The sequence below is a fragment of the Serratia sp. NA_112.1 genome, assembly GCF_052691715.1.
In genome coordinates this window covers 1-57,671 of record NZ_JBQZFO010000012.1, presented here as the reverse complement: position 1 = coordinate 57,671, position 57,671 = coordinate 1, and the positions used below count along the sequence as shown (strand labels likewise).

General features: G+C 56.3%; 53 protein-coding genes, 1 tRNA gene and 1 riboswitch (1 of these 55 running past the window's edge). Of the genes, 21 read left to right on the top strand and 33 right to left on the bottom strand.

The features are described from left to right. On the top strand, nt 1-110 hold the end of the coding sequence (metC, locus tag ACUTQ5_RS19090) for a cystathionine beta-lyase (protein ID WP_445652514.1). It extends 1,087 nt beyond the left edge of the window; only the last 110 of its 1,197 coding nucleotides appear in the window; its start codon lies off the left edge, out of view; the stop codon is at nt 108-110. Nucleotides 111-262: 152 nt separating this feature from the next. After that, the gene (locus tag ACUTQ5_RS19085; RefSeq protein ID WP_445652513.1) at nt 263-925 is read left to right on the top strand and encodes a DedA family protein; all 663 of its coding nucleotides are present in this window, start codon (nt 263-265) and stop codon (nt 923-925) included. A 27-nt stretch (nt 926-952) separates the two neighbouring features. On the opposite strand, the gene ACUTQ5_RS19080 is transcribed toward ACUTQ5_RS19085, so the two are convergent. Next, nucleotides 953-1,873, bottom strand: a complete 921-nt coding sequence (locus ACUTQ5_RS19080; RefSeq protein ID WP_445652512.1) for a LysR substrate-binding domain-containing protein — start codon at nt 1,871-1,873, stop codon at nt 953-955. Between the two features lie 108 nt (nt 1,874-1,981). Here ACUTQ5_RS19080 and ACUTQ5_RS19075 point away from each other — a divergent pair, with 108 nt between their 5' ends. Next, nucleotides 1,982-3,010, top strand: a complete 1,029-nt coding sequence (locus ACUTQ5_RS19075) for a zinc-dependent alcohol dehydrogenase family protein (RefSeq protein WP_445652511.1) — start codon at nt 1,982-1,984, stop codon at nt 3,008-3,010. Between the two features lie 21 nt (nt 3,011-3,031). On the opposite strand, the gene ACUTQ5_RS19070 is transcribed toward ACUTQ5_RS19075, so the two are convergent. Further along, nucleotides 3,032-3,919, bottom strand: a complete 888-nt coding sequence (locus tag ACUTQ5_RS19070; RefSeq protein ID WP_445652578.1) for an AraC family transcriptional regulator — start codon at nt 3,917-3,919, stop codon at nt 3,032-3,034. Between the two features lie 223 nt (nt 3,920-4,142). Here ACUTQ5_RS19070 and yqhD point away from each other — a divergent pair, with 223 nt between their 5' ends. Both yqhD and dkgA read left to right on the top strand, forming a co-directional pair. Beyond that, on the top strand, nt 4,143-5,306 hold the full coding sequence (gene yqhD, locus ACUTQ5_RS19065) for an alcohol dehydrogenase (RefSeq protein WP_445652510.1): 1,164 nt from the start codon (nt 4,143-4,145) through the stop codon (nt 5,304-5,306). Nucleotides 5,307-5,633: 327 nt separating this feature from the next. Beyond that, nucleotides 5,634-6,458: a 2,5-didehydrogluconate reductase DkgA gene (dkgA, locus tag ACUTQ5_RS19060; RefSeq protein WP_445652509.1), complete on the top strand. Its 825-nt coding sequence runs from the start codon at nt 5,634-5,636 to the stop codon at nt 6,456-6,458. A 147-nt stretch (nt 6,459-6,605) separates the two neighbouring features. Here dkgA and ACUTQ5_RS19055 read toward each other — a convergent pair whose 3' ends face one another. The 5 genes from ACUTQ5_RS19055 to ACUTQ5_RS19035 all read right to left on the bottom strand — a co-directional run bounded on the left by ACUTQ5_RS19055 (nt 6,606) and on the right by ACUTQ5_RS19035 (nt 10,631). Beyond that, nucleotides 6,606-8,009 (bottom strand): GH1 family beta-glucosidase, encoded by a 1,404-nt coding sequence (locus ACUTQ5_RS19055; protein WP_445652508.1) that lies wholly within the window; start codon nt 8,007-8,009, stop codon nt 6,606-6,608. Further along, a complete protein-coding gene (locus ACUTQ5_RS19050) occupies nt 8,006-8,335 on the bottom strand; it encodes a PTS lactose/cellobiose transporter subunit IIA (protein WP_445652507.1) in 330 nt (109 codons plus the stop codon). Before ACUTQ5_RS19050 ends, ACUTQ5_RS19055 begins: the two co-directional genes overlap by 4 nt. After that, nucleotides 8,332-9,651: a PTS sugar transporter subunit IIC gene (locus tag ACUTQ5_RS19045; protein ID WP_445652506.1), complete on the bottom strand. Its 1,320-nt coding sequence runs from the start codon at nt 9,649-9,651 to the stop codon at nt 8,332-8,334. Before ACUTQ5_RS19045 ends, ACUTQ5_RS19050 begins: the two co-directional genes overlap by 4 nt. Nucleotides 9,652-9,736: 85 nt before the next feature. After that, a complete protein-coding gene (locus tag ACUTQ5_RS19040; protein WP_445652505.1) occupies nt 9,737-10,048 on the bottom strand; it encodes a PTS sugar transporter subunit IIB in 312 nt (103 codons plus the stop codon). A 133-nt stretch (nt 10,049-10,181) separates the two neighbouring features. Further along, nucleotides 10,182-10,631, bottom strand: coding sequence for a hypothetical protein (locus ACUTQ5_RS19035; protein WP_445652504.1), 450 nt, complete (start codon nt 10,629-10,631; stop codon nt 10,182-10,184). 61 nt (nt 10,632-10,692) lie between these two features. On the opposite strand from ACUTQ5_RS19035, the gene ACUTQ5_RS19030 reads away from it, so the two are divergent. Then, nucleotides 10,693-11,895 (top strand): ROK family protein, encoded by a 1,203-nt coding sequence (locus ACUTQ5_RS19030; RefSeq protein ID WP_445652503.1) that lies wholly within the window; start codon nt 10,693-10,695, stop codon nt 11,893-11,895. Between the two features lie 38 nt (nt 11,896-11,933). Next, entirely contained in the window at nt 11,934-12,539 is a 606-nt protein-coding gene (locus ACUTQ5_RS19025) for a transglycosylase SLT domain-containing protein (RefSeq protein ID WP_445652502.1), read from the top strand. A 61-nt stretch (nt 12,540-12,600) separates the two neighbouring features. Here ACUTQ5_RS19025 and ACUTQ5_RS19020 read toward each other — a convergent pair whose 3' ends face one another. The 5 genes from ACUTQ5_RS19020 to parC form a co-directional block, all read right to left on the bottom strand. Continuing rightward, a complete protein-coding gene (locus ACUTQ5_RS19020) occupies nt 12,601-14,766 on the bottom strand; it encodes a YgiQ family radical SAM protein (RefSeq protein ID WP_445652501.1) in 2,166 nt (721 codons plus the stop codon). 71 nt (nt 14,767-14,837) lie between these two features. Next, nucleotides 14,838-15,023, bottom strand: a complete 186-nt coding sequence (locus ACUTQ5_RS19015; RefSeq protein WP_445652500.1) for a hypothetical protein — start codon at nt 15,021-15,023, stop codon at nt 14,838-14,840. A 60-nt stretch (nt 15,024-15,083) separates the two neighbouring features. Beyond that, complete coding sequence (gene ftsP, locus ACUTQ5_RS19010) at nt 15,084-16,499, bottom strand: cell division protein FtsP (protein WP_445652499.1); 1,416 nt, start codon at nt 16,497-16,499, stop codon at nt 15,084-15,086. 132 nt (nt 16,500-16,631) lie between these two features. After that, nucleotides 16,632-17,369: a 1-acylglycerol-3-phosphate O-acyltransferase gene (locus ACUTQ5_RS19005; RefSeq protein WP_012146957.1), complete on the bottom strand. Its 738-nt coding sequence runs from the start codon at nt 17,367-17,369 to the stop codon at nt 16,632-16,634. Nucleotides 17,370-17,609: 240 nt separating this feature from the next. Continuing rightward, the gene (gene parC / locus ACUTQ5_RS19000) at nt 17,610-19,883 is read right to left on the bottom strand and encodes a DNA topoisomerase IV subunit A (protein WP_445652498.1); all 2,274 of its coding nucleotides are present in this window, start codon (nt 19,881-19,883) and stop codon (nt 17,610-17,612) included. Between the two features lie 315 nt (nt 19,884-20,198). Between parC and ACUTQ5_RS18995 the strand changes: the two genes are divergently transcribed. Both ACUTQ5_RS18995 and ACUTQ5_RS18990 read left to right on the top strand, forming a co-directional pair. Then, on the top strand, nt 20,199-20,780 hold the full coding sequence (locus ACUTQ5_RS18995; RefSeq protein ID WP_445652497.1) for an NAD(P)H-dependent oxidoreductase: 582 nt from the start codon (nt 20,199-20,201) through the stop codon (nt 20,778-20,780). A gap of 33 nt (nt 20,781-20,813) precedes the next feature. Then, on the top strand, nt 20,814-21,122 hold the full coding sequence (locus ACUTQ5_RS18990) for a putative quinol monooxygenase (RefSeq protein WP_012146960.1): 309 nt from the start codon (nt 20,814-20,816) through the stop codon (nt 21,120-21,122). 9 nt (nt 21,123-21,131) lie between these two features. Here ACUTQ5_RS18990 and ACUTQ5_RS18985 read toward each other — a convergent pair whose 3' ends face one another. The 6 genes from ACUTQ5_RS18985 to nudF form a co-directional block, all read right to left on the bottom strand. Then, nucleotides 21,132-22,028, bottom strand: coding sequence for a LysR substrate-binding domain-containing protein (locus ACUTQ5_RS18985; protein ID WP_445652496.1), 897 nt, complete (start codon nt 22,026-22,028; stop codon nt 21,132-21,134). 96 nt (nt 22,029-22,124) lie between these two features. Further along, nucleotides 22,125-24,020: a DNA topoisomerase IV subunit B gene (gene parE / locus ACUTQ5_RS18980; RefSeq protein ID WP_445652495.1), complete on the bottom strand. Its 1,896-nt coding sequence runs from the start codon at nt 24,018-24,020 to the stop codon at nt 22,125-22,127. 170 nt (nt 24,021-24,190) lie between these two features. Further along, on the bottom strand, nt 24,191-24,775 hold the full coding sequence (yqiA, locus tag ACUTQ5_RS18975) for an esterase YqiA (protein ID WP_445652494.1): 585 nt from the start codon (nt 24,773-24,775) through the stop codon (nt 24,191-24,193). Next, a complete protein-coding gene (cpdA, locus tag ACUTQ5_RS18970) occupies nt 24,775-25,602 on the bottom strand; it encodes a 3',5'-cyclic-AMP phosphodiesterase (protein WP_261111915.1) in 828 nt (275 codons plus the stop codon). Before cpdA ends, yqiA begins: the two co-directional genes overlap by 1 nt. Nucleotides 25,603-25,629: 27 nt before the next feature. Next, complete coding sequence (locus ACUTQ5_RS18965; protein WP_445652493.1) at nt 25,630-26,055, bottom strand: DUF1249 family protein; 426 nt, start codon at nt 26,053-26,055, stop codon at nt 25,630-25,632. Further along, a complete protein-coding gene (nudF, locus tag ACUTQ5_RS18960) occupies nt 26,055-26,687 on the bottom strand; it encodes an ADP-ribose diphosphatase (protein ID WP_445652492.1) in 633 nt (210 codons plus the stop codon). Before nudF ends, ACUTQ5_RS18965 begins: the two co-directional genes overlap by 1 nt. A 303-nt stretch (nt 26,688-26,990) precedes the next feature. Between nudF and tolC the strand changes: the two genes are divergently transcribed. After that, a complete protein-coding gene (gene tolC, locus ACUTQ5_RS18955) occupies nt 26,991-28,484 on the top strand; it encodes an outer membrane channel protein TolC (RefSeq protein WP_445652491.1) in 1,494 nt (497 codons plus the stop codon). A 150-nt stretch (nt 28,485-28,634) separates the two neighbouring features. Further along, nucleotides 28,635-30,581, top strand: a complete 1,947-nt coding sequence (dhaR, locus tag ACUTQ5_RS18950) for a dihydroxyacetone kinase operon transcriptional regulator DhaR (protein WP_445652490.1) — start codon at nt 28,635-28,637, stop codon at nt 30,579-30,581. A gap of 10 nt (nt 30,582-30,591) precedes the next feature. On the opposite strand, the gene dhaM is transcribed toward dhaR, so the two are convergent. The 5 genes from dhaM to ACUTQ5_RS18925 form a co-directional block, all read right to left on the bottom strand. Further along, a complete protein-coding gene (dhaM, locus tag ACUTQ5_RS18945) occupies nt 30,592-32,025 on the bottom strand; it encodes a dihydroxyacetone kinase phosphoryl donor subunit DhaM (RefSeq protein WP_445652489.1) in 1,434 nt (477 codons plus the stop codon). A gap of 11 nt (nt 32,026-32,036) precedes the next feature. Next, nucleotides 32,037-32,669, bottom strand: coding sequence for a dihydroxyacetone kinase subunit DhaL (dhaL, locus tag ACUTQ5_RS18940; RefSeq protein ID WP_445652488.1), 633 nt, complete (start codon nt 32,667-32,669; stop codon nt 32,037-32,039). A 9-nt stretch (nt 32,670-32,678) separates the two neighbouring features. Further along, the gene (gene dhaK / locus ACUTQ5_RS18935; RefSeq protein WP_445652487.1) at nt 32,679-33,749 is read right to left on the bottom strand and encodes a dihydroxyacetone kinase subunit DhaK; all 1,071 of its coding nucleotides are present in this window, start codon (nt 33,747-33,749) and stop codon (nt 32,679-32,681) included. A gap of 56 nt (nt 33,750-33,805) precedes the next feature. Further along, complete coding sequence (locus ACUTQ5_RS18930) at nt 33,806-34,912, bottom strand: glycerol dehydrogenase (RefSeq protein ID WP_445652486.1); 1,107 nt, start codon at nt 34,910-34,912, stop codon at nt 33,806-33,808. A gap of 149 nt (nt 34,913-35,061) precedes the next feature. After that, complete coding sequence (locus tag ACUTQ5_RS18925) at nt 35,062-35,196, bottom strand: hypothetical protein (protein WP_261092679.1); 135 nt, start codon at nt 35,194-35,196, stop codon at nt 35,062-35,064. A 68-nt stretch (nt 35,197-35,264) separates the two neighbouring features. Here ACUTQ5_RS18925 and ACUTQ5_RS18920 point away from each other — a divergent pair, with 68 nt between their 5' ends. Together ACUTQ5_RS18920 and ACUTQ5_RS18915 are read left to right on the top strand one after the other, a co-directional pair. Beyond that, nucleotides 35,265-35,927 carry a DUF1190 family protein gene (locus tag ACUTQ5_RS18920; RefSeq protein ID WP_135318104.1) on the top strand — a complete coding sequence of 221 codons (663 nt, stop codon included), beginning with the start codon at nt 35,265-35,267 and terminating at the stop codon, nt 35,925-35,927. Nucleotides 35,928-35,930: 3 nt separating this feature from the next. Continuing rightward, nucleotides 35,931-37,091: a glutathionylspermidine synthase family protein gene (locus ACUTQ5_RS18915; RefSeq protein WP_445652485.1), complete on the top strand. Its 1,161-nt coding sequence runs from the start codon at nt 35,931-35,933 to the stop codon at nt 37,089-37,091. A 57-nt stretch (nt 37,092-37,148) separates the two neighbouring features. Here ACUTQ5_RS18915 and ygiD read toward each other — a convergent pair whose 3' ends face one another. Both ygiD and ribB read right to left on the bottom strand, forming a co-directional pair. After that, on the bottom strand, nt 37,149-37,931 hold the full coding sequence (gene ygiD / locus ACUTQ5_RS18910; protein ID WP_445652484.1) for a 4,5-DOPA-extradiol-dioxygenase: 783 nt from the start codon (nt 37,929-37,931) through the stop codon (nt 37,149-37,151). 192 nt (nt 37,932-38,123) lie between these two features. After that, nucleotides 38,124-38,777 (bottom strand): 3,4-dihydroxy-2-butanone-4-phosphate synthase, encoded by a 654-nt coding sequence (gene ribB, locus ACUTQ5_RS18905; protein WP_261111950.1) that lies wholly within the window; start codon nt 38,775-38,777, stop codon nt 38,124-38,126. A gap of 110 nt (nt 38,778-38,887) precedes the next feature. Further along, nucleotides 38,888-39,048, bottom strand: a riboswitch (FMN riboswitch). Between the two features lie 146 nt (nt 39,049-39,194). Between ribB and ubiK the strand changes: the two genes are divergently transcribed. Beyond that, the gene (gene ubiK / locus ACUTQ5_RS18900) at nt 39,195-39,473 is read left to right on the top strand and encodes a ubiquinone biosynthesis accessory factor UbiK (protein ID WP_012146986.1); all 279 of its coding nucleotides are present in this window, start codon (nt 39,195-39,197) and stop codon (nt 39,471-39,473) included. A 29-nt stretch (nt 39,474-39,502) separates the two neighbouring features. On the opposite strand, the gene yjeH is transcribed toward ubiK, so the two are convergent. The 4 genes from yjeH to ACUTQ5_RS18880 form a co-directional block, all read right to left on the bottom strand. After that, complete coding sequence (yjeH, locus tag ACUTQ5_RS18895) at nt 39,503-40,756, bottom strand: L-methionine/branched-chain amino acid transporter (RefSeq protein ID WP_445652483.1); 1,254 nt, start codon at nt 40,754-40,756, stop codon at nt 39,503-39,505. 25 nt (nt 40,757-40,781) lie between these two features. Next, nucleotides 40,782-42,212 carry a bifunctional D-glycero-beta-D-manno-heptose-7-phosphate kinase/D-glycero-beta-D-manno-heptose 1-phosphate adenylyltransferase HldE gene (gene hldE / locus ACUTQ5_RS18890; protein WP_012146988.1) on the bottom strand — a complete coding sequence of 477 codons (1,431 nt, stop codon included), beginning with the start codon at nt 42,210-42,212 and terminating at the stop codon, nt 40,782-40,784. 93 nt (nt 42,213-42,305) lie between these two features. Continuing rightward, on the bottom strand, nt 42,306-45,143 hold the full coding sequence (gene glnE / locus ACUTQ5_RS18885) for a bifunctional [glutamate--ammonia ligase]-adenylyl-L-tyrosine phosphorylase/[glutamate--ammonia-ligase] adenylyltransferase (RefSeq protein ID WP_445652482.1): 2,838 nt from the start codon (nt 45,141-45,143) through the stop codon (nt 42,306-42,308). A 45-nt stretch (nt 45,144-45,188) separates the two neighbouring features. Further along, complete coding sequence (locus ACUTQ5_RS18880; protein WP_445652481.1) at nt 45,189-46,496, bottom strand: CYTH domain-containing protein; 1,308 nt, start codon at nt 46,494-46,496, stop codon at nt 45,189-45,191. Between the two features lie 280 nt (nt 46,497-46,776). Between ACUTQ5_RS18880 and ACUTQ5_RS18875 the strand changes: the two genes are divergently transcribed. Continuing rightward, nucleotides 46,777-47,397 (top strand): TIGR04211 family SH3 domain-containing protein, encoded by a 621-nt coding sequence (locus ACUTQ5_RS18875; RefSeq protein WP_012146991.1) that lies wholly within the window; start codon nt 46,777-46,779, stop codon nt 47,395-47,397. Between the two features lie 123 nt (nt 47,398-47,520). Then, nucleotides 47,521-48,765, top strand: a complete 1,245-nt coding sequence (locus ACUTQ5_RS18870) for a multifunctional CCA addition/repair protein (RefSeq protein ID WP_445652480.1) — start codon at nt 47,521-47,523, stop codon at nt 48,763-48,765. Between the two features lie 198 nt (nt 48,766-48,963). Here the strand turns inward: ACUTQ5_RS18870 and bacA are convergent, their stop codons facing one another. Beyond that, on the bottom strand, nt 48,964-49,788 hold the full coding sequence (bacA, locus tag ACUTQ5_RS18865) for an undecaprenyl-diphosphate phosphatase (protein WP_445652479.1): 825 nt from the start codon (nt 49,786-49,788) through the stop codon (nt 48,964-48,966). A 131-nt stretch (nt 49,789-49,919) separates the two neighbouring features. Then, nucleotides 49,920-50,279, bottom strand: coding sequence for a bifunctional dihydroneopterin aldolase/7,8-dihydroneopterin epimerase (gene folB / locus ACUTQ5_RS18860; RefSeq protein WP_445652478.1), 360 nt, complete (start codon nt 50,277-50,279; stop codon nt 49,920-49,922). Nucleotides 50,280-50,386: 107 nt separating this feature from the next. Between folB and plsY the strand changes: the two genes are divergently transcribed. Next, nucleotides 50,387-51,025, top strand: a complete 639-nt coding sequence (gene plsY, locus ACUTQ5_RS18855) for a glycerol-3-phosphate 1-O-acyltransferase PlsY (protein ID WP_153858922.1) — start codon at nt 50,387-50,389, stop codon at nt 51,023-51,025. Between the two features lie 35 nt (nt 51,026-51,060). Here plsY and tsaD read toward each other — a convergent pair whose 3' ends face one another. Then, a complete protein-coding gene (gene tsaD, locus ACUTQ5_RS18850) occupies nt 51,061-52,074 on the bottom strand; it encodes a tRNA (adenosine(37)-N6)-threonylcarbamoyltransferase complex transferase subunit TsaD (RefSeq protein WP_135318122.1) in 1,014 nt (337 codons plus the stop codon). 327 nt (nt 52,075-52,401) lie between these two features. On the opposite strand from tsaD, the gene rpsU reads away from it, so the two are divergent. From rpsU to rpoD, 3 genes are all read left to right on the top strand, one after another. Next, entirely contained in the window at nt 52,402-52,617 is a 216-nt protein-coding gene (gene rpsU, locus ACUTQ5_RS18845; RefSeq protein WP_001144069.1) for a 30S ribosomal protein S21, read from the top strand. 136 nt (nt 52,618-52,753) lie between these two features. Beyond that, nucleotides 52,754-54,502: a DNA primase gene (dnaG, locus tag ACUTQ5_RS18840; protein WP_012146996.1), complete on the top strand. Its 1,749-nt coding sequence runs from the start codon at nt 52,754-52,756 to the stop codon at nt 54,500-54,502. A 158-nt stretch (nt 54,503-54,660) separates the two neighbouring features. After that, nucleotides 54,661-56,496, top strand: a complete 1,836-nt coding sequence (gene rpoD, locus ACUTQ5_RS18835; protein ID WP_017894063.1) for an RNA polymerase sigma factor RpoD — start codon at nt 54,661-54,663, stop codon at nt 56,494-56,496. Between the two features lie 64 nt (nt 56,497-56,560). Here rpoD and mug read toward each other — a convergent pair whose 3' ends face one another. Next, nucleotides 56,561-57,049 (bottom strand): G/U mismatch-specific DNA glycosylase, encoded by a 489-nt coding sequence (gene mug / locus ACUTQ5_RS18830; protein ID WP_445652477.1) that lies wholly within the window; start codon nt 57,047-57,049, stop codon nt 56,561-56,563. 147 nt (nt 57,050-57,196) lie between these two features. Between mug and ACUTQ5_RS18825 the strand changes: the two genes are divergently transcribed. Further along, nucleotides 57,197-57,273, top strand: a tRNA-Ile gene (locus ACUTQ5_RS18825). Nucleotides 57,274-57,671: the final 398 nt, after the last annotated feature.

The following is a 57,671-nucleotide window of genomic DNA, read 5'->3' as shown; positions in this document are numbered from 1 at the left end:
GCATCGACTTCTCCGGCACCCTGGTGCGCCTGCATATCGGTCTGGAGAACGTGCAGGATCTGATTGACGACCTCGCCGCCGGATTCGAGCGTATCGCCAACACGCACTGACGCGCCACCTGTTGCAATGGCAACTTTATTCACCTTGTTTAATGTGTGCTTAAGCTATTAGCGTTACACTAGCCGGGTAACTGTCAGATACGGTCAACACCGCATCCTGGGGTCGTAACTCCAGGCGCAACCGGCATGCAACAGGATATATAATGGATGTATTACGAGAGATTGTTCATGCGCTTTGGCAGCAGGACTTTATTGCCCTTGCCAATCCAAGCGTAATTTGGGTGGTTTATGCGGTACTTTTCACCACCCTGTTTTTAGAAAACGGACTACTGCCCGCCTCCTTCTTGCCCGGCGACAGCCTGCTGCTGTTATCGGGTGCCCTGATAGCCAAAGGCGTGATGGCCTTTGTGCCAACGCTGATCATTTTAACCGTTGCCGCCAGCCTCGGCTGTTGGTTGAGCTACGTACAGGGACGCTGGCTGGGTCACACCAGTCTGGTCAAAGGTTGGTTGCTACAGCTGCCTGCTCAATATCATCAACGTGCACATAATCTGTTTAACCGCCATGGCCTGATGGCTTTGGTGATCGGCCGTTTTCTGGGCTTTGTTCGTACCTTGCTACCGACCATGGCCGGTATCTCCGGCCTGAACAGCACGCGTTTTCAGATCTTTAACTGGCTGAGCGCCGTGATTTGGGTTGGTGCGGTGGTCGGTCTTGGCTATGCTTTCAGCCAGATCCCACTGGTGAAACGTTACGAAAGTCAGGTAATGACCGGGCTGATGATCCTGCCGCTGCTACTGCTGCTGGTGGGGCTGCTGGGCGCCATGCTGGTTATCTGGCGTAAAAAGCGCGCCGCCTCTTCCTGATCGGCTTGCGGGCGGCAATAGCCGCCCCTACAAGGCTTTCTCAACCAGCGCCAGGCTCGGGGGCAACTTGCTCACCAGCGTATCCACCGCCAACCGTACCTTCAACGGCAAATGTGGAGTCTGCAGCCACACCGCATGAGCTTCAAATGACATACCTGGCCGATCGCGCATCAGCCTGACCAATTCCCCTTTCAACAACGATTCCCGCACCAGCCAACAAGGTAACCAGGAAATGCCAAACCCGGCCACCGTGGCATCCGCCATCGCCTGTAGGTCATCCATCTGCAACCGCTTGTTTGGCATCACTTCCTGCACTTTGCCGCCGTTATCCGGGATCAGCCAGTTACGCACCACACCGGCGCGCATGTAGGTCACCGCATCATGTTGAGTCAGCTGTTCAAGGCTTTTCGGCTCGCCATGCTGCTGCAGGTATTCCGGTGCCGCACACAACGTCATACGGTGATCGCCGATGCTCCGCGCCACCAGTCCGCTGCTGCTGGGCAACGCCCCGTTACGGACAGCCAGATCAAAACCGTCCTCAATCAAATCCACGATGCGATCGTTGAATGACAGCTCCAGCTCCAGCCCCGGGTGCTCACGCGCCAGGGCGGTTAACAGCGGCGCAATGCACATGCGGCCAAACAGCACCGGCATCGACACCCTCAGCCTGCCGCTGACCTGCTGTTTGCCCGACTCCAGCAGAGTTTCTGCGGTGCGGATCTCCTCCAGCGCCCGTAAGCAACGTTCATAAAACAGAGCGCCGTCATCGGTCAGACTCAAACTGCGGGTGGTTCGGTGGAACAGGCGCACAGCCAATCGCTGCTCCAGACGGGCAATGGTTTTCCCCACCGCCGAACGTGAAAGGTGCAGCCGACTGGCCGCCAGCGCGAAGCTGCCCGCCTCCACGACGGTGACAAACACCGAAATACCGTTCAATCGTTCGGTCATGATTTGTAGCCTTTAGAGAAACAATCAAAGGAAATCTTATCGCCACTGGCGAACATTAATCAACGATAATATCTACAGGTCTGTTTATCACTGACTTTGGAGTCAATCATGGCCGAAACAATGCAACGCTGGACAATGAATGTCCTCGGGCGTCAACACCTGAAACTGAGCGAAAGCATCATTCCGCAACCGGGGCCACATGAGATTAGGGTGAAAGTGAATGCGGTATCGCTTAATTACCGCGATAAGTTGATGATCGAAACCGGCATGGGGCTGGAGTTGCCACCGTCGTTTATTCCTGCTTCCGACATGGCCGGTGAAGTAGATACAATTGGCAGCGGAGTCAGCCGTTTCCAACCGGGCGAGCGGGTAATTTCCACCTTCAGCCCTGGTTGGATAGATGGCAAACAGAAGCCCTATGGTAATGCGCGCATCCCGCCTTACCGTACGCTGGGCGGTTTTTATCAGGGCATGTTGGCGGAATATGTGGTGCTGCATGAGGACTGGTTGGTGGCCGCCCCCGCCTCGCTGGACGACGCGCAAGCCAGCACCCTGCCCTGCGCCGGGCTGACCGCCTGGTTCGCGCTGGTGGAACAGGGTCACCTGTTCTCTGGCCAATCAGTGCTGGTACAGGGCACCGGCGGGGTGGCACTGTTCGCGCTGCAAATCGCCAAACTGCACGGTGCCGAAGTGTACGTCACTTCCAGCAGCAACGAAAAACTGTCGCGAGCCAAGGCGTTGGGGGCCGATCACGGCATTAATCGCCTGGAGGGCGATTGGGTAGAGACGCTGTATCGGTTAACACAGGATCACGGCATCGACCACGTGGTCGACACCGTTGGCGGCCCTAACCTCAGTAATTCGGTTCGCGCCGTCGCCGTGCAGGGACGCATCTCGGTGATTGGTGCGCTGGAGGGCTTTGAGGTCTCGGCTCCTGCCGGACCGCTGCTGCTAAAATCGCCGGTGATCCAGGGGATTGGCGTCGGCCACCGCCGCGCACTGGAAGATCTGGTACGGGCGGTGGATGCCAATGGCTTGCAACCGGTGATTGATCAACGCTATCGCTTTGACCAACTGCAGCAGGCACTCGATCATCTCGATCGCGGGGCGTTTGGCAAAATTGTACTGACGCGCTGAATTACCGCCCCGGCTGCGGGATTAGCCTTCCATCATTAAAGGAGGGTTATCGCGCAGTCGGGCCACTTCGTCGCTGGGCGTCACGCCAAAGAAGCGTTTGAATTCACGACTGAACTGCGAAGCGCTCTCATAGCCGACGCGGATCGCTGCGGTGCTGGCTTTCAGACCGTCATGCACCATCAACAGGCGCGCCTTGTGCAGCCGATAGGACTTCACATACTGCAACGGCGAGGTATTGGTCACCGCCTTAAAGTTATGGTGAAACGCCGAAATACTCATATTCACCTCCCCCGCCAACTTCTCAACGTTGAGGCTGTCGGCATATTGGTTCTCGATGCGTCGCAGCGCCTTGGCGATTTGGCTGAAGTGGGTATGGCGATTGACCAGTTCCTGCAATGACGTTCCGCAGCTGCCACGCAACACATGGTACAGAATTTCGCGCACAATCTGCGGCCCCAATACCCGTGCATCGAGCGGCTTGGCCATCACGTCCAGCAGGCGTTCGGTGGCGCACAACAGCTCTTCCGACAGCTCCGCCAGATTAACCCCGCTGCTTTCTCTGCGTGGTTTTATCAGGTAGTCGTCATCGCCGATGTCGATCAACAGATCCTGCAGCATCTGGCTGTCGATATTCACCGACAGCCCCACCAGCGGCAATTCCGGGCTGGCAAAGGTTTCGCACTCGAACGGCAGCGGTACCGTCATCAACAGGTAGTTGCGCGGATCGTACTGGAACACCCGATTGCCGCAGTAACCCACTTTGTGGCCCTGGAAAATGATCACCACCCCAGGTTCGTACATCACCGGCTGACGCGGGCAATGACGATCCACATAGAGGATTTTCACCAAGGGTACCGGCGAGGGAGTATAACCGTTACTCTCGGCAAAGCAGGCCGCTTGGCGCGCCATACGACCGCGCAGTTCATCGATTTCACTCACGGGAAAACCCTCTTACACTAAGAACAATTCGGCATAAATAATAGTTTAAAAATCGAATTTCCTACAACATTTTGTAGGAATAGGCAAGACTCGGGCAGGAATGAGCATTGTGCTGCGGGGCCAGGTTACTGACAATACACCCCAGATATTTTGCGCCATCCGGCGCTTGCCTTATGCAGAAGAGAAATCAGCCATGCAAAACTTTATTCTCCATACCCCAACCAAAATCCTGTTCGGCCAAGACCAAATCACCGGCCTGGCTCAGCAGATCCCTGCCGATGCACGTATTCTGATCACCTACGGTGGCGGCAGCGTGAAGAAAAATGGCGTGCTGGATCAGGTTTATTCCGCACTGGCGGGGCGTAACGTGCAAGAGTTCTCCGGTATTGAACCTAACCCAACCTACGAAACGCTGATGAAAGCGGTCGAGGTGGTGCGTGCAGAGAACATCGATTTCCTGCTGGCCGTCGGTGGCGGTTCAGTGGTTGATGGCACCAAGTTCATCGCCGCAGCGGCCCACTATCAGGCAGATAGCGACCCATGGCATATCCTGAAAACCGTCGGTTGCGAAATCAAAGGCGCAGTGCCGATGGGTTGCGTACTGACACTGCCGGCAACCGGTTCTGAATCCAACAGCGGCGCGGTGATCACCCGTAAAAGCAGCGGCGACAAACAGCATTTCTTCTCACCATACGTTCAGCCACTGTTTGCAGTACTGGATCCGGTCGTGACCTATTCGCTGCCACCGCGCCAGATCGCCAACGGCGTGGTCGATGCCTTTGTCCACACCATTGAGCAGTACCTGACCTATCCGGTCGATGCAAAAGTACAGGATCGCTTTGCCGAAGGCCTGCTGCTGACGCTGCTGGAAGATGGTCCGCGTGCGCTGGCCGAACCGGAAAACTATGCCGTGCGCGCCAACGTGATGTGGAGCGCCACCATGGCATTGAACGGTCTGATCGGTGCCGGTGTGCCGCAGGATTGGGCAACCCATATGCTGGGCCACGAGTTAACCGCCATGCACGGTCTGGATCATGCCCAGACGTTGGCCATCGTCCTGCCGGCACTGCTGAACGAGAAAAAAACGCAGAAACGCGAAAAACTGCTGCAGTACGCCGACCGCGTCTGGGGTCTGCGTGAGGGCAGCGAAGACAGCCGCATTGACGGTGCCATTGCCGCCACCCGCGCCTTCTTCGAACAAATGGGCGTGCCAACCCGCATGGCCGATTACCAGTTCGACGGCAGCTCGATCCCGGCACTGCTTGATAAGCTGCATCAGCACGGCATGACCGCTCTGGGCGAGCATCAGGACATCACCCTGGAAGTCAGCCAGCGTATTTATGAGGCGGCACGTTAATCGCAAACCCGCGCTTGCCTATCAGGCTTTAATTTCAGTCTCTTGCGCCCGAGCTGTCATCGGGCGCAGTCCTAAGCACTATTCTGATATCGCTGCAATTTGCTTAGCAAACTCAGCACCACCCCAGTTTGCCAACTAGAATCTACTGATATAGCCTAAATAATTCGAGTTGCAGGAAGGTGGCAAGAGCGAGCATCCCGATGAGCTTACTCAAGTAAGTGATTCGGGTAAGCGCTCGCAGCCAACACACCTGCAGCTTGAAGTATGACGGGTATAGCTGTTCCTGGTGCATGCAGCACCGGGCAATCCGTTAACAAGGAGATGCGCATGACAACGCAACAACCCATCATCAAACTCCACGATGGTAATCTGATGCCGCAGTTGGGTCTCGGCGTTTGGCAGGCGAGTATTCCAGACACCAACCAGGCGGTGCTCAAAGCGCTGGAAGTGGGATATCGTTCGATCGATACCGCTGCAATTTACAAGAACGAGGAAGGGGTCGGTGCTGCACTGCAATCCGCCTCGGTGCCACGCGATGAGCTATTTATCACTACCAAGCTGTGGAACGACGATCAGGGGGATCCACAGGCCGCCCTGGAAACCAGCCTGGAAAAACTCAAGCTGGACTACGTCGATCTGTACCTGATCCACTGGCCGAAACCGCAGCAGAATCAATACGTGGAAGCCTGGCGAGGGCTAATTAAGCTGCGTGAACAGGGGCTGGTGAAGAGTATCGGGGTCTGCAATTTCCATACCCCGCATCTGCAACGCCTGCTGGACGAAACCAGTATCGCGCCGGTAATTAACCAGATTGAGCTGCACCCGTTGCTGCAACAACGCCAATTGCGCGCCTGGAACGCAACGCACCACATCGCTACCGAATCCTGGAGCCCACTGGCACAGGGCGGCGAAGGGGTGTTCGACCAGCCGGTGATCAAACAGCTGGCGGAAAAATACGAGAAGACCCCGGCGCAAATCGTGGTGCGCTGGCACCTGGACAGCGGTCTGATCGTGATCCCGAAATCGGTCACGCCATCCCGCATTCGTGAGAACTTTGAGGTGTTTGATTTCAAACTGGATAAAGACGAACTGAGCGATATCACCCAACTGGATATCGGCAACCGTCTGGGGCCGGAGCCCGACTCACTGTAATGCTACCCAGCCCTATTGTTTAATGGTAGGGGCGCGGCATGCCGCGCCCGGTAGCATAATCAGGGGTTAAATAGGGTCGAACATGGCCCCCTACAGGTTTAGCTCTTAACAGCCCTCTCTTTCAAGAGAGGGCTGTTTTATTCCCCGCTACAGTTGCTCGCCATTGGTGGCGATCACCCGCTGATACCAGCCAAAGCTCTGCTTCTTCTTGCGTGCCAAATTGTTGTCGTGATCGACATACACGAAGCCGTACTGCTTTTGATAGCCGTTGAGCCAGGAAAGCAGGTCGATAAACGACCAGGGGTAATAACCGCGCACATCGGCACCCTGCTCGATCGCCGCACCGATCGCCTGAATATGATCGCGCAGATAGTCAATGCGCGGTTGATCACGCACTTCTCCCTCGACGATCGGATCCTTGGCACCCAGCCCGTTCTCGGTGATATAGATCGGAATGTTGCCGTAGCGTTTGACGATGCGACCAATAGCATCGGTCAACCCCTGCGGGTAAACCTCCCAATCCCAGTCGGTATAAACACCGTTCGGATTGCGCACCAGTTTAAACAGCCCCTTAAAACCCAGTTCACGTCCGCTACCCTTCTGGCCACTGGTGTTGTTCGCGTAGCCCTCGACATCGTCGTTATGTGCCACCATTTCACGCTTGTAGTAATTCAGGCCGATAAAATCGACGATATTGCCCTTCAGCAAGGCCTCATCACCCGGTGCAAAATAGGGTACACCAAAAGCCTGCTGCGCCATCGCCAACAGCTCTGCCGGGTATTCCCCCTTCAGCACCGGATCGTAAAGCCAATGGGTGAAGATCCCCTCGGCTAACTCACAGGAGCGGCGATCTTCTGGCGAGTCGCTGATCGGATCGTTGGGTTGCAGCACGTTGACGAAGCCGATCTGACCGTTGATCTTCATTTCACGGAAACTTTTCACCGCGCGGGCATTGGCCAGGAACACATGGTGGCAAGCCTGAATACCCTTCTTTGGATCGGTCAGCTTGGGCGGATGCGCCCCGGTGATATAACCCATACCAATAAATACGATGGTTTCGTTAAAGGTGGACCAGAGTTCGACGCGATCGCCAAAACGCTGATAGCACAGACGGGCATATTCATCGAAAGCATCGACGATCTCACGCGATTCCCAACCGCCAAATTCATCCTGCAGCACCTGCGGCAGATCCCAGTGGTACAGGGTGATCATCGGTTTGATGTTGTGCCTGATCAGTTCGTCGAGCAAATCACTGTAGAATTGGATCCCGGCTTCGTTTACCTCGCCCCGCCCCTGCGGCAACAATCGCGGCCAGGAGATCGAAAATCGGTAGGTCTGCATCCCCAGCTCGGCCATCAGCGCCACGTCTTCGCGAAAGCGATGGTAGTGATCGACCGCGACGTCACCGTTGGTACCCTGATAGGTCGTACCGGGCAAATGGGAGAACAAGTCCCAGTTGGACAGGCCTTTGCCGTCGGCATCAAAGCCGCCCTCAACCTGATAAGACGCGGTAGCCGCCCCCCACAGGAAATCCTTCGGAAATACGCTCATTGGTTTTGCACCCCGTTCTGCTCCAGTAATCGGTAAATTCTCACCAGTTCCTCCACCAGATCGCGCGCCAGTATGGCGTTCATAATGTGGTCCTGCGCGTGCACCATAATCAGATTGACCGGCAGCTTGCCTTCCCCCTCGTCAAAACCGATCAGCTCGGTCTGGGTGGCATGCGCTCGCTTCGCCGCCAACTGCGACTCCGCCAGCAAAATATCTACCTGATCCCACTGATACTTCCGCGCCGCGTACAGCGCCTGCATGGCGCAACTGCGTGCCTCACCGGCGTTGATGATCAACTCCATGACTGCCGTTTCCATATCCATCATTCAGTGACTCCCTGCGTTTGTTCAATCTGCTCGGCTTCACTCACTTCCTGATCCAGTAACTGCTGCTCATAGACCTTGAAGAACGGGTAGTAAATCAGCGCCGATACCGCCGCCAGCATCAGCACCAGCAGTGCGGCGCGAAAATCCCAACCGGTGGCCCAGGCGGCGCCAATCGGTGCCGGTGCCGTCCAGGGCACTACCGAGATCACCCGGCCAATCAGATCCAGCTTCACAGCCGCATAGGCAATGATCGAATTGACGATCGGCGCGGTGATAAACGGAATAAAGAAGGTGGGGTTCATGACGATCGGCGTGCCAAAGATCACCGGTTCATTGATGTTGAAGCAGCTCGGCACCAGGCTCAGCTTGCCGATCGAACGTAGGTGCGCCGAACGACTGCGCAGGTAAAGCAATACGAGCCCAAAGGTAGCGCCGGATCCGCCGATGACGATAAAGAAGGTCCAGAAAGCTTCCATAAAGATATGCGGCATTGGCTGGCTGGCGGCCAAGGCATCCTGATTGATGCCCAAATTGGTCAGCCAGAATGCCTGCAGCATACCGGAGACGATCACCGCGCCGTGAATACCGGCAAACCACAATAAATGGCCGATCAGTACCGCCAGCAGGATCGCCGGCAGCGAGTCGGCGGCGGAAATCAACGGCTGGAACAGCGCCATGATCGCCTGCGGTAACAGTAAATTAAACTGGTGCTGCACCAGCAGACTGAGCGGATACAGCGTGATCACCACCGCCAAGATCGGGATCAGCAGATCGAACGACTGTTTGATCTTGGCCGGCACCTGTTCCGGTAATGAGATACCGATATTGTGCAGTTTGAGAAAACGGATCAGTTCGGTGGTGTAGATCGCCACCAAAATGGCGGTGAAGATCCCCACGCCACCCAACGCAGCGGTCGGCAACATCTTTTCGCTCTGCGGTGCGGCGACCAGCAAAAATGACATCAGCGCAAGCATCGCCGCCATAAAGGGATCGAGCTTATAACTCTGCGCCAGGTTATAAGCGATGGCAGCAGTAATATAAATCGACATAATTCCCATGGTCATATTAAACGGGGTAAGAATAGCGACCTGGTGTTTTTCCGCCGCACCCAGCCACCATTGGGCTAGTCCCCAACTGCTGTCGGCCGAAAAAGGCGGGTAGGCAAATACCAGTAAAAATGAACCGACGATCATAAACGGCATCGCGGAAATAAAACCGTCACGGATCGCCATAATATGTCGCTGGGTCGATAATTTTCCGGCAATGGGACTGATGCGGTTTTCAATAAAATTGAATGCGGCCTGGCTGATACTCATGGTTCAACCCTCGGGACGTTCTGAGTCAATGGTCACAGGGCGAGAAAGCCGGCGGCAACAGGCTGCAGCAGGCGCCCAGGTGGGATTAGTGCTGCGTGAGCATCGTTAAGGCTTCGGCGAGGATTTTATCGCCGCGCATCATACCGTAATCCATGCTGTTAATAACCGCGATCGGTTTATTTTCCCTGTCGGCAATCTTTTTAAAATCGGCCAACTTATATTTAATCTGTGGCCCAAGCAGGCAGCATTGGTAATTCGCCAGCGTGGTTTCAAACTCATCAATGCCCACGGCAATAATATCCACCTCAATACCCTGCTGTTCGGCAGACTTTTTCATTTTACTCACCACCATGCTGGTGGACATACCGGCGGCGCAGCATAAGAATATTTTTTTCATTCGTTCTCCTGTAGCCAATAGGTGCAAATCAGTCAGTTGAGAAATGAGTATGGTTTCAAAAACAAAAAAACAGCAACCGGTTTCAGTAACCGGTTACTGGATTTGAGCGGGTTCTGTGAAGAAGATCCGAATTTTAATTTCCGGGCTTAAAGCGCTGAATAACCGAGCAGCAAGGTCTGGCTGAAACGCTCCCCTTTGACCAGGTGGCGCAGCCCGCTCCCCTGCTCCGCCACTGAATGTTTGCCTGGCCCGTCCAGCCGCTAAACCCGTTATTCAGCCAGCAACGCGGTAACGCGGCCAGGTGCTGCACAATATAGGCCAGGCTCTGTTCCCCCTGTCCCAGGTGCTGCAACAACCATGCCTTTAGAGCGATCAACGGATAATGGCTGGCATTAACGCTCAGGCTGCTTTCGCAAAACTCCAGCGCCTGCGAATTATCCCCGCGCCGCGCCGCCACCCGAGCCAGGCCGTAGAAGCCGCCCGGTTTGCCATTGCCGCTCCAAATGACACGGTAGAAATCTTCATAGGCCGCGCTGTCGTCACCCAATTGTTCATGTGCGCAGCCGCGGATCAGGCTGGCCAAGCCGCACTATTGATGACTTTATGCACTATCATCACGCAATACACTAAACGGGGTTTAATAAATGGCATTACAAGGTTTGAATAACCTGCGGGTGCGTAATTTTAATAAACGGGTGTTGTGCGCGCTGTTGTATCGGGAAAAGGTCGCCAGTAAGTCGACACTGGCACGGCTTTCGCAGCTGTCTATTCCTGCGGTCGGCAAAATTCTCGACGAACTGCAGGAAGAGCAGCGGGTAGAACACGACCCGCACAACCTGCACAGCCGCGGTTTGGGCGGCGGCAGTTACCGCATCGCCGCCGCTGGGCAATACATTTTGTGCCTGAATGTCTCTCCTTATCTGATTGAAAGCATCGTGGTGGACGGCCTGATGACGCCTTGCAGCGCCTTCACCCCGCAGCCGATCGTCGCTACCACGCCGCAGGCGATGCTGCAGGAAATGATGCAAATCTATCATCTGCACAGCCGCCAGCAGGGTATGCCACTGAAGATCGCCCTGTCGATCCACGGCCAGGTCAACCCGTTGACCGGGGTGTCCCAACGCATGCCGCAGGCCCCGTGGGAAGGCCCGGGAGAGATGAAATACCTGCTGGAAGAGCGCCTGAAGACCGAGGTTTTGCTCGATAACGACTGCGTGATGCTGGGGCTGGCGGAAAAGTGGCAAAATAACGCCAATTTGCAGGACTTTTGCGTGATTAACGTCGATTACGGCATAGGTTCGTCATTTGTTATTAATCAGCAGATTTACCGGGGCAGCCTGTTTGGCAGCGGCCAGATTGGCCATACCATTGTCGATCCCGATGGCGGCCTTTGTTCCTGTGGCCGTTACGGCTGTCTGGAAACCATCGCTTCGCTGTCGGCGCTGAAGAAAAAGGCCCGCATTCAGCTCAAGGTCGCGCCCTGGACACAGCAGGAAGGCGAAAGGATTAAAACCCCCACCACCGCCGAACTGATTGCCCGTTACCATCAGGGCGATGCTACGTTGCAGGTGCTGGTGCAACGCGCCGCCCAGGCGATTGGCCTGAGCCTATATAACTTCCTTAATATCCTCAATATCAATCGTATTTATCTGTACGGGCGCAGCTGTGGATTTGGTCAGGCCTGGCTGGACACCATCATCAGTCAGACCGGATTTAACCCTTTTGACCGGCACGACCAGATCCAGACCCAGGCCACGCATATCGGCTTTGGCCAACTGACGCGCGCGCAACAAGTTACGGGGATTGGTTATCTGTATGTCGAACAAGCACTCACCGAGATGCTATGATGTCCGACTTTATCCCAGCAAAAACAATACGGAGCACCATGAACCCCACTCTACGACTCTGCTCGCGCGCAGGCCTTGTCTGCCTGATGCTGATCCTGGCCGGTTGTTCCAGCAAAAAACCACATACCAGCTACAATGCTCACGCTTTTGATGATGCCATTGAAGATGCTGCGGATAAATACGATGTCGATCAAAAGCTGATCGCTGCGATGATCAAGGTGGAATCCGGCTTTAACCCGGCCGCAATCAGCCGGTCAAATGCCATAGGGTTAATGCAGTTGAAAGCCGATACCGCAGGTTGCGACGCCTATCGTTACAAAGGAAAACGCGGCTGCCCGGACGAAGACGATCTGCTGGATCCTGACACCAATATCGATCTTGGTGCCGCCTATATTGCCGTGTTGCAAAAACAGCAGCTTAAGGGGATCAACAATCCTGTCAACCTGCGGTACGCCACCATCATCGCCTACGTCAACGGCACCGGCGCACTGTTACGGACCTTCTCCAGCAACCGCCAGCAGGCTATCTCGATGATTAACAATCTGTCGCCAGAAGCCTTTAACTGGCATATCCGTAAATATCATCCCGCCCCACAGGCACCACGCCACTTGATGAAAGTGGAAGCCGCCTACGATCAACTGTGATTTTAAAAGCAAAAAAAGAGAACCCGAAAGTTCTCCTTTTCGTTTAACGCTGACTTAACCGTTAGGGCTTGCTTTTGCGGATTGGCTTGCGCGGCGGCTTATTGGTCGGCGTACGCTGACGGGTGATGTCAGTGTGCTTGGTCAGCGCCGGACGGGTATGGCGCTGCAAGCGCTTGGCTTCACGCTGCTCGTCGATGCTTGGTGCCGGTACCAGACACTCGCGACGGTTGCCGATCAGGTGTTTCATGCCCATCTCTTCCAGCGCGGTACGGATCATCGCCCAGTTGGCCGGATCGTGATAACGCAACAGCGCCTTGTGCAGACGACGCTGACGATCACCCTTCGGGATCACCACATCTTCACTCTTGTAACCGACCCGACTCAGCGGGTTTTTACCGCTGTAATACATGGTGGTGGAGTTAGCCATCGGTGACGGATAGAAATTCTGCACCTGGTCGAGACGGAAACGGTTTTTCTTCAACCACAGCGCCAGGTTCACCATATCTTCATCGCGAGTGCCCGGATGCGAAGAGATGAAATACGGGATCAAGTACTGCTCTTTGCCCGCCAGCTTGGAGTAATGGTCAAACAGCTGTTTAAACCGATCGTAGCTGCCCATGCCCGGCTTCATCATTTTCGACAGCGGGCCTTCCTCGGTGTGTTCCGGCGCAATCTTCAAATAACCGCCCACATGGTGGGTAGCCAGCTCTTTGATATAGCGCGGATCTTCCACTGCCAGATCGTAACGTACACCTGAGGCGATCAGGATCTTCTTGATGCCCTCCAGTGAACGCGCACGGCGGTACAGCTTGATGGTCGGCTCGTGGTTGGTGTCCATGTAGGTGCAGATTTCGGGGTACACGCACGAGGCTCGGCGGCAGGTCTGCTCGGCGCGCGGGTTGGTGCAGCGCAGCATGTACATGTTGGCCGTCGGGCCGCCCAGATCGGAGATCACGCCGGTAAAGCCCGGTACCTTGTCACGGATCTCTTCGATTTCACGAATGATGGAGTCTTCCGAACGGCTCTGGATGATACGCCCTTCATGCTCAGTGATCGAACAGAATGAACAACCGCCGTAGCAGCCACGCATGATGTTGACCGAGAAGCGGATCATGTCATAGGCCGGAATGGTTTCCTTGCCGTAGGACGGGTGCGGAATACGCTGGTACGGCAGGGCAAACACGCTGTCCATTTCCGGCGTAGTCAACGGGATGGCCGGCGGGTTGATCCACACGTAGCGATCGCCATGTGACTGCATCAGCGCACGGGCACAGCCCGGGTTGGTTTCATGGTGCAGAATACGCGAGGTGTGCGCATACAGAACCTTGTCAGCCTTCACTTTCTCAAAGGACGGCAGCAGCACGTAGGTTTTTTCCCACGGCTTCGGCTTGGCAGCGCGTACGGTCACCGGTTTGGCTTCTGGTTCCGGCTTGCCGCCGTCGGCGCAGGGCAGATCGTCGCCGTAAGGGTTTGGAATGGGTTCAATACGGCCAGGCTTATCCAGACGGGTAGAATCTACGCCAGTCCAGCCTGGTAACGCACCCTTGCGCATCACCGCCGTATTGCGGATATCGTGGATCTCACTGATTTTTTCGCCGGCGGCCAGACGGTGCGCCACTTCCACCAACGGGCGTTCGCCGTTGCCGTAGATCAGCATGTCTGCCTTGGAGTCCACCAGCACCGAACGGCGCACGGTATCCGACCAGTAATCATAGTGAGCGATGCGGCGCAGGCTGGCTTCAATGCCGCCCAGTACGATCGGCACATCTTTATAGGCTTCTTTACAGCGTTGGCTGTAAACCAGCGTCGCGCGATCCGGGCGTTTGCCGCCCACATTGCCGGCGGTGTAGGCATCATCGTGGCGCAACTTGCGGTCGGCGGTATAGCGGTTGATCATCGAGTCCATGTTACCAGCGGTGACGCCGAAGAACAGGTTCGGTTTGCCCAAACGCATAAAGTCTTCTTTATTGCTCCAGTCCGGCTGCGCAATGATACCGACGCGGAAGCCCTGAGCTTCCAGCATACGGCCGATGATGGCCATACCAAAACTTGGGTGATCGACATAGGCATCACCACTGATAATGATCACATCGCAGCTGTCCCAGCCCAGTTGATCCATCTCTTCGCGCGACATCGGTAAAAACGGCGCGGTGCCATAACATTCGGCCCAATAAGGCTTATAGGAAAACAATTCACGGTCGGGTTGGATCAGGCTGGTCGTGCTCATTCTGGTGCTCTTTCACAGGTTAATTAATCGCCGGGCGGCGATTATACGCACTAGTGGCAAAAAGAGCATGGTTATTTCACAAAAGTGGATTTAGTTACCTTCACGAAACAGAGTTGACGATTGATTCTACCCACTGGGAATATGGCCAGGTTGCGGACATGATCCCCCACGGCCAGCGGAATGCCTACGCTTTGCGCTACCTGTGCCAACTGACCGCGCAGTTCGCGATCGTAGGCGTTGACGCTGGCCGGTCGCACGCTGTTTCACAATGTAAAAATGCTGCATTCGGCTTCCCAGGAGCAGCCTATACAACCGTCTTAAAGCGCCGGCTGCACCATAAACTGGCCGGCGCTGCCGCGATCCGCCATTTCCAGCGTCTGGCTGTAGAACAGGAACGGGAAATGTTCCGAAGTGGACTGGTTGAAGTAAACCAGCAGTTCGACGTCACCGTCGACCCATACCGTGTCCTTCCAGCCGCGATCTTCCGCCATCGGCTGCGCACCGTTGACGCGTTTCACCAGGAAACGTACGCCCTGAATATGGAATGCCTGCGGCGTATCCGCGTGGATATTCCAACGCTCCCAGCTGCCTTGCTGAGTTTGCACATCAATACGGTTCATGTCCCAGATAGCCCCGTTGACCCCGGCCTGGCTATCGCCCAGACGGAATTCACGGGTGCGGCTGACACTGCCGTCCAGCAGTTCATCCGCCAGCAGGCGCATGGGCAGGTTATCGGTCACCAGCGGCAACAATCCGGTCGGTTTCAGTGTCAGAACCTGGGTAGAAACCAGGATACTCGAAGGCTCAATCAGGCCACGCAGACGATCCATAATGCCCGCAGCCTCACCGGCACTGATCGTCACTTCATCGCCTTTTGACATATCGATCAACACTTCACGGCGCTCACCCGGTGCCAGTGAAAGCTGTTGCACCGCTACCGGAGCCGGCAGGAACCCCTGATCGCTGGCGATCACATTGAACGGCCGACCGTCACTCAATTGCAGCATGTAGCGACGTGAGTTGGAAGCATTGAGCAGGCGCAGGCGTACCCAACCACGGGAGACTTCAACGTAAGGATTTTGCACGCCGTTAACCAACAGCGTATCGCCGATAAAGCCGCCCTGCGACGGGGGGGCGTATTCCGGTGTGCCGAAGTTATCCAGTCGCTTGTCCTGAATAATCAACGGGAAATCATCGACACCATAGTGGTTGGGCAGCGGCAATACCTTGCTGACTTCATCTTCGACCAGCCACAGCCCAGCCAGACCGTTATAAACATGCGGCGCCATGCGATTAGGCGTGCTGGCGTGATACCAGCAGGTGGCGGCACTCTGACGGATAGGCAGCACCGGCGACCAGTCAACGTTAGGAGACATCATGCGTGGTGCGCCACCCATCAGGGTTCCCGGCACCTGCAGACCGCTGATGGTCATCGCCACCGGCTCCGGCAGGCGGTTGCTGTAGATCAGCTTGACGTCATCGCCGTTGTAAACCCGCACCGTCGGCCCAAGGTACATGCCGTTAATGCCCCACACCGACGTCTTGCGGTTATCCATAAATGCCCAGTGGGCGCGCTGCAAGGTTAAAAACAGCGGCTGGCCGCGGCGGGACTCCAGCAGCGGGGGAATAGGTAATGGGGTCTGCATTCCGCTCGCCTCAGCCCTCAGCGGCACGGCTCCTGCGCACAGCGCCAAGCCCGATGCCTGAATAAACTGACGTCGACTGAGTGACATATTTTCTCCATGAAAAGCAATGACTAAACCGTATGCAAAGACCGGGCTCCTGTTAATCAGATTAGCAGGAGCCCAGGCGTTAACGGCGTTTTACGCCGTTTAAAAGTTCATTCTTTGAAGCCGGTAGGAATATTATTTTCCGGCTGCATTGCGCTGGGCAACTTCTGCGTCCAGCTCGGCAATTTTCGCCAGCATCAGCTCATGGCAATGGGCTGCCAGCTCACGCACATTTTCTCTACCGTAATTACTGATATCGATCGGTTCCATCACTTCTACGATCGCATGACCGTTATCCCAACGGTTAAGATTAATTTTACCGCTGGTGGTGGAAACGCAGATCGGCACAATCGGCACCCCGGCAGCGATTGCCGCGTGAAATGCGCCGGTTTTAAACGGCATCAACCCACGCCCACGGCTGCGGGTACCTTCAGGAAACATCCAGACCGAAATATCACGTTTTTTAAACTGTTCGGCCACCTGGGCAATGGTGCCGTGCGCCTTGGCGCGATTATCCCGGTCAATCAGCAAGTTACCGGTCACCCAATACAGCGGGCCGAAGAACGGGACCCACAGCAGGCTTTTTTTACCCACGGTCACGGTGCGCGGCTGCACCGCTTTGGCGGCCGTAACCATATCGTAGTTATTCTGGTGGTTGGCAATATAAATGCAGTTGCCGTTTTTGGCCGCATCGGCCGGCACCCGAACTTCCACTTTCAAACCAAATAACCCGGACAGGCGGCCAAACAGATGACCGAACGTCGCCACGTGGCGGGGATCGCGGGGGCGGAATACCAAACAGTAAATAGAACCGAAAATGCACACCAGAAGACAATACAGAGTGGCGAGCACGGCACGTAAAATTAATAACATAACAACCTCATTAGCACACTGCCGACGCAGCCTGAAACGCTGCGCAGATCCCTTTACTCATTCTTTGATTGCAGAGTTCGAAGAGCTGCCCTGCCTTTTTTTGCTATTTTCCCGCCAGCCGACGAAACGCACAATAATTTTATGCCGGTAAATGTTAACTATTTGAAAATAATTGCCGGTGGTGGGAAATAAAGCGGGCGCAGCATGCTGCGCCCGTGGAGTTATCCAGCCTTCTCAGGTTTATTCTTCGCTGTCACCGGTAGGCGCACGTGCCGGGGCATCAACCTCTACGCGATCGATTCGCTGCAGACCACGTGGCAGTAAGGTGCCTTTACGGCCACGCTCCGCACGGAACTTCTGCAAATCTTCTGGACGCAGCGTCAGCTTGCGTTTACCTACGTGCAGGGTCACAGAAGTCTGCGGTGGCAGCACGAACAGCCATGCCAGCCTGTCTTCACCTGATGCGACCTGCGCCGACGGGATGGAGACAATCTTGTTGCCCTTGCCTTTCGACAATTGCGGCAGGTCGGCAACCGGGAAGAACAACATGCGCCCGGCGGCAGTGATCGACAGCAGCATGTCATCGTCACCGTGGATCTCCATCGGTGCCAGCGCTTTGGCGTTATCCGGCAGAGTAATCATCACCTTGCCGGCACGGTTACGCGCCACCAGATCGTTGAAGGTACAGACAAAGCCATAACCGGCGTCAGAAGCCATCAGCAACTTCTGGTCGTCCGCAGCCATCAGCACCTGCTCAATGGTCGCGCCCGGTGGTGGCGTCAGCTTGCCGGTCAACGGCTCGCCCTGCCCACGCGCCGAAGGCAGCGTCAGCGGATCCAGCGCGTAGCTGCGCCCGGTGGAGTCGATAAACACTACCGGTTGGTTGCTCTTGCCGCGTGCCGCACTGCGGAAGCTGTCACCGGCCTTGTAGCTCAGGCCACTTGGATCGATATCGTGGCCCTTGGCGCTGCGCACCCAGCCCATTTCAGACAGCACGATAGTCACCGGCTCCGACGGCACAAAGTCGTGCTCGCTCATCGCCTTGGCTTCTGCACGCTCGGTAATCGGCGAGCGGCGATCGTCGCCGTAGGCCTGTGCATCGGCCTGGATCTCTTTTTTAATCAGGGTGTTCAGCTTGCGCTCGGAGGCCAACAGCGCCTGCAGTTGATCGCGCTCTTTGGCCAACTCATCCTGCTCGCCGCGGATCTTGAACTCTTCCAGCTTAGCCAAATGGCGCAGTTTCAGTTCGAGGATCGCTTCGGCCTGGGAATCGGAAATACCAAAACGCTGCATCAGCACCGGCTTGGGTTCGTCCTCACTACGGATGATGTGGATCACTTCATCGATATTGAGGAACGCCACCAGCAAACCTTCCAGGATGTGCAGGCGTTTCAGTACTTTTTCCAGACGGTAGTTCAGGCGGCGACGCACCGTATCGCGACGGAATGCCAGCCACTCGGTGAGGATTTCCACCAGCCCTTTCACCTGCGGGCGGTTGTCCAGACCAATCATGTTCATGTTGATGCGGTAGCTGCGTTCCAGATCGGTCGTGGCAAACAGGTGATTCATCACCTGATCCAGATCGATACGATTGGAGCGTGGCACAATCACCAGCCGCGTTGGGTTCTCGTGATCGGATTCATCACGTAAGTCTTCAACCATCGGCAGCTTTTTGGCACGCATCTGGCTGGCAATCTGCTCCAGCACCTTGGCGCCGGAAACCTGGTGCGGCAAGGCGGTGATCACCGCGCTGCCGTCTTCTTTATTCCAGACGGCGCGCATGCGTACCGAGCCACGACCGTTCTGATAAATTTTGCGGATTTCTTCACGCGGGGTAATGATCTCGGCTTCGGTCGGGTAATCCGGGCCCTGGACGAACTCGAGCAACTCTTCCAGCGAAGCGCCAGGCTTGTCGATCAACGCCACCGCAGCGGCGGCCACTTCACGCACGTTGTGCGGCGGAATATCGGTCGCCATACCGACGGCAATACCGGTGGTGCCGTTCAGCAGGATGTTGGGCAGGCGGGCCGGCAACATCTTCGGCTCCTGCATGGTGCCGTCAAAGTTTGGCACCCAGTCAACAGTGCCCTGGCCCAGCTCGGCCAGCAACACTTCCGCGTATTTGGACAGGCGGGATTCGGTATAACGCATCGCGGCGAAGGATTTCGGATCATCCGGCGCCCCCCAGTTCCCCTGGCCGTCTACCAGCGGATAGCGATAAGAGAAGGGCTGCGCCATCAACACCATGGCTTCATAGCAGGCACTGTCACCGTGCGGATGGTATTTACCCAGCACGTCACCCACGGTACGGGCAGATTTTTTGAATTTGGCGCTGTTATTCAGCCCCAGCTCAGACATGGCGTAGATGATGCGGCGTTGTACCGGCTTCAAACCGTCACCAATGTACGGCAACGCCCGATCCATGATGACGTACATGGAATAGTTCAGATAGGCGTTTTCAGTGAATGTGTGCAGCGGTAAACGCTCTACACCGTCATGAGTCAGATCACTCATTACTCAATTATCCTCAGACCGTGGCTTGGCAATCCCTGGACGACAAAGGGTTGATTCTGTCCGCGATAGTAACTCATCAGCGGGGTGGCTGTCACAGATGGCGCAGCAATCGTCCGGTGTCGCGGGTTCATCGGCCGATTTTATGCAAAATTTCGCGATCCCTCGGCGCATTTATTGACTCACAGTCAACACTGTTGTGCGCTGGATCCCATTTTTACTTACATTGCCAAGCATTACACTCCCTGTCAGCGAAATGTTTTCCGTACCTGATGCGGAGGACATCACATATTTTAATTCTCACAGGTGCCGTGAAAGATGAGCAATATCCTGATTATCAATGCTAAAAAACAATTCGGCCATTCCGACGGCGAACTCAACCAAACCATGAGCGACGTGGCAGAAACCTATCTGCGCGATGTGCAACATCAAGTACAGGTTACCGTGGTCGATGACGGTTACGACATCGAAGCCGAAGTGCAAAAATATCTGTGGGCCGACGTGGTGATTTATCAAATGCCAGGCTGGTGGATGGGCGAGCCGTGGATCCTGAAAAAATACATCGACGAAGTGTTCACTGCCGGGCATGGCAGCCTGTACGCCAGCGATGGCCGCACCCGCTCGGACGCCGGCAAGAAATACGGTTCCGGTGGCCTGATCCAGGGCAAAAAGTACATGCTGAGCCTGACCTGGAACGCCCCGCTGGAGGCCTTTACCGACCCGGAACAGTTCTTCCACGGCGTCGGCGTTGACGGCGTGTATCTGCACTTCCACAAGGCCAATGAATTCCTGGGCATGGAAGCGCTGCCGACCTTTATCTGTAATGACGTGATTAAACAACCGGATATCGACAGCGACATCGCACGTTATCGCGAGCATCTGGCCGAAATTTTTGCTTAACTGGCACTATGCACGTCAATTAATGAGGTAATGATGATCACCGTAATTGCAGAAATCAAAACCAAACCGGGCCACCGTGAAACGGTCCTGAAGGCGATTGAGAAACTGATCCCGCTGGTGCTGGCAGAAGACGGCTGTAGTGAATATACGCCAATGATCGACAGCCACACCCAGGCGCCATGGCAGAAATTGTCGCCGGACTCGGTGTTTATGCTGGAAAAATGGGCCAGTCAGGCGCATCTGGAAAAGCATCTGGATATCGCTCACATGCACCGTCATCGTGACACCATCAAAGACAGCGTGCTGGGCGTGACCATTCACGTATTGGGTAACGCACTTTAGGCTGCGCCCCTACAGCGTCTGCGCATCAATATGCGCACTGACGTAGTCCAGAAAACAGGTAATACGCGCCGCCAACTGGGTATTGCGGTAATAGACCGCATTAATCGGTTGGCGCACATCCAGCGTTTCCTGTTCCAGCAAGGGTATCAGTCGCCCCGCACGCTGATCGTCTCGCGTCATGAAATCCGCCAATTGCACTATCCCCTCCCCCCGTAACGCCAACTGACGCAGGGTTTCACCGCTGGAAGCCGAAATTGTCGGGGTAATGGTAAAATGCTGCGCCTGCTGATAGCGCAACGGCCACAGGTTGAGCGACTCCGGCTGGGTGAACCCGAGCAGGCAGTGCTCGCACAGCGCTTCCACGCTGCCCGGTGTACCATTGCGCGCGAGATACTCCGGGCTGGCAAGAATACGCAAGCGGCTGGAGCCCAACAGACGTGCATGAATAGTCGAGTCCCGCAGCGCGCCAATGCGAATGGCAATGTCGGTGCGCTTTTCCAGCAGATCGATGATCAGGTTATCGGTATTCAGTTCCAGCTCAATCTGCGGATAGCTTTGGCGGAAGCCGGCCACCAGCGGCACGATCACGTGTTCCATAAACGGAGCGGCAGCGTTGACCCGCAGTTTCCCGGCAGGGATCAACCTGCGCAGCGCCATTTGCTCTTCGGCATTTTCCACCGAATGGATAATCTCACGCGCGTGGTTGAGAAAATTCTGGCCTTCTTCGGTCAGCTCCAGTCGACGCGTGGTGCGGCGCATCAGGGTGGTATCGAGTTTTTTTTCCAACCGGCTGAGTGCGCGGCTGATGCCGGAGGTGGTCTGACCGAGCTGTTCAGCTGCGGCAGTGATGGAGCCGCTGTCAACGACGGTGGTAAAGGCCAGTAACTCTTCGAGGGTGATTTTCATGCATGCCGCCCAGAGTGGTCAGGTGCCGCACGCAGCGCCCCTACGGGAAGAAGACCCGGCGGGGAAGCCGGGCCAGTCAGTCTTTCGCCGGACCTGTCAGGCAGACAGCTCGGCCATATCGCCTTTGTCCTGCAGCCAGTTGCGGCGATCTTCCGAACGCTTTTTGGCCAGCAACATGTCCATCACCGCCAGCGTCTGATCCACATCCTCGTCGCTCACCGTCAATTGCACCAGACGACGGGTATTGGGGTCGAGCGTGGTTTCACGCAGCTGTGGCGGGTTCATCTCACCCAGCCCTTTAAAGCGCTGAACGTTAGGCTTGCCCTTTTTGCGCTTCAACTGTTCCAGCACGCCGGCCTTTTCCTCTTCATCCAGCGCATAGAACACCTCTTTGCCGAGGTCGATTCGGTACAACGGCGGCATCGCCACATAGACGTGGCCCCCCTTAACCAGCGAACGGAAGTGACGCACAAACAGCGCGCACAGCAGCGTGGCAATGTGCAGGCCGTCGGAGTCCGCATCCGCCAGGATACAGATTTTGCCGTAGCGCAGTTGGCTGAGATCTTCGCTGTCCGGATCAATACCAATCGCCACCGAGATGTCGTGCACTTCCTGCGAAGCCAGCACTTCGTCCGAAGACACTTCCCAGGTATTGAGGATTTTACCTTTCAACGGCATGATCGCCTGGTATTCACGATCGCGCGCCTGCTTGGCTGAACCGCCTGCTGAGTCCCCTTCGACCAGGAACAATTCGGTCATGTTCAGATCCTGCGAGGTGCAATCGGCCAGTTTACCCGGCAGTGCCGGACCGCTGGTCAGCTTCTTGCGCACCACTTTTTTGGCGGCGCGCAGACGGCGCTGAGCGCTGGAAATGGCCAGCTCGGCCAGCTGTTCTGCCGCCTGTATGTTCTGGTTCAGCCACAGGCTGAAGGCGTCTTTCACCACGCCGGATACGAAGGCCGCACACTGGCGCGACGACAGACGCTCTTTGGTCTGCCCGGCGAACTGCGGATCCTGCATCTTTACCGACAGCACGTAGGCGCAACGCTCCCAAATATCCTCAGCGGAAAGCTTCACGCCGCGCGGCAGAATATTGCGGAACTCGCAGAACTCGCGCATCGCATCCAGCAACCCCTGACGCAGGCCGTTAACGTGGGTGCCGCCCTGCATGGTCGGGATCAGGTTCACGTAGCTTTCAGTCAGCAGTTCACCGCCTTCCGGCAGCCACAGCAGTGCCCAGTCTACCGCCTCGGTGTCGCCGGCAAAGTTGCCGACAAACGCCGCTTCCGGCAGGGTAATCAGGCCGTTAACCGCTTCCATCAGGTAATCGGTCAGGCCGTCCTGATAACACCAGCGTTGTTCGGTATTGTTCAGCTTGTCGATGAAGTAGATTTCTACCCCAGGGCACAGCACGGCTTTGGCTTTCAGCAGGTGGCTGAGGCGAGAAACCGAGAAACGCGGGCTGTCGAAGAACTTCTCGTCAGGCCAAAAGTGGATGCTGGTGCCGGTATTGCGTTTACCGCAACTGCCGGTCACCGCCAGGTCCTGCACCTTGTCGCCGTTTTCGAAGGCAATGCTGTAGACATTGCCGTCGCGCTTGACGTTGACCTCCACCCGGGTCGACAGGGCGTTAACCACCGAAATCCCCACGCCGTGCAGGCCGCCGGAGAACTGGTAGTTTTTATTGGAGAATTTACCGCCCGCATGCAGACGACACATGATCAACTCAACCGCAGGAACACCTTCTTCAGGGTGGATATCCACCGGCATACCGCGGCCGTCATCGATCACTTCCAGTGACTGATCGGCGTGCAAAATCACGTCGATGCGCTTGGCATGACCGGCCAACGCTTCATCGACGCTGTTATCTATCACCTCTTGGCCGAGGTGATTGGGGCGCGTCGTGTCGGTATACATGCCGGGACGACGGCGCACTGGTTCTAGACCGCTGAGTACTTCAATGGCATCAGCGTTATAGCTGGATTGAGTCATCGTTGAAATTTTTCGTGGTTAGTAGGAGGTGCCGATACCCGTCGTCTTTCAAGCCGCAGCGTTGTTACCTGCGTTCGCTCACCCCAGTAACTTACCAGAGTAAGCGCCTGGGGATAAGCGAACTGGGCGCCTGGCTGCGACTTGAAAGCCATAGGGTATAAATCGCTAATTCAGACAGAGTTTAGCCCTAAAAAATCCACAATCTGGGGGAAGTAATGCTCGAAACCGACGAAGGCGTGATTTCCACCCGACTCCACCGTCTGTCGACATGCGGTGTAATACGCCACCGCCTGCCCATAATCGAGAATTTCATCGCCCGTTTGTTGCAGTAACCAGATTAAATCCGGCGACTCCAAGGGATCGATCTGCATCGTTTTCAGATCGTAAACGTGTCGAGACTCTAACACATATTGCTGGCCGGTGTAGGGGTTCTCGTTTTTGCCGAGGTAGTCAATCAGCAGCTCAAACGGCCTCACGGCAGGGTTAACCACTACTGCAGGCAGTGAGAAACACTGCGAAAGCCAGGTGGCGTAGTACCCGCCCAGTGAGGAACCGACCAGGCCTATCGTCTGCCCGGCGCGCTCCATCACCATGTTCTCGATCATCTCGGCAGCCTCCGCCGGGAAAACCGGCAGCTGTGGTACCAATACCTCGATATGCGGATGATGTTCGGCCAGCCACGCCTTGAAAGACGTTGCCTTGTCCGAGAACGGCGAACTGTTAAAACCGTGCAGATAGAGCAGTGTCGAAGGCATCAGTACCCATCCGAATCCATATCGGGGCGGAAATCGTCGTTTTCCAACCGGAAAACCTGCGTTTCGACGCGGCCGTCCGGCAATAAATCAATATAGCGCCAGCCGGGTGAAACCTCGTCGATGGTGAAATTGGTGCAGTGCGGCTTGAACTGCACGCAGGTGGACGGCGAGGCCAGCAGGCGCCTGCCCTGCCACTCCAGATCCAGCTCCTGGTGAATATGCCCGCACAGCAGGGTATTCACTTTCGGGTAACGCAGCAGCACCGCGCCCAGCATATGCGGGTTGCGCAGGCTGTGTTGATCGAGCCAGGTACAGCCGGAAGGCAGCGGATGATGGTGCAGCAGCATTAAGGTATAGCGCTCGGGATAGGCTTGCAGGCAGCGCTCCATCCACTCGAGCTGATAGTCGCTCAACTCACCGTAGGGCACGCCAAACACCTGACTATCGAGCAACAGCACCTGCCAGTGGTCACCCACCAGTACCTGTTTTGACGGGGCAATCCCGGCGTCTGCCAGTGCGTCGACCATCGCCGGCTGAAAATCATGGTTGCCCGGCAGCCAAACGCAAGGTGCCGGCAGTCGTGCAATACCTTCGGCAAAGTGCCGGTAGGCAGCCAATGAATGATCCTGTGCCAAATCACCGGTGGCGACGACCAGATCAAAATCACGCTGCTGCGCCAGGATAGCGTCCAACACCGCGTGGTAGCTGCGATAGGTATTAATGCCAAGCAAAGTCTCATTTTCGCCGGCAAAAAGGTGGGTATCTGTTATTTGCAGGATCCTGACCCTGGCCCCACTTGCCACGGTCGGTTTAAACAGGCTTTCCAAATGGTGTCCTTTGTTATCTCAGTCTGTTTAACAAACCGGAACCGCCATTGCTCCATGCGCCAAACAGTAGCGCAACCAATCAGCAAGAAACTGGTTAATTTGATGCTTTTCGTCGCGTTGATGCAACTTTTTGTTGGGATAATCATAACGCGCTTTAAAGCGATAGATCTGCTGACTTGAACACACTTCCGCAACCATCGCGTCATGATACAGCCTCACCGTCATGGCAGGCAGGCTCCAGTAGCTGACCGCCGGAGCGGTCTGTTCAATTTGCACCAGCGAGGTATAACGGGTGGATTCAATAATTGTCAGACGATAACTGGCGCCGCTCACCTGATAAGTCACCGTTTCACCCACTTCATCATTACGCGGCATCAAGCGGCGCAATTGCGCGAAGTTGGTTTCGCACAATCTCATCATTTCGGGGAAATCAGGGGTATAGCGCTGTTTCATTAATTGGCCCACTCTTTTCTTAACGATTCATGGTGCAACGCCAGCCACTGCAATGCAATCACCGATGCAGCGTTATCAATCGCGCCCTCTTCAACCCAGCGGTAAGCCTGTTCGCGGCTGACCACATGAACACGGATATCTTCATGCTCTTCGATCAGTCCATGGATGCCAACCGCGGTAGTCGCGTCCACTTCGCCCACCATAATCGACAAGCGCTCGCTGGTACCGCCGGGGCTGGCTAGGTAGCTCAGCACCGGCTTGCACCGCCCGACCTCGACGCCGGCTTCTTCCTGCGCTTCACGGCGGCACACGTCTTCAACGCTCTCGCCGGTTTCGATCATACCCGCCACCATTTCCAGTAGCCAGGGGGAGCTACTGGTATCGACCGCGGCGATCCGCAGTTGTTCAATCAGCACCACCTCGTCACGCACCGGGTCATAGGGAAGTAACACCGCGGCGTGCCCACGCTCGAAAATTTCGCGTTTAATTTCGGGGCTCATGTCACCGTTGAACAGGCGGTGGCGGAAACGGTATAAATTGAGTGAAAAAAAACCACGGTAAAGCGCCTCACGTGCAATAATTTCTACATCATTTTCATCAAGAGTAACGGGCGACGGTTGCGAGTGGCTCATAAGTGAATTCTCCTGCATGAGTATGCCGATAAAATAAACAGTTTTGATGACAGAAACGGCGGGATAATCTTCCGTAGCTTTATGTTAGGCTGTTTCCCGCCATTGCCTGTAATGTGAGCCATGATATCAGGTGTGACGTGTGCGACCAGTTGAACTACGGTAAACAGGCAGCCTGAAAGGTAAAAGTTACGCGAGATGGCACATTCAGCCAACTCGGGCGAACAACAGACTCTGCTAGAATCGGCAATTATTTCGTCTATCGTCAGCTAACTCCGCAATATTGCTGCACAACAAGGAATGCAAATGAAGAAACTGCTCCCCCTTCTTATCGGACTGAGCCTGGGCGGCTTCAGTGCAATGAGCCAGGCTGAGAACCTGCTGCAGGTCTACAAACAGGCCAGGGAAAGTAACCCGGATCTGCGCAAAACCGCCGCTGACCGTGACGCCGCATTCGAAAAAATCAACGAAGCGCGCAGCCCGCTGCTGCCGCAGTTGGGTTTGAGCGCGGGTTATAACCGTAGCTATGGCTATCGCGACAACCGCGACCAAAACGGCAACACCACCAGCGGCTCGCTGGCGCTGACCCAAACCATTTTCGACATGTCGAAATGGCGTGCGCTGACGCTGCAGGAAAAAACCGCCGGTATCTCCGACGTGACCTTCCAGACCTCGTCGCAACAGCTGATCCTCGACACCGCTACCGCCTATTTCAACGTGCTGAGCGCCATCGACTCGCTGTCTTATACGCAGGCGCAAAAACAGGCGGTTTACCGCACGCTGGATCAAACCACCCAACGCTTTAACGTGGGACTGGTGGCGATCACCGACGTGCAGAACGCCCGTTCCAACTATGACACCGTGCTGGCGGCTGAAGTCACCGCTCGCAACACCCTGGATAACGCGCTGGAAAAACTGCGCCAGGTAACCGGCACCTTCTACCCGGAACTGGCCTCGTTGAATACCGACCGTTTCAGTACCCAGCGTCCGGAAGCGGTGAACAACCTGCTGAAAGAAGCCGAAGCGCGCAACCTGAGCCTGCTTTCTGCCCGCCTGAGCCAGGACTTGGCACGCGAGCGAATCCGTTCAGCACAGACCGGCTATATGCCGACCGTTGATTTCAGCGCTTCAACCGCCGTGTCCAACAACAGGTACAGCGGCTCCAGTAACGTTGCTAAGGACAACGATGCAGGCGAAAACAAAGTGGGGCTGAGCTTCAATCTCCCGCTGTACAGCGGCGGCCAGACCAATTCACAGGTGCAGCAGGCGCAGTACAACTTCGTCGGCGCCAGTGAGCAACTGGAAAGCGCCCACCGCAGCGTAGTGCAGACCGTGCGTTCGTCATTCAACAACGTGAACGCTTCGATCAGCAGCATCAACGCCTACCAACAAGCGGTAGTGTCTGCCCAGAGTTCATTGGATGCGATGGAAGCCGGTTACCAGGTAGGTACCCGCACCATCGTCGACGTGCTCGATGCCACCACCACGCTGTATAACGCCAAGCAGCAGCTCTCCAGCGCGCGTTATACCTACCTGATCAACCAACTGAACATCAAGTCGGCGCTCGGTACCCTGAACGAAAACGACCTGATGATGCTGAACGGCGCATTGGGCAAACCTATTTCTACTTCGCAAGACGTGGTAGCACCGCAGACCACCGCGCAAGACGCTAATGCTGAAGGCTATAACGGCAACGCACCTGCGCCGCAAACCGCAGCACCGGTTGCCACCCGCGCCTCCGCGCCGGCGACCACCACCAGCCAGCCTGTACGCAACAGCGGTAATCCATTCCGCAATTGATTGCAGCACTGTGCTGAATACGGGGTATGGCTTCTGCCACACCCCGTTTTTTTACCTGCTCATCGGTTCTGCCCACCGTCTCACAGCCGTTGCCCCTCCCTGGGGTGGTATCATCAAGGTTATCGTTTTATCTCGTCTGGATGGGATCCGATGGAGAACACCCCAAGCTGGCAACGTCTGATCGATGGCGATCTGCCGCCCGCACAGCGCCCTGCACCGGCAATCTATGCTTCCTGGCTACGCTGCCGCAGCCTGATGCAGCCTGCGATGTGGAAAAAACCCCACTGCGCACTCGGTGCTACCTTTAACTCCATCTGCCAGCGTAAGAACGATCTGCTGACGCTCGGCCAGGCGGCACTGGAAGACGCTTGCGAGTACATGGAACAGCGACGCTGCCTGCTGATGATCCTCGACGAAAGTGGCTGCATGCTGTGGATGTGCGGCGATATGCCGACGCGCGAGCATCTGCAACAGTTAGGTTTTATGCCTGGCGCTTATTGGGCCGAGGGTGACATCGGCACCAATGCACCTGCGCTGGCCATGTCGGAGGGGCACCCGGTACAGGTACGCGGCAGTGAACATGTACGCAAGGCGCTGCACGACTGGTCATTCTGCGCTACGCCAGTCTACGACAACAGCGGCCGTCAACGCGGTTCGATTGCATTAGGCTGCCTGCTTGACGACTGTGCTGCCGGCGATTTGTCACTGACGCTGGCGCTGGCACGCGAGATCGGCAATTCCCTCAACGCCGACAGCCTGCTGGCAGAGTCCAACCGCCATCTGAACCAGCTTTACGGCCTGCTCGACGGAGTGGATGACGGTGTTATGGCCTGGGACCATCGCGGTTACCTGCAATACATCAATCAACGAGCCGCCTCCTTGCTCAAGCTGGATGAACAACAAAGTCAAGGCAAGCCCCTGTCCCAGTTACTGACGCTGCCTGCTCTGCTCAACCGGGCCATTGCCCAGCGGCAACCGCTGCAACACGTTGAAGTGACCTTCGAACGCCAGCGGCAGTTTATTGCGGCTCTGTTAACCCTTAAACCGATCCTCGACGGCGAGCGCTGCAGCTTTATCGCCCTGCTGCATCCCCTCGAGCGACTGCATCAGTATGTCAGCAGCCAGTTGGGGCGTGTCAGCCACAGTTTTGAACAGATGCCTTCCTCCTCGCTGGAGATGCGGCGGCTGATTCGCTATGGCCAACAGGCGGCGAAAGGCCAGCACCCGATCCTGCTGTGCGGCGAAGAAGGTGTCGGCAAGGAGCTACTCAGCCAGGCGATCCACAATGCCAGTGAGCGCGCCAGCGGGCCGTACATCGCCCTCAACTGCCAGCTATTGCCGGAAGCCCAGGGGCTACGGGAACTGTTGGGCAGCGATGCCAACGAGGAAGAAGCGGGCCAGCTCAGTAAATTTGAACTGGCCAATGGCGGTACGCTGTACCTGGAACAAATCGAGTATTTGCCGGCGGAGATGCAGTCTGCACTGTTGCAGGTGCTGAAAACCGGCGTAGTCATGCGACTCAATTCCAATCGGGTGATCCCGGTCGATGTGCGGGTGATCGCCAGCAGTGCCGCCGATCTGCCGCTGTTGGTGCAGCAGAATCGCTTTCGCCGCCAGCTGTTCTACAGCCTGCAAGCATTCGAGATCCAAATCCCGGCGCTACGCCAACGGCTGAGCGATATTCCGCTGCTGGTGAAGCACCACTTACGCACGCTGGAACAGCATTTCCAGTGCCGTTTTCGGGTGGATGACGAGGTGATGGTCCAGCTCGGTCTGTATTTGTGGCCCGGCAACGATCTGGAACTAAAGGGGGTGGTGGAGCGTACCGCGATGATGTGCCACGGCCACCATCTACAGTTGGCGGATTTGCCCGAGCACCTGCTCAGCCACCAACCCCTGCTGGAAAGTGAACCACAACCGGGCATGCCGCTATTAACACTGGCCGAGATGGAACGTCAGGCGATCATTCATGCGGCTAACGTCAGCCGCGGGCAATTGAACGAAATGGCGCAGCTGCTGGGCATTGGTCGCACCACGCTGTGGCGAAAAATCAAACAATATCAGATTGATATCCGCCAGTTTAAGCTGCGCCCCTGAGGCCACGCCGTCAGTGGCTGAGTTGCAACACACCGCGCGCCGCATCCAGCATCGCTTTCTGGCCGCTGCGGGTTTTGCTCATGCAGTCGTTCATGCCCACCACCATAGGTATGCCCATCGCCTTGGCCAAAATTGCGCTGTGCGACAGTGCGTTACCGCCGCTCAAGCAGATGCCGAGCACCAGACGACGATCGAGCATCACCACGTCAGACGGCATCAGTTCATCCATCACCAGAATGGACGGCACGGTTAGCATAATCACCGGTAATGGTTGCTGTTGCAGATGACTCAGAGTGCGCCGCAGCATGTCGCGCACGTCCAACTCCCGCGCCCGCATGTATTCATCGTCCAGTTCACGATACTCACCGGCAATGGCTTCCATCTCTTGTCGCCAGGCCTGCTCGGCGCTGCATTGCTGACGGGCGATACGGGTATAGGCCGCCTGCTGCAAATCCGGGTCATCCAGCAGCATGCTGTGCGCACCGAAGATTGCCGCCTGCGGCTTGCCAATTAATGAGCCGGTGCGCTCCGCCAGCCGGTTTAATTCGCTCAGCGTATGCTGCAGTGCCTGGCGCAACCGCTGTTGTTCGTTCAGCACGTCATCGGCGCCAATGGTACGCTCAACCACCGTCGGCCAGAAGCTGAGCGCCTGCCACACCGGGCCACTGGTTACGCTTTCCGCTACCGGAATACCGTGCAGCGAGGGCAGGCTCTGCTCAGATACCGTTTCGCCAAAGTGCTGCTCTGCCAGCGCGCTAAACGCCGCCAGTGCCTGTTCGGCCTGCGGCCCACCTGCAATCAGCCGAATGGTATCGCCGTGGCGCACCTGTAAAAGCGCAAGCTGGTTAAGACTACGCGGATTGGCGCACTGGCCCTGCTTTTCCAGCACCAGTTCGGCATCGAAGGGGGCCAACGCTTCCGCTAGTCGGGCGGCCGGGCGGGCGTGCAACCCATGCGGGTTCTGTACCGTCCAATTGACGCTTTTCCCCTGAGCCAGCGGCAATTCAGCGCTTTGAGCAACCGGCGCGGCGGCTTCCCCCAACTGCGCCTGTTTGGCCTGCAACGCACCTTGCGCCTCGGCCAGTACCTGTTCCAGCCCGGCACCGGCATTGGCAGCCACCACCGCAGCCAGCGTCCCTTCGACCAGCGGTGCCGAACACAGCCGGACTTTGGCGGCCACCGACGGCTCCAGCAAGTCGATCGCAGTTTCGGCACTCAGCAACGCACTGCCCAAATCCATCAGCACCACAATGCCCGCTGCGTCAGCCACCGACTCAATCGCTTCCATCACTTTGACCGCATCGGTGCCTATCGGGTGTTCCGCATCATCGACCCCTGCCGCCAGCACCAGCTTGCAGCCATCGCCACGCATCATCTGCAACGCCAGTTCTTCAACTCCGCGCGCCAACAGCGCACTGTGTGAAACTACAACGATATTGATCATCTCGCCTCCTGCTATTGACCGGCGACCGCTGCCAGCGTTTTCATCATCAGCATCACCGAGGTGGCACCCGGATCCTGATGACCGATGCTGCGCTCACCCAGGTAACTGGCACGCCCTTTGCGTGCCTGCATGGTGATGGTGCTTTCAATCGCCTGCTCCGCCCGTTCACTGGCGCGCTGTAGGGCCTCCGCCACGCTTAGCTGCTGCAGAGCCGACTGGCCCAGGCTTTCCACCACTGGCCACCAGACATCACACATGGTTTTATCACCCGGCTCCGCCTTGCCGCGCATCACCACACCTTCGACGCCTTCCTGCATCATTTGATGCAGCTCCGCCAGATCCAGGCTCTGCTTGGCATTGGTCGACTGCGCAGCGCGGATGAAGAAGGTGCCAAACAGCGGACCACTGGCTCCCCCCACGCTGGACAGCAGCGTCATGCCGGTGTTCTTCAGGATAAAACCGATGTCTTTGTCCGCCACCGAAGGCAGCTTTTCCACCACCTTGTTGAAGCCACGGTTCATATTCAGCCCGTGGTCGGAATCCCCGATCTCGGTATCCAGCCGGGTTAGAAAATCACGCTGCTGCGCAAACACGTCGCCGCAACACATCAGCCAGTCGACCACTTGTTGTTTGGTTAACGCCATGACTCCTCCTCAGCAACCCCAACGCAGCGCAGGCGTTTTCACCGGCGCATCCCACAGGGACAACAGTTCGTCATCCACCTTCAGCAGCGTGATTGAGACCCCTTGCATATCCAGCGATGTGCAATAGGACCCCACCAGGCTGCGCTCAACAATCATGCCCGCTTCGGCACAACGCTCCGCCAATCGGTGATAAACGCCATACAGTTCGGACAGTGGCGTTGCGCCCAGGTTATTTACCAGTGCGATCACCCGGTCTCCACGCGTCAGCGGTTGTTTGGTCTGTACTTCATCGCGCCATTCGCCCTGTTGACGATCCCAGGCGCGGATGGTGCGCTGGTAATGACCATGGTCGATCAGGGTATGGAACATGTCGTCCACCGCCGCATTCAGGGTGGTGAATGGGCGACGCGCAATGCCCGGTTCACCGTGAATACCGACGCCGAATTCCATCTCGTTTTCCGCCAGCACGAATGACGGCTTGCCGGCAGCCGGTACGGTACAGGCCCCCAGCGCGATACCGATCGAATGCCCGTGATTATTGATGTTGTGGCCCAGTGTCACGATGCTATCGAGGCTGTCGCCACGCGCCGTTGCCGCACCGAGCAGTTTCTCCATCAGCACGGTATTGGCCACCCCGCGTCGCCCGGCGGTGAACAGGCTGTCTTTAACCGCCACGTCATCATCCACCAGCACCGTCGCCACCTGGACACCGCTGTCATGCAGCAGCTCAGTGGCGGTTTCAAAGTTCAGTACGTCACCAGTGTAGTTTTTAATCAGCAACAACACCCCGGCACCGCCGTCGATCGCCTGGCCGCACTCGTACATTTTATCCGGCGTTGGCGAGGTGAAAATTTCCCCTGGGCAGGCACCGTCGAGCATGCCTTCGCCGACAAAACCGCAGTGCATCGGCTCGTGACCGCTGCCGCCGCCGGACAGGATCGCCACCTTGCCCGCCACCGGCGCATCGGCGCGGGTGACAAACACCGGTTCCTGATGCACCAACAGCTCAGGATGAGCCTCTGCCAACCCCAACAGTTGCTCTTCCAGTACCGACTCAACCTTGTTAATCAGTTTTTTCACGGTTATTTCCTCGTTTGGCCAACGGGGCGCAGCCAGTAAACTGCGCCCCTGCGGTATCAGCTTGAATGTTGTTGCAGCCAGGCGCTGCCCAGCCGGTCTGCCGTCAGAATGGCCGCCTGTACGCTGGCAGGCGTGACCTCGAACGGCATATTGTGGATGGTTTCGCCTGCCGCGCAGCTGGCTTCGGCCACCGCCATAATTTTCTCTGCCGGGTCGCCGTTAACGCCCATTTGCGCCAGCGTGATGGGCAAGCCGAGACGCTGGCAGAACTCCAGCACCGTTTCGATCTGCACCATACTGCTGTTTTGCAGCACCAACTGTGACAGCGTGCCAAACGCCACTTTTTCGCCGTGGTACAGGTGGTGACACTCTTCCAGCACGGTAAAACCGTTGTGAATGGCGTGCGCGGCCGCCAGGCCACTGCTTTCGAAACCGATGCCGCTCAAATAGGTATTGGCCTCGATAATGCGCTCGACCGCTTCCGTCACCACACCGGCCTCAACCGCCAGCTTGGCCTTAACGCCCTCCGCCAGCAGCGTCTCATAGCACAACCGTGCCAGGCTCAATGCCGCCAGCGTGGATTTGCCGCCCGCCATGCTGGTCGCCTGGGCATCGAAACAGGCCTGCGCCTCAAAATAGGTTGAAAGCGCGTCGCCCATGCCTGCAACCAGCAACCGCACCGGCGCCCTGGCGATAATCGCGCTGTCCATTATCACCATGTCCGGATTACTGGTGTGGATCAGATATTCGTCAAATTCGCCCTGTTCGGTGTAGATCACCGACAGCGCACTGGTGGGCGCATCGGTGGAAGCAATAGTCGGGATCAGCACCACCGGCAGATGCTGGTAATGGGCGATAGCCTTGGCGGTGTCCAACGTTTTACCGCCACCGACGCCAATCACACCGCGACAGCCATGGGCCTTCAGTTCCTGGCCCAGCCGGTCGATTTCCTTATGGCAGCATTCGCCGTTGAACACACAGGCGTGATGCCTCACCCCGTGCTGGTGCAAGCTGCCCATCAGGGTATCGCCCGTCAGCTTCATCACAAAGTCGTCGGCGATCACGAAATAATGGTCGGCAAGGGCTTTCGCGTATTTGCCCACGGCGGCCAATGCGTTGGCGCCCTGGATGTACTTGCCTGGAGACTGGATGATTCTCAACATAACCGGATCCTTGTAGGGAAATTGGCGATGGTAACGTTCAGATATCAGGTGATGGTGCGTCGGTCTTGTGCCGTCGCGTTGTTATGGACTGACTATAGGGCTTGCCGAAGGCTTTGCGACCTCCGGCATTTTTGTTTCATTATGGAACATTACTTTACCCATGGCGTTTCATAATGAAACTCTGCCGAGGCTTTTTTAGCCGGTAAAGCGAACTGGCGCACAACCCAACGTATAGCTGCGTAAAGAGTGGATTCTGTAGGCATTTCAGCTTTAATTTTGACCATCTTTACCCTATCCTTACCGCCATTACTGGGAATGGGCGAATACAGCCCGACTGATGGGATGAATAACGATGAAACGGACAAAAAACATCAACCGAGAGACGTTCCGCAAGTCCTGGCGCGACTACCGTGTTGCGCCCGTAGCCTTGGCGATCAGCGCAGTCTTTATGCTCGCCGGCTGCGAGAAGAGCGATGAAACGGTCTCTATGTATCAAAATGCCGACGACTGTTCGCGCACCAACCCTTCAATGAGCGAGCAGTGCACCACTGCCTATAACAACGCCTTGAAAGAAGCCGCAAAAACCGCGCCAAAATACGCGACTCGCGAAGACTGTGTCGCCGAGTTCGGTGAAGCGCAGTGTACTCAGGCACCCGCCCCGGCACAGGCCGGTATGGCAGCCGAGTCACAGAGCAGCGGCAGCATGTGGATGCCATTGATGGCAGGCTACATGATGGGCCGCATGATGGGCGGCTCCGGCTTTGCTCAACAGCCGCTGTTCACCTCTAAAAACGCCGCCAGCCCGGCCAACGGCAAATTCGTTGATGCCTCTGGCAAGAGCTACGGCCCGGCCACCGCTGGCGGCCGCACCATGACGGTGCCAAAAACCGCCATGGCACCAAAACCGGCAGTGACCAATACCGTCACCCGTGGTGGCTTTGGCGAATCCGTCGCCAAACAGACCAGCATGCAGCGCAGCAGTGCGACCTCCAGCTCACGCAGCATGGGCGGTTAATGCATGAAACGCGTTGCGATCACCGAACGCCCGGACTGGCGCGAAAAGGCCACCGAATTCGGCTTCCGCTTCCACACCATGTATGGCGAACCCTACTGGTGTGAGGACGCCTATTATCAATTCACGCTGGCGCAGATTGAAGAAATTGAAAACGCCACCGCCGAACTGCACCAGATGTGCCTGCAGGTGGTGGAGAAAGTGGTCGCCAGCGATGCGCTGATGGCCAAGTTCCGCATCCCGAAACACACCTGGGAGTTTGTCCGCAGTTCATGGCGTACCAGCCAGCCGTCGCTGTATTCACGTCTTGATCTGGCCTACGACGGTATCAATCCGCCCAAGCTGCTGGAGAACAACGCCGATACCCCGACCTCACTGTATGAAGCGGCCTTTTTCCAATGGCTGTGGCTGGAAGACCAGATTAACGCCGGCAAGCTCAGCCCGGAGTCCGATCAGTACAACAGTCTGCAGGAAAAACTGATCGAGCGTTTCGCCGAGCTGAAAGCACACCACGGTTTCGGTCTGCTGCACCTGGCCTGTTGCCAGGACAGCGAGGAAGATCGCGGCACCGTGCAATATCTGCAGGACTGCGCGCTGGAAGCCGGAGTCCCGACCGAATTCCTGTTTATGGAAGAGATTGGTCTGGGTGAAAAAGGCCAGTTTACCGACCTGCAGAATCAGGTCATCGGTAACCTGTTCAAGCTTTACCCGTGGGAATTCATGCTGCGCGAGATGTTTTCCACCAAGCTGGAAGATGCCGGCGTGCGCTGGCTGGAACCGGCGTGGAAAAGCATTATTTCCAACAAGGCCCTGTTGCCGATGCTGTGGGAAATGTTCCCGGATCACCCCAACCTGCTGGCGTCGTACTTTGCAGAAGACGATCATCCACAGCTCGATCACTACGTCACCAAGCCGCTGTTCTCGCGCGAAGGTGCCAATATCCAGATCGTGCAGAATGGTCAGCAGGTTGCCAGCGTCGACGGCCCTTACGGCGAAGAAGGCATGATCGTGCAGCAGTTCCACCCGCTGCCACAGTTCGAAGGCAGCTATACGTTGATCGGCAGCTGGCTGGTTGACGATCAACCCTGCGGTATCGGCCTGCGTGAAGATCGTGAGCTGATCACCCAAGATCTGTCGCGCTTCTACCCGCACATCATCCTCGGCTGACGAAAACTCGCCAGAGACCTGAAATGCAAACGCCAGTCTGAGACTGGCGTTTTTTATTTAACCGACCTGCACCGACAGCATGCTCAATGAGCTCATCTCAATGCCATCAACCGGTACGGTTATCGCTTCCTTGCCGTCCCAACTGCCAAGTACGTATAGCAGCGGCAGGTAATGCTCCGGCGTCGGGTTCGACAGCGCCGCGCCTTCATGCTGCATAAAACTCACCAGTGGGTGGTTATCGCCCTGATAATTCAGGTTATCCCGCACGAACTTGTCAAACGACGTGGCCCACGGATAAGGCGTCGCGTCACCCTGCCATTTCACCATCCGCAGGTTATGCACCACGTTACCGCTGGCCACGATCATAATTCCCCGATCGCGCAGCTCCGCCAGCTTGCGGCCCAGCTCATAATGGTATTCCGCCGGCTGAGTGCCGTCGATGCTGAGCTGCACGACCGGAATGTCCGCCTCAGGATACATTTTGATCAACACGCCCCAGGTACCGTGATCCAAACCCCATTCACTGACGTCAGCCTTGACGCGAACTGGCTCCAACACTTGCTGGATCTGCGCGGCCAGTTCAGGTGAACCAGGAGCCGGATACTGGGTATCAAACAGCGCCTGTGGGAAACCACCAAAGTCATGGATGGTTTTCGGCTTTTCCATCGCGGTAACCGCAGTACCATGAGTATACCAGTGCGCTGAAACGGCAACGATGGCCTTCGGGCGTGGCAAGGTTTCACCCAACGTACGCCATGCACGGGTGTAGCGGTTTTCTTCCAGCGCGTTCATCGGGCTACCGTGGCCGAGGAAAAGTGCTGGCATACGAGAGGTGTTCATACAGGATCCTTGGTTGGTCACAATACATTCTGTGGACCAGACTACGCCGTTTACCGGGGTAAAACAGCCGGATAACCATGATGATGATTTTCAATAAATTTGAATGGTTAAAACCAGGGATGGAGCACCGTTTTCAGCCACAAAAAAAGCCGCGTATGCGGCTTTTTTCATACTCAGAAAATCAGTGTGATATCAGCTGGCTTTCTGCTCGTGTGACTGGCGGTAGGCCACCAGATCTTCGATGGTCAGTACGTGCATGTCATGCTGTTTGGCGAACAGGATAACTTCTGCCGCATGCGCCATGCTGCCGTCATCGTTGGTCAGTTCACACAGCACGCCGGCAGGTTTGAAACCGGCCATTGATACCAGATCAATAGTCGCTTCGGTATGACCACGACGGCTCAGCACGCCACCCGGCTGCGCACGCAGCGGGAACACGTGGCCAGGGCGGTTCAGATCGCTCGGCTTGGCGTTATCGGCAATCGCTGCACGAATGGTGGTCAGGCGGTCGGACGCGGAAACACCGGTCGTCACGCCCTGCGCCGCTTCGATAGTCACGGTGAAGGCCGTCTGGAACTGGCTGGAGTTGTTGGTCACCATCATCGGCAGTTCAAGCTGCTGACGGCGCTCTTCGGTAAGACACAGGCACACAATACCGCTACCGTGGCGAATGGTCAGCGCCATCTGCTCAACGGTCATGGTTTCTGCGGCGAAGATCATATCACCTTCGTTTTCACGATTTTCATCATCGAGCACCATCACGCCGCGCCCATTGCGCAATGCTTCAAGAGCGCGTTCTACGCGTTCTACCGGCGTGCCGAAATCTGAAAGTAGGGTCTGATTCATGGTAAAAAACCTCATTAGAAAATTATGGATTACCAGAACCAGGGCGATCTTGAGGAGTAGCTAGCAATAGCTAAAAAAATAACGCAAGCGGGCGCAAACCCGGCAGATACCGTTACTCTCTCCCATCCGGACTATAACCGTCGGCCCCGGAATTACACCGGATCTGCTGACCTCTAACCAAACTGCAAAAGCTGGTTGAGCGCTCGCGGGCTTTCACCGTAGAAGGTGATTTACCGCCGGTGGGGACTTGCACCCCGCCCTGAGAATAAGCTTCTCGACTATAACGCTAATGATTAATCAGGGCAATTGGCAAAAGCATAATTCGGTCAGCCGCAGGGAATGCGGTTAAATAGTTTATCCGGCGGGCAACTCGCATTACACTAGGCGACAGCTATTAAACTCTGAAAGGGATACGCCATGATTGACCCGAAAAAAATTGAACAGATCGCACGTCAGGTGCATGAGTCCATGCCTAAAGGCGTGCGCGAATTCGGGGAAGACGTTGAGAAGAAAATCCGTCAGGTGTTGCAGTCACAGCTCACCCGTCTGGATTTGGTCAACCGCGAAGAGTTCGACGTGCAGACCCAGGTACTGCTGCGCACCCGTGAGAAACTGGCGTTGCTGGAACAGCGTATGAGCGAGCTGGAAAGCAAGCTGAACGCCACGCCTGCTGCGCAACAGCCAGACGCCGAATAAGTTACCCTTAAGGGCGCGGCAACGCGCCCTTAGTGCGGTTTGAGCACCGTCTGCGCCTTAAGCCGCAACACCAGCCAAATCAGCGCGAACATCCCCAGCGCATACAGGCTTTTCCAGCCGATAATCACCATCAACAGCACACACAGCCCTAAGCCTGTCGCCGCCATTAGCCGCGAACGTCCGTGCAATATTCGACAGCCCGCCAGCATGCACAGCAGATAGATCAGCACGAAGATGCCATTGGCATACACCAGCAGCGTATCCAGCGGTAGCTTCAGAGTATAAATCAGCAAGGTGAACAGTAAACAGCTGCCTACCACCGCGCTTAATGCATTGACCGGTGCCTGTCCGGCAGACAGCCTGGCCAGCGCGCTGGACGGACGATCCTGCGCCTGCGACCACACCAGCCGGGCGAAGCTTTGAGTATAGATATTCACGCTGGCAAAGCAGGCCAGATAGCCAATGATGCAGGCCACCCACAGCGCATGCTGACCAAACAATTGCACCACAATCCCCGGCAACGACGCAGCCGCCGCCTGATGCTCACCGTAGGCGTGGAAATGCAGCACCGCCACGGTACAGCCCCAGTACACCGTCCCGGCGACCAACATGCCAAACAGCAGCGCACGCGGAAAATCGCGTTCAGGGTTACGGAACTCGGTTGCCAGATGGGCAAATGCCTCCAGGCCCACAAAGCACCAGAACATCACTGCCAGTGCATGGAACAGATTGGGCGAGGAGATTTCGTGGATTGCCGGCCAGGGAATTTTGGACAGTGAGATGTCGCCGCGCCACCAGATAGCGGCCACCAGCGCCACCACCAGAATAGCGATTAGCGTTTGAATATTGGCGCTGGAACCTGCGCTGCGCGAGCCTAAAAACCAAATCACCACCAGCGTGGCAATTTGCACCAACAGCAGGACATTGGCGCTCCAGCCGAAAGTGGCCTGCCAAAAACCGGCGGCAATCTGCAACGCAGCGGGTAACCCAACCGGAATAACCGATAAAAACAGCCAGCCGGTGACTTTCGCCATACGCGGACCAAAGGCCAGCCCGACAAAGTGCGCTGCGCCAGCCGCGCTGGGGAAGTGGCGGCCCAAAGCCGCAAAGGCGATGGCGATCGGGAACACCAGGATAATCAGCAACGGCCAGGCCCACAGACTATCGCCTTGTGCCACCTGTGCCGCCAAAGCCGGCACGGCAAAGACGCCGGTACCCAGCAGTGAAGTGGACAATAGCCCAACGCCCTGCGCCAAACTCAGCTCTTGCTTCAGTCCACTCACTGCCCACCGCCGTTTTCAGCGAACGTTAGCCACGCCCGTCTTTGATTGCCTTGATGATGTTGGTGGTCGACAGGCCGTCTTCGAAGTTCAGCACTTTGACGTCGCCGCCATTGGCCCATACCTCAGTACTACCGGCGATATCTTCAGGCTTGTAATCGCCCCCTTTCACCAGCAGATCCGGCAGGATATCGGCGATCAGGCGTTGTGGCGTGTCTTCTTCGAACGGCACCACCCAGTCCACCGCTTCCAGCGCACCCAGTACAATCATGCGGTTTTCCAGCGCGTTGACCGGACGGGTTTCGCCTTTCAGACGTTTAGTGGAAGCATCGCTGTTCACTGCCACAATCAGGCGATCGCCCAGCTTGCGGGCATTGGCCAGATAAGAGACGTGACCGGCATGCAGAATGTCGAAAATGCCGTTGGTCATTACTACTTTTTCACCGCGCTGACGGGCTTGCGCCACGGCGGTTTTCAACTGGGCCTCGGTCATCACACCAAAGCCCGTTTCGGCCCGGCCGCGTACCGCGTTTTCCAGTTCAATGGGTGAAACGGTCGAAGTCCCCAGCTTGCCTACCACCACGCCGGCAGCGGCATTGGCCAGGAAACAGGACTCTTCCAACGTGTTGCCGGCAGCCAGTGCCGCGGCCAACACGCCGATAACAGTATCGCCGGCACCGGTTACGTCAAACACTTCCTGCGCCAAAGTGGGTAAATGCAGCGGCGCGATGCCCGGCTGCAACAGCGTCATGCCGTGCTCGGAACGGGTGACCAGCAGAGCGGAAAGCTCAAAGTCCGCCACCAGCTTCATGCCGCGTTCAACCAGTTCGGCTTCGTCTTTACAGTGGCCAACTACCGCTTCGAATTCGGACAGGTTTGGCGTCAGCAATGTCGCGCCGCGATAACGCTCGAAATCGGAACCCTTTGGATCGATCAGCACCGGTACCTTGGCGGCTCGCGCCAGTTGGATCATGCTCTGTACCTGGCTCAGCGCGCCTTTGGCGTAATCTGACAGCACAAGTGCGCCAATCTGCGGCAGCGCCTGCTGAATACGTTCCAACAGCGGCTGCGGATCGACGTTTGAAAAACCTTCTTCGAAATCGAGGCGGATCAATTGCTGGTTACGCGACAGCACGCGCAGCTTGGTGATGGTCGGATGCGTCGGCACCGAGACAAAATCACAGCGTACGTTGACTTCATTGAGCTTGGCGCTCAACGCCCGCGCGGCATCATCAATACCGGTCAGGCCCACCAGGCGTGAATTGGCGCCCAGCGAAGCAATGTTCATCGCCACGTTAGCCGCACCGCCGGGACGCTCTTCAATGGTTTCAACCTTAACCACCGGCACCGGCGCTTCCGGTGAAATACGGCTGGTCGGCCCATACCAATAGCGATCCAACATGACGTCACCCACCACCAATACCCCGGCGCGGCGAAAATCAGGCAGTGTAACTTTCATCCGATAACTCCAAAAAAGTACAAAATTTTAGTGGCGCAGATATTACCACAGACGTCTGTAATAGCTGCAAAACGTATTGCGCAATCGGCCTGCTCAGCCCAGCCACTTCGCCCAACTGGCGCGGACTTGTTCACGTTCGGCGGCGAATTGTCCGTTACCGACCTTGCCGGAATGCTCCTGCAACGCCAGATGATGGATCTCATCGCGCATGGTGACGTAAGCCTGAGTCAGTGCGCGCGCTTCCTCTTCCGGCATGATGTTGTAATTGGCCATCAGTTCGAAAATACGCACGTTATCAGACCAACGCGTCAGGCGCGGTTCGGCCGCCGCATAGCCTAAGACCAGATACTGGGCAATAAATTCGATATCGGTGATCCCACCCTCGTCGGCTTTGATATCAAACAGTTCACGCTGCTTGTTGCCAAGGTGATTGCGCATTTTCTCGCGCATCTCACGCACCTCGCGCTTCAGCGTTTCCAGATCGCGCGGTTTGCACAAGATCTCCCGGCGGATAACGTCAAACTGCTGATGCAACAGCGGATCGCCATGCACAATGCGCGCCCGTACCAGCGCCTGATGTTCCCAGGTCCAGGCTTCGCTCTGCTGATAATCGGCAAAGGCGGAGGCGGTGCTGACCAACATGCCTGCCGCCCCCGACGGCCGCAGGCGGGCGTCCACTTCATACAAAATACCGGACGAGGTACGGGTGCTGAACAGGTGCATTACCCGCTGTGCCAGACGCAGATAAAACTGACGACCGTCAATGCTGCGATCGCCGTCGGTCATCACCTCCGGCGGACAATCGAGGATAAACACCAGGTCAAGATCGGAACTGTAACCCAGTTCCCAACCACCCAGCTTGCCGTAGCCAATTACCGCAAAACCACGCCCTTCACGCTCCTGTAAATGGGTCGGCTGGCCATAGCGCGCCACCATGTCGCCCCATGCCTGCTGCACTACCACGTCGATGATCGCCTCTGCCAGATAGGTGAGGTGATCGCTGACTTTCATCACCGGCAGCGCACCAGAGATATCCCCGGCGGCAATACGCAGTTGCTGGGCCTGTTTGAACTGGCGTAGCGCTTCCAGCCTTTGTTCTTCGTCGTCCTCCGGCACCCGTAACAGGTACTGGCGCAGCTCGCTGCGGTAGGCATCCGGGGCCACCGGCTGATACAAGGTCGCCGGTTCCAGCAGTTCATCCAGCAGCAGCGGATAACGCGACAGCTGATTGGCGACCATCGGCGAAGCGGCGCACAGGCGAATCAAATGGTTAAGCGCCGCGTGGTACTCCACCAGCAGCTCAAGATAGGTGGTACGGGTCACAATGCTCAGCAGCAGTTGCGTCAAACGCAGCAGCGCGGTCGGCGCGTCCTGACGCGGACAGACTTCCGCCAGCAGGCGAGGCATCAGTTGGTCGAGCACGTCGCGGCCACGCGGGCCAATGGTACGTTTGTCGACGTCATGACGAAACTCGGCGATGGTGCGCAGCATCTGTCTGCGCGCCTCTTCGTCCAGGTGCGGCGTCAACGGGGCCAGTTCGTTCTCTTCCAGCGCGTCCTGCCACAGGCTGTGATAGTGCTGATAGTCGGGATCTTCACCGACATCCGGACTATCGTCGCCAATCAGGTCGTTAAATACCGCCCTGACCGCCTGCATATGGTCATCCAGCGCCAGCAGCAGGGCCGACCAGTCGTCGAACCCCATGCCCCAGGCCAGCCGCGCCTGGTCGAGTTCATCTTGTGGCAGCGTTTGCGTTTGTTGATCAGCAATCGCCTGCAGCAGGTTTTCCAGCCGGCGCAGGAACAGGTAGCTGGCACTCATCGCCTGTACCTGTTGCGGCTCCAGCAGCCCCAGTTCCCCCACCGCCTGTAGCGTCGGCAGCAAGGAACGCCCTTGTAACGCCGGCTCACGGCCGCCGCGGATCAGTTGGAATACCTGGGTGATAAATTCTATTTCGCGGATGCCACCGGCACCCAGTTTGATATTGTCTTTTAGCCCGCGCCTCCGTACTTCACGGGCGATCATGCCTTTCATATTGCGCAGCGACTGGATCACGCTGAAATCGATATAGCGACGGAAGACAAACGGCCGCAGGGTCTTGCGCAGCTCTTCGCTGTAGACGTCTTCCGAACCGCCCATCAGCCGCGCCTTGACCATCGCATAACGTTCCCAGTCACGGCCCTGCTCCTGATAATAATCCTCCAGCGCGGCGAAGCTCATCACCAGTGGGCCGCTGTCGCCGAACGGCCGCAGCCGCATGTCCACACGGTAGACAAAGCCGTCGATGGTTTGCTGATCCAGCGCTTTGATCAGCCGCTGCCCCAGACGGGTGAAGAACTGGGCGTTATCCAGCTCACGCCGCCCGCCCTGAGTCTGGCCGTTTTCAGGGTAGGCAAAGATCAGATCGATATCGGACGAGAAGTTCAGCTCACCGCCGCCCAATTTCCCCATACCGAGGATCAGAAGCGGCTGCGGCACGCCCTGAGCATTGCATGGGGTGCCCCATTCACGGCAGCAGGTTTGGTACAGCCAGTCGCGGGCGCTGACTATCAGCGTTTCCGCCAGCCCACTCAGCTGCAACAGCGTTTCTTGCGTGCTGCATTGGCCCAGCGCCTGCGCCCAGGCGATCCTTACCAGCGTCTCGCGGCGAAACAGGCGCAGTGCGCGCATCAGTTGCGCTTCGTCACGCACCTCTTCCAAATCATCCTGCAGCCAGGCGGCATAATGTTGCCACTCGTCCGCCACCGGCGGTTGCTTGCGCAGCGTCGCCAGCCATTCCGGCTGGTTGAGCAACATGTCGCAGACAAAGTCGCTCGACGCCAAAACCCACTGTTCCTGATCGCTGAGCGCGCTGTCCGCGCCCTGAGTTTCCTGAAAACGCTGCACGATGTTCTGTGCCTGAGTCTGTAACGCTGCTGAAAGTGGCAACATAGTGAAAGATCCGTTCTGCGGCCTGCGCCAGGCAGGCCTACTTAATTAGCGGAGGGCGCCGTTTAACCAGAATGGCGCATGCGATAAGGCCTGCTTGCGGCTGCCTTCGTACCAGCCCTGACGCCGTTCGGCCACCGCCAGTTGCAGCTCGCGCCATCCGTCAATATAGGGGCCGGTTTCGTCATCAGGGTAAGCCCCGGACAGCAGGATAAATGCCGAGAGCTGACGCGTCAGGCGCGGCAGCTGTTCCTCGTATTCGTCATCGTTCAGCGTGCGGGTGAAGGCTTCTTTCAACTCGGCGGCGCTGCGCCCCAGCATAATGTCGCTGAAACGTTTGAAGGAGCCGTCAAGCTTGGCCTGCGCCTTGGCATCGATAAAGGGTTTCCAGGCACCAGTCACCAACCACGATGTGAGCGCCAACTTACATTGCAGATATTCCGCGCTGTAGCACAACGCCTGTGGCTGAGTGGTTTTATCAACCAGCAGCGGCTCCAGTGCGGTCAACCGGGCGCGCAGATCGGCGCTGGCCTTGCGTGGTACCAGGCCGCCGAAAATCACCAGTGCCTGGCGGATCAGCGCAATCGCCTCCATCACGGAACGACGGGCCTGAGTATCGCCACGCAACCACAGTTCTTCGTGATATTGCCAATGGCTCAAACCCAGTTCAAAACTGGTGATCATCCCTTGCTCAACGGTGGATTTAGCGGCCGGTTTCAATACCGCCAATGGTTGACGCTCGCGCGGGACGTTGCCCTGCGCCAAATGATAACCTCGCGCCGCCTTGCTCAGGCTGCCCTGACGCAGGCCGCCGTGCTCCGCCAGTGCGTTGGCCAGCGCCAGCAAATCGGCGGTATTGCCTTCCTTCAATTCCAGCTCGATTTCGCAAAGTGCTTCGCTCAGTTCCCCGGCGCTCACTTCACCCTGATCAAGGCCAACCTCAATCTCGCTCTTACCGTAAGTGACCACCCACTTCTCACGCACGAAGTCGGTGCGAAACAGCGGTTGCAACGCCTGCTGCAAAGCCGGGATATCACAACCCTGCGGCCAGATATCTGCCGGGAATCGCCCCAGCGCCAGCTCTGGCGTAGCGATCGCCACATCATATTCCGGACGCTGATGCAAGCCCGCGACCACCTTACCGGCGGTTTTGATGGTCATTTCATAACTGTCGTCGAACCCGCGGATACGCAGCCCCATATCCTGCCCACGCAGGAAATTGTCGGCGGTTTCGAAATAAATATTGGTCAGTTTTTGCGGCGCAGAATGCTGATTCGGCCAGGCGGCCAGTTGCTGCGGCAAGGCGGCAACCGCATCCTGGGTGGCAATAAATTTCAGTTCGATTTCAACGGTCATAAGTCTTTTACACCAATAAGTTACGCATTCGCGTCAGCCTTCGCGGCGGCGGGCCTGGCCTGCCACGTTCTGCCCGGTGACGCACAGTTGCCGTTATCTTACCGCGATTCCCGGCGCCTTAACCCTGCTAACTGCAGAAAAAACCTGTTACGTTATAAAACACTGCGCAACTCACAGAATCTGCCACAGTAAGATAGTTCTCATTCCGGTTTTTGCGTTGCGTCGTCAGACTGAACGCTCTACTATCGTTCCCATAAATTCACACAGAAACGATGAACTAATGCAGAAACTACGCCTGATTTGCCTTGCCGTGCTGAGCTTCAGCATCACTTGGGGCGCCCATGCCGAAGATAAACGCTATATCTCCGATGAATTGAATACTTACGTCCACAGCGGCCCGGGTAATCAGTACCGTATTGTCGGCACCTTGAACGCCGGCGAAGAAGTGACCCTGTTGAGCGTAAATGACAGCACCAACTATGGCCAGATCCGCGATGCCAAGGGCCGTAATACCTGGATCCCATTGGATCAGCTGAGCCAGACACCAAGCCTGCGCACTCAGGTGCCCGCGCTGGAGCAACAGGTAAAAACCCTGACCGATAAACTGGCCAATATCGACAACAGCTGGAACCAGCGTACCGCTGAAATGCAGCAGAAAGTGGCCGGCAGCGACAGCACCATCAGCGGCCTGCAGCAGGAAAACCAGGATTTGAAAAATCAGCTGGTAGTGGCGCAGAAAAAGGTTAACGCCGTTAACCTGCAGCTCGACGACAAGCAGCGCACCATTATCCTGCAGTGGTTTATGTACGGCGGCGGCGTGGCTGGCGTAGGCCTGCTGTTGGGTCTGCTGTTGCCACACCTGATCCCGCGTCGTAAAAGCAACAACCGCTGGATGAACTGATTAAAGTATCGTTCGGTTTGAGATTGGGCGCCTGCGGGGCGCCCTTTTTATTGGTTTCGGCAGCGCGCCGCTAATTGAGGTAATCTGGTCAACAGAGCCTTGGGATAAATGCAGGAGTTAATAGTGAAGACTTACCTGGTCGGCGGTGCCGTCCGCGACAGTTTGCTTGAGATACCGGTAGTCGACCGCGACTGGGTGGTGGTCGGCGCTGCGCCCTCAGAACTGACAGCGCTGGGCTATCAACAGGTTGGTAAAGACTTCCCGGTGTTTCTCAACCCAAAGACACATGAGGAATATGCGTTGGCACGCACCGAGCGAAAATCCGGCCAGGGATATACCGGTTTTACCTGCTACGCAGCGCCGGACGTGACACTGGAAGAAGATCTGCAACGTCGTGATTTAACCATCAACGCCATTGCCCGCAGCGCCGACGGTGAGTTGATCGACCCTTTCAACGGCGTAGCCGACCTACAAGCGCGGGTGTTACGCCATGTATCTGAAGCTTTTGGTGAAGATCCGTTGCGCGTGCTGCGCGTGGCGCGCTTTGCCGCCCGCTTCGCTCATCTGGGTTTTAGCATCGCCCCGGAAACCGCCGAGTTGATGCTTCAGATGGCGAACAGCGGCGAACTGGCGGCGCTGACCCCAGAACGGGTCTGGAAAGAAACCGAGAAGGCGCTGCAGAGCCAAAGTCCGCAGGTCTATTTCCAGGTGCTGCGCGACTGCGAGGCGCTCAGTGTGCTGTTCCCGGAGATCGATGCTTTATTCGGCGTACCGGCCCCCGCCAAATGGCACCCGGAGATCGATACCGGCATTCACACGCTGATGACGCTGGCTATCGCCGCCCAACTCAGCCCCGAGGTCGACGTACGCTTTTCGGCGCTGTGCCATGATTTGGGTAAAGGGCAGACGCCAAAAGAGTTCTGGCCACATCACCACGGCCATGGGCCTGCGGGCGTTCTGCTGGTCGAAGCACTGTGCCAGCGGCTGCGAGTCCCCAATCCGGTACGCGATCTGGCCAAGCTGGTCGCCGAATATCACGACCTGATCCATACGGTCAACAAGCTGCGCCCTGGGACCCTGCTGAAACTGTTTGATGCGGTCGATGTTTGGCGCAAACCACAGCGACTGGAACAGATGATCCTTACCAGCGAAGCCGACGCCCGTGGCCGTACCGGTTTTGAAAACAACCCTTATCCGCAGGGTGACTACCTGCGCCAGGCGTTTCAGGTGGCGAATGCGGTATCGGTCAAAGAGGTGGTGGCCAGCGGCCTGCAAGGGCTGGCGATCCGCGATGAGCTCAAACGCCGTCGTCAACAGGCGTTGGCCGACTGGAAACAAACCCAGGATATTCTGAAAGACCAGGCATAAAAAAACCCCGCAGCGCGGGGTTTAGGTTGCTGACAAAGCAGGAAAAAGCGTGGTTTTTCCTGCTTTGTGGTGAGCAGCCGAAAATCAATAAATTGATTTTCCTGATTTTTATTTATCGGCCTCTACTCGCTCTGGGCAGGAATGAGGTTTGTCATCAGTCTGAACCCCGCAGCGCGGGGTTTTTTATTGGCATGTCGCTTACATGAAGACCATGTAAACCACGGCGGCAACGATAAAACGATAGATGGCGAACGGCACAAACGAGATGCGCTTGATCACCGTCAGGAAGGTTTTTATCGCGATAAGCGCTACGACGAAGGCAGTGACAAAACCGACCGCAAACATCGGTAAATCACCCATCGTCAGGAAGTGCAGACTCTTGTACAAATCCAGCGCACTGGCACCAATCATCATCGGTACCGCCAGAATGAAAGAGAACTCTGCCGCCGCGTAACGATTCACGCCCACCAGCATACCGCCGGCAATGGTGGAACCTGAGCGGGAGAAGCCCGGCCACAGCGCCAGACACTGGAAGCAACCAATCATAAACGCCTGGCGGTAGGTGATGTCATCGAGCCCTTCTGCACTCGGTTTTTTCGGCTTCAGCCATTCCGCCGCCAGCAACAGGAAACCGCCGACCACCAACGCATACATCACGTTTTTCGGTGCGAACAACGATTTGATGAAATCATGGAACAACAGCCCAAGCACTACTGCGGGGATCATCGCCAGCAGAATATGGCCCAGTTTCAAATGACCCGACGTTTTGCCTTCATGCTCAACCGGCTTACCGCCGAAATGAATGCCGATCAGCCCGAACAGACGGCGCCAGAACATCACCACCACCGCCAGAATCGACCCCAGCTGGATGATCACCTCAAAAGTTTTGGCCTTTTCGCCAGTGAAGCCCAGCCACTCGCCGACAATAATCATGTGCCCGGTTGAAGACACCGGTAAAAATTCAGTTAACCCTTCGACCACCCCAAGAACAAACGCAATAAACAGTGAATGCATGTCCGCCATGTGCTTCGATCACCCCATAAATTTACGGCTATAAACATAAAAAAGCGGCAGTGTTCAATACATTGCCGCTAAAACAATTCTCAGGTTCAGACCAGGTTAACGGTCTTAAGTTGCACAGATATGACAGAACCTCACACAGGCCGGGAGCCACGTTCAATGATCACCCCAACCCGGCTGGCATGTGCAACAGCGCCCGGTTTGCTGACCTTAATACGGACCCATGGGGAATTGAAGCGCTGGAGTAATATTTCAGATATTTCCTCAGCAACCCGTTCCACCAACGCAAAGCAATTGGGCTCCACGTGCTGGATGATGGCTTCACTGATATCGGCGTAGCTAAGGCAGTCATTCACATCGTCACTGGCGGCCGCCTGGCGGTTGTCCCAGCCCATTTCGATATCGAACACCAGCTTCTGGCGAATGTTTTGTTCCCAGTCATAAACGCCAATGGTAGTAATTACGGTAAGCTCTTCTATAAATACGATATCCATCACGTCATTCTCTGTTTTTGGCCTTGCCGGATACCACTTCCAGCGGAATATGAGTATTATCCATATATGTTGCGAGTAAAACGACCCTTATTAAACGGAACCGCGTTATGAGTGCTACCGCGCTTGGCATGATTATCTTCGCGTATCTGTGTGGCTCAGTTTCCAGTGCGATCCTGGTTTGCCGGATCGCCAGGCTGCCCGATCCGCGTGAAAATGGCTCAGGGAATCCAGGAGCGACCAACGTCCTGCGTATCGGCGGGCGCGTAGCTGCGGCGGCGGTGCTGGTCTTCGATATTCTCAAAGGGATGTTGCCGGTCTGGCTGGCATACAAACTTGATGTCCCGCCGCTGTATCTGGGCCTGACGGCGATCGCCGCCTGTCTGGGACATATTTACCCGGTGTTCTTCCACTTCCGTGGCGGCAAGGGCGTGGCAACCGCGTTTGGTGCCATAGCGCCGATCGGCTGGGATCTTACCGGCCTGATGACTGGTACCTGGCTGCTGACCGTTCTACTCAGCGGTTATTCTTCGCTGGGTGCGATTATCAGCGCGCTGATTGCTCCGTTCTATGTCTGGTGGTTCAAACCGCAATTCACCTTCCCGGTAGCGATGCTGTCGTGTTTGATTCTGATGCGGCACCACGACAATATTCAACGCCTGTGGCGTGGCCAGGAAGGGAAAATCTGGGGTGTCTTCCGCAAGAAGAAAACCGACGCGGCAGAACAGGAAGAGAAGAAAGAAGAGTAATTAAAAAGGCCGGAGATCTCCGGCCTTTCGACTATTTATACTGCAGGCAATTCAGCCAGTGGCCAACGCGGTCGCACCGAAACGCTCAGTTCCGGATTGGCACCGCTCTGCAACCGCACCAGACCCGCATAAGCAATCATGGCCCCGTTATCCGTGCAAAATTCCGGGCGGGCATAAAACACCTCACCGCCGCGTTTGTGCAGCATTTCCGCCATTTTAGTGCGTAGCGTGCGGTTGGCACTGACGCCGCCGGCCATAACCAGTCGTTTGAAACCGGTTTGTTCCAGCGCACGTTTGCATTTGATCGCCAACGTATCTACCACCGCATCTTCAAACGCCCGGGCAATGTCCGCACGAGTTTGATCGTCATTACCGTTGGAACGGATGGTGTTGGCGGCAAAGGTCTTCAAGCCGGAGAAGCTGAAATCCAGCCCCGGCCGATCGGTCATTGGCCGTGGGAAGGTGAAACGGCCTGCGGTACCCTGCTGCGCCATTTTCGACAGCATTGGTCCGCCGGGATAGTCCAGCCCCAACAGCTTGGCCGTTTTGTCGAAGGCTTCACCCGCCGCATCGTCGACCGATTCGCCCAGCAGTTCGTATTGACCAATGCCGGTCACGCTTATCAACTGGGTATGGCCGCCGGAAACCAGCAGCGCGACAAACGGGAACGCCGGTGGATTGTCTTCCAGCATTGGTGCCAGCAGGTGGCCTTCCATGTGATGTACCGGTACTGCCGGTACGCCCCAGGCAAACGCCAGCGCACGACCAATGGTCGCGCCAACCAGCAGTGCACCCACCAGGCCTGGCCCGGCGGTGTAGGCAACGCCGTCGATATCTGCCGCGGTCAGGTTCGCTTCCTTCAATGCCGCCTGAATCAAGGGCACGGTTTTGCGCACGTGATCGCGGGAGGCCAGCTCCGGCACCACGCCGCCGTAGTCGGCATGCAGTTTCACCTGACTGTACAATTGGTTGGCTAATAAACCGGCCTGATCGTCATACACTGCAATTCCGGTTTCATCGCAGGAGGTTTCTATGCCCAGTACTCGCATTACATTTCCCATCATTCACGTGCGGCCGCCAGTTTAGCACAATCGAGCCTGTTTACCGCCAGCGTGGCGCACGCTTCTCACCATTATTGGGCTATGTTGATGATTACAGCCACAAATGCCGATTTGATTAAAAACGAGCATTTTTTTCTGATTAGTCTATAATCAGCGCCCGATGCAAAATTGCGCATGTTTTACCAGGGTGGCCGCAGGTTTCAATTTGCTGTGGTGCTTTACAAAGCAGCATCCGTTGAAGTAAAATTCCGCACCATTTTGAAATTGCTGGCGCTTGGCCAGCAGCAAACCGAATTTTATTGAGGTGAGAGGCACATGCCTGTAATTAAAGTACGTGAAAACGAGCCATTTGACGTTGCTCTGCGTCGTTTCAAACGCTCTTGCGAGAAAGCAGGCGTTCTGGCTGAAGTTCGTCGTCGTGAGTTCTATGAAAAACCGACTACCGAACGTAAGCGCGCTAAAGCTTCTGCTGTGAAACGTCACGCGAAGAAACTGGCTCGCGAAAACGCACGCCGCACTCGTCTGTATTAATTCTTCGGGGGCAACCCCGCCGCGTGAATTTCTGATTTTAAAAGTCGCGCAGACCGAGTAGTTGCATACGAAGGCCGTGCTTTCCGAAAGGAATGCGCGGCTTGTTCTCGTTTATAGGCTAGTAAAGTAAGGGCTTATGGCTGGACGAATTCCGCGTGTATTTATCAATGACTTGCTGGCTCGCACCGACATCGTCGATCTGATCGATGCCCGGGTAAAGCTCAAGAAGCAAGGCAAGAACTATCACGCGTGCTGTCCGTTCCACCACGAAAAAACGCCTTCATTTACGGTTAATGGCGAAAAGCAGTTTTACCACTGCTTTGGTTGTGGTGCGCACGGTAACGCCGTCGACTTTCTGATGAATTACGACCGACTTGAGTTTGTCGAAACCATCGAAGAGCTGGCAACCATGCACGGACTGGAAGTGCCTTACGAGGCAGGTTCCGGACCGACCCAGATCGAACGTCACCAGCGCCAAAGCTTGTATCAACTGATGGAACAGCTCAGTTCGTTCTATCAACAGTCACTGCATCAACCTTCCGGTGCGCCGGCGCGTAATTATCTGCAACAGCGCGGGTTGAGTGACGATGTTATCCGCCATTTTGCCATCGGCTTTGCACCTGCCGGTTGGGATAATGCCTTAAAGCGTTTTGGTCGCGACGCCGACAGCCGCAGTGCATTGAACGATGCCGGCATGCTGGTGACTAACGATCAAGGACGCTCGTACGATCGTTTCCGTGAACGCGTAATGTTCCCTATTCGCGACAAACGTGGGCGAGTGATCGCCTTTGGCGGGCGCGTATTGGGTGACGGCATGCCGAAATACCTGAACTCGCCGGAAACCGAAGTATTCCACAAGGGTCGTCAACTGTACGGCCTGTATGAAGCGCAGCAGAACCACCCTACCCCGCAGCGTTTGCTGGTAGTGGAAGGTTATATGGACGTGGTGGCGTTGGCGCAATACGGCATTGATTATGCCGTCGCCTCGCTCGGAACCTCAACGACGGCGGAACATATTCAGCTGCTGTTCCGCGCCACCGACAACGTGGTCTGTTGCTATGACGGTGACCGGGCCGGTCGTGAAGCGGCCTGGCGCGCACTGGAAACCGCGCTGCCCTATCTAAATGACGGGCGTCAGCTGCGGTTTATGTTTTTGCCTGATGGCGAAGATCCGGACACATTGGTACGCAAAGAAGGCAAAGAGGCCTTCGAACAACGGATGGAGCTGGCGCAGCCGCTTTCCACTTTCCTGTTCGAAACCTTGATGCCACAGGTTGATCTGAGCAGTCCGGACGGCCGCGCCAAACTGAGCACGCTGGCACTGCCGCTGATTACTCAGGTACCGGGCGAAACGTTGCGCTTGTACCTGCGTCAACAGCTCGGCAGCAAGCTTGGCCTGCTCGATGACAGCCAGCTAGACAAGCTGATGCCCAAACAGGCTGAAAATGCGAATACCTATCAGGCGCCCCAGCTAAAACGCACAACCATGCGTATACTAATAGGGTTACTGGTACAAAATCCGCAGTTGGCTACACTTATCCCTTCACTCGAGGGATTGGAGCAGACCAAACAGGCCGGTTTACCGCTGTTTGTCGAGTTGGTGCAGACCTGTTTAGCTCAGCCAGGCCTGACTACCGGCCAGTTGTTGGAGCAGTATCGCGACAACAAATTGAGCCAGCAACTTGAAACCTTGGCGACATGGAACCATATGATCGTTGAGGAAAGGGTCGAACAGACCTTTTTGGACACCTTGGCCAGCCTATATGACTCGGTACTGGAGCAACGGTTGGAGACATTGATCGCGCAGGCCAGAACACATGGCCTCAGCCCGGAAGAACGCGAAGAAGTCCGTTCTCTTAACCAAGTGCTAGCGAAGAAAAACTGAATACCTAAACGGCTTAAGTGCCGATAAATGCGAGGGCAGAGCCCTGCAATATGCCGCCACAGTGGGCCGCGGCAACAACAAAAACGCCCCAAATGCTATTGTTGGCAGTTTCGCCGACCGACACCAACCCCAATACTCTGAAGTGTGGATACCGTCTTATGGAGCAAAACCCGCAGTCACAGCTAAAGCTACTTGTCACCCGTGGTAAGGAGCAAGGCTATCTGACCTATGCTGAGGTCAATGACCATCTGCCGGAAGATATCGTCGACTCCGACCAGATCGAAGACATCATCCAGATGATTAACGACATGGGCATCCAGGTGCTGGAAGAAGCACCGGACGCCGATGACCTGATGCTGGCCGAGAACACCACCGACACCGATGATGATGCGGCTGAAGCGGCTGCTCAAGTGTTGTCCAGCGTTGAGTCTGAAATTGGCCGTACCACCGACCCGGTGCGCATGTACATGCGTGAAATGGGGACCGTTGAACTGCTGACGCGCGAAGGCGAAATCGACATCGCCAAACGCATTGAAGACGGCATCAACCAGGTTCAGTGCTCAGTTGCCGAGTACCCGGAAGCCATTACCTATTTGCTGGAGCAGTACGATCGCGTCGAAGCAGGCGAAGCTCGCCTGTCCGATCTGATCACCGGCTTCGTCGATCCTAATGCGGAAGAAGACATCGCACCTACCGCAACGCACGTCGGTTCTGAGCTGTCGACCGAAGAGCAGAAAGATGACGAAGAAGAAGACGACGAAGACGAAGAAGAAGATGACAACAGCATCGATCCAGAGCTGGCTCGTCAGAAATTCGCCGATCTGCGCGATCAGTATGAAGCGACTCGTGTCGTCATCAAAAAGAACGGCCGCAGCCACGCCAGCGCAGCAGAAGAAATTCTGAAGCTGTCTGAAGTGTTCAAGCAGTTCCGCCTGGTGCCAAAACAGTTCGACTTCTTGGTCAACAGCATGCGCATCATGATGGATCGCGTTCGTACTCAAGAACGTATCATCATGAAGCTGTGCGTTGAACAGTGCAAAATGCCGAAGAAAAACTTCGTTACTCTGTTCTCCAGCAACGAAACCAGCGATACCTGGTTCGCAGCAGCGCTGGCAATGGCCAAGCCATGGTCAGAAAAGCTGAAAGACGTCGCGGATGACGTGCAGCGCAGCCTGCAGAAACTGCGTCAGATCGAAGAAGAGACCGGCCTGACCATCGAGCAGGTTAAGGACATCAACCGTCGCATGTCTATCGGTGAAGCGAAAGCCCGCCGTGCGAAGAAAGAGATGGTTGAAGCCAACTTACGTCTGGTTATTTCTATCGCCAAGAAATACACCAACCGCGGTCTGCAGTTCCTGGATTTGATCCAGGAAGGCAACATCGGCTTGATGAAAGCGGTAGACAAGTTTGAATACCGTCGTGGTTATAAGTTCTCGACTTACGCCACCTGGTGGATCCGTCAGGCTATCACCCGCTCTATCGCCGACCAGGCGCGTACCATCCGTATTCCGGTGCATATGATTGAGACCATCAACAAACTCAACCGTATTTCGCGCCAGATGCTGCAAGAGATGGGCCGCGAACCGACGCCGGAAGAGCTGGCTGAACGCATGCTGATGCCGGAAGACAAAATCCGCAAAGTGCTGAAGATCGCCAAAGAGCCGATCTCCATGGAGACGCCGATCGGTGATGATGAAGATTCACATCTGGGCGATTTCATCGAGGATACCACCCTCGAGCTGCCGCTGGATTCTGCTACCTCAGAGAGCCTGCGCTCTGCTACGCACGACGTCCTGGCTGGCCTGACCGCACGTGAAGCGAAAGTACTGCGTATGCGTTTCGGTATCGATATGAACACCGACCACACGCTGGAAGAAGTGGGCAAACAGTTCGACGTTACCCGTGAGCGTATTCGTCAGATCGAAGCCAAAGCGCTGCGTAAACTGCGTCACCCAAGCCGTTCCGAAGTGCTGCGTAGCTTCCTGGACGACTAAGGTTTAGCTGCTCGCAAAAAACCCCGGCAAGCCGGGGTTTTTTATTGCCTAAAATCCATCGGGCTTATTTCAATGCCAGGAACAGCTCGCGATAGCTCTCCGTAAGCTGCTCCAGCGTGGCACGGTTCAATCCGCTGGGGTTCGGCAGTACCCAAACCTCAGTTTTACCGATCGTCATCTCCTGATGTCCCCAGGACGCATTACGTACCCCGAAGGCACTGCTGAACGCCTGCTTGCCCAAAATCGCCAGCGCACGCGGCTGGTAGCGCAGGATTTTTTCCTTTAATGCCTCACCGCCGCTGAGCAGCTCGTCACGCGTCACCTCACTGGCCGCCACCGTGGGCCGCGCCACCAACGCAGTGATACCACAACCGGTATCCTGTAACTGTTGCCATTGCTCTGGCGCTAATTGAGTGTCAGTAAAACCCGCCTGATGCACCACCTTCCAGAAGCGGTTACTGCCGTTAGCAAAGGGGTAGCCTTGGTGGGCCGAGGACAGGCCCGGGTTGATGCCACAAAACACAACCCGCAGGTTGGATGCCAGGAGTTCCATAGGGTTCGAGAGTCCATTAAAGGGATTTACAGCGGTTATCGCAAAATCCGCCAGCAATTACAACAGGCTAGAACTGCGCAGAAAAGCAACATACAGATGGTTAACAGTAGACCTGCGCCGGAGGATTACCGTATAATCTCGCCGCTTGGCCCCTTAGCTCAGTTGGTTAGAGCACGCGACTCATAATCGCTTGGTCACTGGTTCAAGTCCAGTAGGGGCCACCAAACAAAACAAGGGCTTATGATGAAACCGTAAGCCCTTTGTTATTTTGGGGATATGCCGGGGATATTTCACATAGGTAACCATGGTGCTTTTTGGTTGTGTTATGCCCACTCGTCACATCATGCGCCAAATATGGTTAACCGCTGCTCCCACTTGCCTCGCTCCACCCGTGATAATGCGGTTGTGTGTCGGTGGTGGTAGGACGCAAACGGAATGATGATAAGTCACCAGTCAATACAAATCCCCCTTGCTTCTGAGAGTCCTGATACTGTCCCCCACTTCCACCCATGTCGTAAATCGTTAGCGAACAGCTCAACAAGACGTGAAACAAGCATTGATTGAAAGTTACAAAAAAGGCCCCACAAGGAATAATGCTTGTCAGTTAGCGTTTTTCTGAAGA

Coding starts and splice junctions, on each gene's coding strand:
- ACUTQ5_RS19085 (WP_445652513.1), top strand. CDS start 263: ATGGATGTATTACGAGAGATTGTTCATGCGCTTTGGCAGCAGGACTTT.
- ACUTQ5_RS19080 (WP_445652512.1), bottom strand. CDS start 1,873: ATGACCGAACGATTGAACGGTATTTCGGTGTTTGTCACCGTCGTGGAG.
- ACUTQ5_RS19075 (WP_445652511.1), top strand. CDS start 1,982: ATGGCCGAAACAATGCAACGCTGGACAATGAATGTCCTCGGGCGTCAA.
- ACUTQ5_RS19070 (WP_445652578.1), bottom strand. CDS start 3,919: ATGGCGCGCCAAGCGGCCTGCTTTGCCGAGAGTAACGGTTATACTCCC.
- yqhD (WP_445652510.1), top strand. CDS start 4,143: ATGCAAAACTTTATTCTCCATACCCCAACCAAAATCCTGTTCGGCCAA.
- dkgA (WP_445652509.1), top strand. CDS start 5,634: ATGACAACGCAACAACCCATCATCAAACTCCACGATGGTAATCTGATG.
- ACUTQ5_RS19055 (WP_445652508.1), bottom strand. CDS start 8,009: ATGAGCGTATTTCCGAAGGATTTCCTGTGGGGGGCGGCTACCGCGTCT.
- ACUTQ5_RS19050 (WP_445652507.1), bottom strand. CDS start 8,335: ATGATGGATATGGAAACGGCAGTCATGGAGTTGATCATCAACGCCGGT.
- ACUTQ5_RS19045 (WP_445652506.1), bottom strand. CDS start 9,651: ATGAGTATCAGCCAGGCCGCATTCAATTTTATTGAAAACCGCATCAGT.
- ACUTQ5_RS19040 (WP_445652505.1), bottom strand. CDS start 10,048: ATGAAAAAAATATTCTTATGCTGCGCCGCCGGTATGTCCACCAGCATG.
- ACUTQ5_RS19030 (WP_445652503.1), top strand. CDS start 10,693: ATGGCATTACAAGGTTTGAATAACCTGCGGGTGCGTAATTTTAATAAA.
- ACUTQ5_RS19025 (WP_445652502.1), top strand. CDS start 11,934: ATGAACCCCACTCTACGACTCTGCTCGCGCGCAGGCCTTGTCTGCCTG.
- ACUTQ5_RS19020 (WP_445652501.1), bottom strand. CDS start 14,766: ATGAGCACGACCAGCCTGATCCAACCCGACCGTGAATTGTTTTCCTAT.
- ftsP (WP_445652499.1), bottom strand. CDS start 16,499: ATGTCACTCAGTCGACGTCAGTTTATTCAGGCATCGGGCTTGGCGCTG.
- ACUTQ5_RS19005 (WP_012146957.1), bottom strand. CDS start 17,369: ATGTTATTAATTTTACGTGCCGTGCTCGCCACTCTGTATTGTCTTCTG.
- parC (WP_445652498.1), bottom strand. CDS start 19,883: ATGAGTGATCTGACTCATGACGGTGTAGAGCGTTTACCGCTGCACACA.
- ACUTQ5_RS18995 (WP_445652497.1), top strand. CDS start 20,199: ATGAGCAATATCCTGATTATCAATGCTAAAAAACAATTCGGCCATTCC.
- ACUTQ5_RS18990 (WP_012146960.1), top strand. CDS start 20,814: ATGATCACCGTAATTGCAGAAATCAAAACCAAACCGGGCCACCGTGAA.
- ACUTQ5_RS18985 (WP_445652496.1), bottom strand. CDS start 22,028: ATGAAAATCACCCTCGAAGAGTTACTGGCCTTTACCACCGTCGTTGAC.
- parE (WP_445652495.1), bottom strand. CDS start 24,020: ATGACTCAATCCAGCTATAACGCTGATGCCATTGAAGTACTCAGCGGT.
- yqiA (WP_445652494.1), bottom strand. CDS start 24,775: ATGCCTTCGACACTGCTCTATCTGCACGGTTTTAACAGTTCGCCGTTC.
- ACUTQ5_RS18965 (WP_445652493.1), bottom strand. CDS start 26,055: ATGAAACAGCGCTATACCCCTGATTTCCCCGAAATGATGAGATTGTGC.
- nudF (WP_445652492.1), bottom strand. CDS start 26,687: ATGAGCCACTCGCAACCGTCGCCCGTTACTCTTGATGAAAATGATGTA.
- tolC (WP_445652491.1), top strand. CDS start 26,991: ATGAAGAAACTGCTCCCCCTTCTTATCGGACTGAGCCTGGGCGGCTTC.
- dhaR (WP_445652490.1), top strand. CDS start 28,635: ATGGAGAACACCCCAAGCTGGCAACGTCTGATCGATGGCGATCTGCCG.
- dhaM (WP_445652489.1), bottom strand. CDS start 32,025: ATGATCAATATCGTTGTAGTTTCACACAGTGCGCTGTTGGCGCGCGGA.
- dhaL (WP_445652488.1), bottom strand. CDS start 32,669: ATGGCGTTAACCAAACAACAAGTGGTCGACTGGCTGATGTGTTGCGGC.
- ACUTQ5_RS18930 (WP_445652486.1), bottom strand. CDS start 34,912: ATGTTGAGAATCATCCAGTCTCCAGGCAAGTACATCCAGGGCGCCAAC.
- ACUTQ5_RS18925 (WP_261092679.1), bottom strand. CDS start 35,196: ATGGTCAAAATTAAAGCTGAAATGCCTACAGAATCCACTCTTTACGCA.
- ACUTQ5_RS18920 (WP_135318104.1), top strand. CDS start 35,265: ATGAAACGGACAAAAAACATCAACCGAGAGACGTTCCGCAAGTCCTGG.
- ACUTQ5_RS18915 (WP_445652485.1), top strand. CDS start 35,931: ATGAAACGCGTTGCGATCACCGAACGCCCGGACTGGCGCGAAAAGGCC.
- ygiD (WP_445652484.1), bottom strand. CDS start 37,931: ATGAACACCTCTCGTATGCCAGCACTTTTCCTCGGCCACGGTAGCCCG.
- ribB (WP_261111950.1), bottom strand. CDS start 38,777: ATGAATCAGACCCTACTTTCAGATTTCGGCACGCCGGTAGAACGCGTA.
- ubiK (WP_012146986.1), top strand. CDS start 39,195: ATGATTGACCCGAAAAAAATTGAACAGATCGCACGTCAGGTGCATGAG.
- hldE (WP_012146988.1), bottom strand. CDS start 42,212: ATGAAAGTTACACTGCCTGATTTTCGCCGCGCCGGGGTATTGGTGGTG.
- glnE (WP_445652482.1), bottom strand. CDS start 45,143: ATGTTGCCACTTTCAGCAGCGTTACAGACTCAGGCACAGAACATCGTG.
- ACUTQ5_RS18880 (WP_445652481.1), bottom strand. CDS start 46,496: ATGACCGTTGAAATCGAACTGAAATTTATTGCCACCCAGGATGCGGTT.
- ACUTQ5_RS18875 (WP_012146991.1), top strand. CDS start 46,777: ATGCAGAAACTACGCCTGATTTGCCTTGCCGTGCTGAGCTTCAGCATC.
- bacA (WP_445652479.1), bottom strand. CDS start 49,788: ATGGCGGACATGCATTCACTGTTTATTGCGTTTGTTCTTGGGGTGGTC.
- folB (WP_445652478.1), bottom strand. CDS start 50,279: ATGGATATCGTATTTATAGAAGAGCTTACCGTAATTACTACCATTGGC.
- plsY (WP_153858922.1), top strand. CDS start 50,387: ATGAGTGCTACCGCGCTTGGCATGATTATCTTCGCGTATCTGTGTGGC.
- tsaD (WP_135318122.1), bottom strand. CDS start 52,074: ATGCGAGTACTGGGCATAGAAACCTCCTGCGATGAAACCGGAATTGCA.
- rpsU (WP_001144069.1), top strand. CDS start 52,402: ATGCCTGTAATTAAAGTACGTGAAAACGAGCCATTTGACGTTGCTCTG.
- dnaG (WP_012146996.1), top strand. CDS start 52,754: ATGGCTGGACGAATTCCGCGTGTATTTATCAATGACTTGCTGGCTCGC.
- rpoD (WP_017894063.1), top strand. CDS start 54,661: ATGGAGCAAAACCCGCAGTCACAGCTAAAGCTACTTGTCACCCGTGGT.
- mug (WP_445652477.1), bottom strand. CDS start 57,049: ATGGAACTCCTGGCATCCAACCTGCGGGTTGTGTTTTGTGGCATCAAC.